A 51,243-nucleotide genomic window follows, 5' to 3' on the forward strand; every position below is an offset into this window, starting at 1 on the left:
GGAGCTGGTCCATCGCCTGGACCGCGACACCTCTGGCCTGTTGATGATCGCCAAGAAGCGCAGCATGTTGCGTCACCTGCACGCCGCCCTGCGTGGTGATGGTGTCGACAAGCGCTACATGGCGCTGGTTCGCGGTCACTGGGCTACCGCCAAGAAGCAGGTCAATGCCCCGTTGCTCAAGAGCAACCTGCGCTCCGGCGAGCGCATGGTTGAGGTCAACGACGAGGGTAAAGAGGCGCTGACGATCTTCCGTGTGCTGCGCCGTTTCGGCGAGTTCGCGACGATTGTCGAGGCGCGGCCGATCACTGGGCGCACCCACCAGATTCGCGTGCATGCCCTGCATGCCGGGCATTGCATCGCCGGCGACAGCAAGTATGGCGATGAAGATTTCACCCGCGAGATCCGCGACCTGGGTGGCAAGCGCCTGTTCCTGCATGCCTACGCCCTGACCGTGCCGCTGCCTGATGGCGGCGAGCTCAAGCTCGAGGCGCCGGTGGACGATATGTGGGCCAAGACCGTGGAGCGCCTGAGTGCAGCGTGATTACGACCTGCTGATCTTTGACTGGGACGGCACCCTCGCCGATTCCATTGGCCGGATTGTCGAGGCCATGCACCTGGCCGCCGGTCGCGCGGGCTATGCGACCTGCGATGACGAGGCGGTCAAGGGTATAATTGGCCTGGCGTTGCCCGAAGCCATCAGTGTGCTGTATCCGCACCTCGATGCTGTCCAGGTGGCTGCGTTCCGCCAGCATTACGCTGACGTCTACATGGCTCTGGACGACCAGCCTTCACCACTGTTCGACGGTGTGGTCGAGTCGCTGGAGGGCTTTCGTGCCGAGGGCTATCGCCTGGCGGTGGCTACCGGCAAGGCCCGCCGCGGGCTTGATCGGGTGTTGCGCGCCAACGGTTGGGAGGGTTACTTCGACATCACCAGGGCGGCCGACGAGAGTCGCGGCAAGCCGCACCCGCAGATGCTCGAGGAGATCCTTGCTCATTGCCAGGTCGAGCCGCAGCGTGCGTTGATGGTCGGAGATTCATCATTCGACCTGTTGATGGCCAGCAATGCCGGCATGCATTCGGTCGCGGTTGGCTACGGCGCAATGTCGCTGGAGGCCTTGAGCGCCTTCGGGCCACAGGTGTGTATCGATCATTTTTCGCAGTTGCAGGCCTGGCTTCGTCGTTCGCCTGTGGCGGCACATTCCAGGGTAGGTGAGCATGGCTGACGAGTGGAAGGCGCCCAGCGCCGAAGGCAACGAAGAGCAGAAGAGCTGGAAGCTGCTGGAGAAAACCCTGCTGGCCGGCGTTCAGGAGCAGCGTCGGGCCCGGCGCTGGGGGATTTTCTTCAAGCTGCTGACCTTCGTCTATCTGTTCGGCATCCTTGCCCTGTTTACTCCATTGATGGACATGGACAAGACGGCCTCGCGCAGTGTCAGCCATACCGCGCTGGTCGAAGTGCGCGGCATGATCGCTGACCAGGAGCCAGCCAGCGCCGACAATATCGTGGGTGGTCTGCGTGAAGCGTTCAAGGACCCGAAAACCAAGGCGGTGATCCTGCGCATCAACAGTCCGGGTGGCAGTCCGGTGCAGTCGGGTTACATCTACGATGAAATTCGCCGTCTGCGCGCCGAATACCCGGCAATCAAGCTGTACGCCGTCATCAGTGACCTGGGGGCTTCCGGTGCCTATTACATTGCCAGTGCTGCTGATCAGATCTACGCCGACAAGGCCAGCCTGGTTGGCTCCATCGGTGTGACTGCGGCCGGTTACGGTTTTGTCGGTACCATGGAGAAGCTGGGTGTCGAGCGCCGTACCTATACCGCGGGTGAGCACAAGGCCTTCCTCGATCCGTTTCAGCCGCAAAAGCCTGCGGAGACGGCGTTCTGGCAGGGTGTGCTGGAAACCACCCACAAGCAGTTCATTGCCAGCGTCAAGCAGGGCCGTGGCGAGCGCCTCAAGGACAAGGAGCACCCTGAACTGTTCAGTGGCCTGATCTGGTCGGGCGAGCAAGCATTGGCGCTGGGGTTGGTGGATGGCCTGGGCAGTGCTGGCTATGTGGCGCGCGAGGTGGTGGGGGAGAAGGAGTTGGTTGACTTCACTGTCGAGGAGTCGCCGTTCGACCGCTTCTCCAAGCGCCTGGGTGCCAGTGTTGCCGAGCACCTGGCCATGTGGATGGGCTTCCAGGGGCCATCGCTGCGCTGATTGTCTGGTGCATTGAAAAAGCCGACCCTTCGAGGTCGGCTTTTTATTTGTGTAGGAGCGGGCTCGCCCCGCGATATCGATATGACCGCTCGCTCCCGCAGGCGTCAGGGCAGGTTCACGCCTTCAGTCAGCAGCATATCCACCAGGCGAATCAGCGGCAGGCCGATCAGGCTGGTGGCATCCACCCCGTGGGTGCTCTGGAACAGGCTCACACCCAGGCCTTCGGCCTTGAAGCTGCCGGCACAGTCGTAGGGTTGCTCGGCGCGCAGATAGCGCTCGATGCGCGGCAGGTCCAGCTCGCGCATGTTCACCGTGAAGGGCACGCAGTCGACCTGGCAGTGGCCGGTAGCGCTGTTGAGCAGCGCCAGGCCGGTTAGAAAGGTGACGTGATTGCCGCTGGCGGCCAGCAGTTGCTCGCAGGCGCGTTCAAAGGTGTGGGGTTTGCCGAGGATCTGCTCGCCAAGCACGGCGACCTGGTCGGAGCCAATGATCAGGTGTCCGGGGTGGCTGTCGGCCAGGGCCTGGGCTTTCTCCCGGGCCAGGCGTTTGACCAGGTCAAGGGCGGGTTCTTCAATCAGGCGTTGTTCGTCGATATCCGGGGACGCCCAGCTAAATGGCAGGCGCAGGCGTTCGAGCAGTTCGCGCCGGTAAGGTGAGCTGGAAGCCAGTAATAAAGGCAGCATGATAGACTCCTGGGCAGGTGAAACGATTCTAACATGCTGAACGGGGCCGAATTTCCTTTGACAGGGGCGGGGGTCATCCCTAGAATGCTGCGCCTATGTTGAATGACCCGATTCCACCTCACGTTGACCCGCGCAAATTGGCCGATCGTGGTGTTTCCCTCGAAGGAACACTGCAACTCGCCGATTTGGAGAGACTCTGCGACCCGCTTTCCGACACTGTCGGTACGGTGCAGGCTAAATTCGATTTTGAGCGCGACGAGCAAAAGGCTGTGGTTATCCACACCGACCTGCACGTCGAGGTCAAGATGGTTTGCCAGCGTTGTCTTGAGCTGGTCACCCTGCCGATCCACAGCGAAACTACATACGCCGTGGTGAAGGAGGGTGCGAATACCCAGTCGTTGCCGAAAGGTTATGACGTGCTGGAACTGGGCGAAGATCCTTTGGATCTGCAGGCCTTGGTCGAGGAGGAGCTTCTGCTCGCCTTGCCTATCGTGCCTGCTCATCATCCGGAAGAATGCCAGCAGCCGGCGGGCGCCGATGAGCCCGAACCGAGCAAGGACGAGGTAACACGGTCCAACCCGTTCAGTGTATTGGCGCAGTTAAAGCGTGACCCAAACGTTTAGGAGTTAATCAATTATGGCTGTTCAGCAGAACAAAAAATCCCGCTCTGCCCGTGACATGCGCCGTTCGCACGACGCCCTCTCGGAAAACGCTCTGTCCGTAGAGAAAACCACTGGTGAAGTGCACCTGCGTCACCACGTATCGCCAGAAGGCGTATACCGTGGTCGTAAAGTGATCGACAAGGGCGCTGACGAGTAATCCTTGTCCGCTCAGATCATCGCGATTGACGCAATGGGCGGGGACTTCGGTCCCCGCAGCATTGTTCAGGCGAGTATTGCTTGCCTGTCGGCTACCCCCTCGCTGCACCTGACCCTCGTCGGTCAACCCTCCCTCCTTGAAGATCTTATCGCTGGCCAGTCGGCAGCGGATCGCGCGCGCCTGCAGATCGTGGCCGCCAGCGAAGTGATCGGCATGGACGAGCGGCCGTCCCAGGCGCTGCGCGGCAAGCCCGATTCGTCCATGCGCGTGGCCCTGGAACTATTGCGTGATGGCAAGGTTCACGCCTGCGTGAGTGCCGGCAACACCGGTGCGCTGATGGCGTTGTCGCGCTATGTATTGAAAACCCTGCCCGGCATCGATCGCCCGGCCATGGTTGCCGCCATCCCCACCCAGACCGGTTATTGTCAGCTGCTCGATCTGGGCGCCAATGTCGACTGCAGCGCGGAAAACCTCTACCAGTTCGCCGTGATGGGCTCGGTGGCCGCCCAGGCCCTGGGGATCTCCCGGCCGCGTGTGGCCTTGCTCAACGTCGGCACCGAAGACATCAAGGGTAATCAGCAGGTCAAGCTTGCTGCCAATCTGCTGCAGAACGCCCGCGGTCTGAACTACATCGGCTTCGTCGAAGGTGACGGACTGTACCGTGGCGAGGCGGATGTGGTGGTGTGCGACGGCTTTGTCGGCAATATCCTGCTCAAGTCCAGCGAAGGTCTGGCGACCATGATCGGCTCGCGCATCGAGGCCCTGTTCAAGGGCGGGCTTGGCGCGCGCCTGGCCGGGGCTGTGGCCATGCCGCTGCTGCGCCGGTTGCAGGCTGACCTGGCGCCGGCGCGACATAATGGCGCAAGCTTCCTCGGCCTGCAGGGCATCGTCATCAAGAGTCATGGTTCTGCCGGCGTGCAGGGCTTCCAGAGCGCCATCCAGCGGGCGCTGATCGAGATCCAGGAGAACCTGCCGCAACGCCTGCACGGTCGCCTGGAAGACCTGTTGCTTTAGGCATATGCCTCAGGAAGTGGTTAAATGTGACCGCTTGGTCCTCGTTACCATCCAACTCTTCAGTTTCTTGTGCTCAGCCTGGTGCTGGGCGCTTTATTTCCGACGACAAGATCACTAGGGGCTTGTTCAATGTCTGCATCCCTCGCATTCGTCTTTCCCGGTCAAGGTTCGCAGTCCCTCGGCATGCTCGCCGAGCTGGGCGCCCAGTATCCGCTGGTCATTGATACCTTCCGTGAGGCCTCCGAGGCTCTGGGCTATGACCTCTGGGCGCTGACCCAGAACGGTCCGGAAGAGCAACTCAACCAAACCGACAAAACCCAGCCGGCCATCCTCACCGCTTCGATCGCCTTGTGGCGCCTGTGGCTGGCCGAGGGCGGCGCGCGCCCGGCATTCGTTTCCGGCCACAGCCTGGGCGAATACAGCGCCCTGGTTGCCGCTGGCAGCCTGAGCCTGGGTGACGCTGTGAAGCTGGTCAAGCGTCGCGGCGAACTCATGCAAGAGGCCGTTCCGGCCGGGCAGGGCGCCATGGCGGCAATTCTCGGCCTGGACGACGCTGTCGTCGTGGGTATCTGCGCTGAAGCTGCCCAGGGCGAAGTGGTCAGTGCGGTCAACTTCAACTCGCCTGGCCAGGTCGTGGTCGCCGGTGCCAAGGCGGCCGTCGGGCGCGCCATGGAAGCCTGCAAGGCTGCCGGCGCCAAGCGTGCACTGCCGCTGCCGGTCAGCGTGCCGTCGCACTGTGAACTGATGCGCCCGGCTGCCGAGCGCTTTGCCGAGTCGGTCAATGCCATCGACTGGCAGGCCCCGCAGATCCCGCTGGTGCAGAACGTCAGTGCCGCCGTTGCGGCGGACCTCGACACCCTCAAGCGCGACCTGCTGGAGCAACTGTACAAGCCGGTGCGTTGGGTCGAGTGCGTGCAGACCCTGGCCGCCAATGGTGCGGTACAGCTGGTCGAGTGCGGCCCGGGCAAGGTTCTGGCCGGCCTGAACAAGCGCTGCGCCGACGGCGTCAACACCTCTAACCTCAATACCCCGGATGCTTTCGCCGCGACCCTCGCGGCGCAGGCCTGATTTAGGAGAAACTTGCATGAGCCTGCAAGGTAAAGTTGCCCTGGTTACCGGCGCCAGCCGTGGTATCGGCCAGGCTATCGCCCTGGAGCTGGGCCGTCTGGGCGCTACCGTGATCGGTACCGCCACCTCCGCTTCGGGCGCCGAGCGTATCGCCGCGACCCTCAAGGAGCACGGCGTCGCCGGTACCGGCCTGGAACTGAACGTGACCAGCGACGAGTCGGTCACCGCCACCCTGGCCAAGATCCAGGAGCAGTTCGGCGCGCCGACCATCCTGGTCAACAACGCTGGCATCACCCGCGACAACCTCATGCTGCGCATGAAGGACGACGAGTGGTTCGACGTCATCGACACCAACCTGAACAGCCTCTACCGTCTGTCCAAGGGCGTTCTGCGTGGCATGACCAAGGCGCGTTGGGGTCGTATCATCAGCATCGGCTCGGTGGTCGGTGCCATGGGTAACGTCGGCCAGGTCAACTATGCTGCTGCCAAGGCGGGCCTGGAAGGTTTCAGTCGCGCTCTGGCGCGTGAAGTCGGTTCGCGCGCGATTACCGTCAACTCGGTGACCCCGGGTTTCATCGACACTGACATGACTCGCGAGCTGCCTGAAGCTCAGCGTGAAGCCTTGCAGACCCAGATCCCTCTGGGACGTCTGGGCCAGGCTCAGGAAATCGCCAATGTGGTGGCTTTCCTGGCCTCTGAAGGTGCAGGCTATGTGACCGGCGCGACCATTCCGGTCAACGGCGGCATGTACATGTAAAATCGAATGTGACGGATTGCTTCAAAAAAATGTCATACGAGCTGTCTAAAATCCGTTATAAAGCTGCAATCAGATTCTAGTTGGTTGGCGGGTGTGGTCTTGTAAGGCGTGTTGCGCTTGAAAAGCAGACGTCTTTCTATACACTTACACACCGGCCAGCTGCCTGACATATGTCCATTAGGAGTGAAAACAAGGTATGAGCACCATCGAAGAACGCGTCAAGAAAATCGTCGCCGAGCAACTGGGCGTTAAAGAAGAAGAAGTAGTGAACACTGCTTCCTTCGTCGAAGATCTGGGTGCCGATTCCCTTGACACCGTTGAGCTGGTGATGGCTCTGGAAGAGGAATTCGAGACCGAAATCCCTGACGAAGAAGCCGAGAAGATCACTACTGTTCAAGCTGCTATCGACTACGTCACCAGCCACCAGGCCTAAGACGTTGTAGTCGTCGCTTCTTGTCATGGAAAAACCGCACTGCCTTCGCCGGCGTGCGGTTTTTTCTTTACAAGAGATGTAGTCAATTGAATAAGGAGAGTGCTGTGTCGCGTAGACGCGTCGTGGTCACCGGTATGGGTATGCTGTCGCCACTGGGTACGGATGTGCCGAGCAGTTGGCAGGGCATTCTGGCTGGCCGCAGTGGCATAGGTCTGATCGAGCATACTGACCTGTCTGCCTACTCCACCCGTTTTGGCGGCTCGGTAAAGGGCTTTGAAGTCGAGCAGTACCTGTCGGTCAAGGAAGCCCGCAAGCTCGATCTGTTCATCCAGTACGGCCTGGCAGCCGGTTTTCAGGCAGTGCGTAATGCCGGCCTGGAAGTGACCGATGCCAACCGCGAGCGCATTGGCGTGGCCATGGGCTCGGGTATCGGCGGCCTGACCAACATCGAAGAAACCAGCCGGACCTTGCATGATCAGGGCCCGCGGCGCATTTCGCCATTCTTCGTACCGGGTTCGATCATCAACATGATTTCTGGTTTCCTGTCGATCCATCTGGGTGTACAGGGGCCTAACTACGCTATTTCCACCGCTTGCACCACCGGTACCCACTGTATCGGCATGGCCGCGCGCAACATTGCCTTCGGTGAAGCCGACGTGATGATCGCCGGCGGTGCGGAAATGGCTGCCTGCGGTCTGGGCATGGGCGGTTTCGGTGCGTCGCGGGCGCTGTCGACCCGCAATGACGACCCGACCCGTGCCAGCCGTCCGTGGGACAAGGGCCGTGATGGCTTCGTCCTCGCCGACGGTGCCGGTGCGCTGGTACTCGAAGAGCTCGAGCACGCCAAGGCTCGCGGCGCGACCATCTATGCCGAGCTGGTTGGTTTCGGCATGAGTGGCGATGCCTACCACATGACCTCGCCGCCAGAAGATGGCAGCGGTGCTGCGCGCTGCATGGTTAACGCCCTGCGCGATGCCGGCCTGAACGCCAGTGACGTTGATTACATCAACGCACATGGCACGTCGACGCCAGCAGGCGATCTGGCAGAGTCCTCGGCGATCAAGTCGGTGTTCGGCGACCACGCCTACAAGCTGGCCGTCAGCTCGACCAAGTCGATGACCGGTCACCTGCTGGGTGCTGCCGGTGCTGTTGAGGCAATCTTCAGCGTGCTGTCGATCAACAGTCAGGTGGCGCCGCCGACCATCAACCTGGATGAGCCGAGCGAAGGTTGCGACCTCGACTTCGTGCCACACCAGGCGCGGACCATGCCGATCGAGGTGGTGCTGTCCAACTCCTTCGGTTTTGGTGGCACCAACGGCTCGCTGGTGTTCCGCCGGTTCGCCGGCTGATGCACAGCTGGGTCGATGGCCTGCCGGCAGATGCGCTAACGCTGCAAAGCCGGGGGCTGGCCTATGGCGATGGTCTGTTCGAGACCCTCGTCGTACGTGCCGGTCGGCCATCGTTGCTCGAGTACCACCTCGAGCGCCTGGCGCTGGGTTGCCAGCGCCTGGCGATCAGCGCCGATCACGGCCTGATTCGCGACGAGCTATGCCGTTACGCCAGCTTGCTGGGTGACGGCGTACTCAAGCTTATTGTTACCCGCGGCGACAGCCAGCGCGGCTATGCGCCGGCCGCTGGCGTGGCGCCACGGCGTATTCTCCAGGGCAATCCCTTGCCCGGTTATCCCGCACAACATGCCGAGCAGGGCGTTCGCCTGTTCGATTGCCAGACGCGCCTGGCCGAGCAGCCGTTGCTGGCTGGCCTGAAACACCTCAACCGCCTCGAGCAAGTGCTGGCCCGTGCCGAATGGCAGGATGCCGGGCATGCTGAAGGTTTGATGCGCGATGTTTCCGGGCGCATCATCGAAGGGGTGTATAGCAACCTGTTCCTGGTGCGCGACGGTCAGTTGCTGACTGCCGACCTGAGCCGCTGTGGTGTGGCCGGGGTGATGCGTGCAGCCTTGCTCGATCACGCCAGGGATGCCGCGATCCCCTTGCAGATAACCGACTTGAGCCTGCAGGACCTGCAGCAGGCCGACGAAGTATTCGTCTGCAACAGCGTCTATGGCATCTGGCCGGTGCAGGCTTTTACATCGCTGAACTGGCCGCCGGGGCCGCTCACCCGTAAACTGCAGGCCATTGCCCGTACGCTACTGGATACCTGATTTGTGAGACGTAAATTCTTGGTGCTGCTGGAGATCGGGTTGATCCTGGCCGGCCTGATGGCGGGCTATTCGGCCTGGAAGGTGAAGTCGGCGCTGGAGCAGACCCTGCACGTGTCCCAGGAGCAGCTGCTCGACGTGCCCACCGGTACTACTCCCAACCGCATGTTCTACCGTATGCAGAGCGACGGTGTGCTGGAAGACGCCTTCTGGCTGCGCCTGTACTGGCGCTTCAACATGGCTGGCGTACCCTTGCATACCGGCGAATACCGCATGACTCCGGGCATGACCGTGCGCGACCTGTTCGAGGTCTGGCGCCGTGGTGATGTAGTGCAGTACACCCTGACCCTGGTCGAGGGCTGGAATTTCCGCCAGGTACGTGCGGCGCTGGCCAGGCACGAGAAGATCAAGAAAACCATCGACGGCCTCAGCGACACCGAGGTCATGGACAAGCTCGGCCATCCGGGAGTGTTCCCTGAAGGGCGCTTCTTCCCCGATACCTACCGCTTCGTGCGCGGCATGAGCGACGTCGAGTTCCTCCAGCAGGCCTACGCGCGCCTGGAAGAAGTGCTGGCCAAGGAATGGGCGGAGCGCTCCAGCGACGTGCCGTATCGCGATCCGTACCAGGCGCTGATCATGGCGTCGCTGGTCGAGAAGGAAACCGGCGTGCCTCAGGAGCGCGGGCAGATCGCCGGGGTGTTCGTGCGGCGCATGCGCATCGGCATGCTGCTGCAAACTGACCCGACGGTGATCTACGGCATGGGCGAGCGCTACAACGGCAAGATCACCCGCGCCGACCTGCGCGAACCGACTCCGTATAACACCTACACCAATGCCGGCCTGCCGCCGACGCCGATCGCCATGGTCGGTCGCGAAGCCATTCATGCCGCGCTGAACCCGACGCCGGGCAGCAGTTTGTACTTCGTCGCCCGTGGCGATGGCAGCCATGTGTTCTCCGATGATCTCGATGCGCACAATTCGGCGGTCCGCGAATATCAGATCAAGCGCCGCGCCGACTACCGTTCGAGCCCGGCACCTGTCACCGAACCTGAACCCGAGGTTGCACCGCAGACTCCGCAAACGCCGGAAGTCAGCCCTGTGCCTGTGCCTGCGCCTGAGCAACCGGCGCCGGCCAGCGAAGAAACCTCCCCGCAATGATCAACTGTAAGGACTGCCTGTGAGCGGCTTGTTTATCACCCTGGAAGGTCCCGAAGGCGCGGGCAAGAGCACCAATCGCGAGTACCTCGCCGAGCACCTGCGCGCCGCGGGCCTGGATGTCGTGCTGACCCGCGAGCCCGGCGGTACACCGCTGGCCGAGCGGATTCGCGAACTGCTGCTGGCGCCCAGTGACGAGAAAATGGATGCCGACACCGAGCTTCTGCTGGTGTTCGCCGCGCGTGCCCAGCACCTGGCCGAAGTGATTCGCCCGGCCCTGGCCCGGGGCGCGGTGGTCCTGTGTGACCGCTTTACCGATGCCACTTACGCCTATCAGGGCGGTGGCCGTGGCCTGTCGCTGGAGCGCATCGCCATGCTGGAGAGCTTCGTCCAGGGCGACCTGCGTCCGGACTTGACCCTGGTGTTCGACCTGCCGGTGGAAATCGGCTTGTCCCGCGCCGCCGCGCGCGGTCGCCTGGACCGTTTCGAGCAGGAAGGCCAGGCCTTCTTCGAAGCCGTGCGCCAGGCCTACCTGGCCCGGGCCAAGGCCGCGCCGCAGCAGTACCGGTTGATCGATGCCGCACTGCCGCTGGCGCAGGTCCAGCAATCGCTGGGCGCCTTGCTGCCGCAAATCCTGGAGCGTTGCCGTGGCTGAGGCCTTCCCCTGGCAGCAGGCTTTGTGGCAGCAACTGGCCGGACGTACCCAGCATGCCCATGCCTACCTGCTGCATGGCCCGCAAGGCATCGGCAAGCGGGCCATGGCCGAACGCCTGATGGCGTTGCTGCTGTGCCAGCGTCCAGAAGGGTTGCAGGCTTGTGGGCAGTGCAAGTCGTGCCTGTTGCTCGCAGCAGGCAGCCACCCCGACAACTACGTGCTGGAGCCGGAAGAGGCCGACAAGCCGATCAAGGTCGACCAGGTTCGCGACCTGGTGTCCTTCGTGGTGCAGACGGCGCAGCTGGGCGGGCGCAAAGTGGTGTTGATCGAGCCGGCCGAGGCGATGAACGTCAATGCCGCCAACGCCCTGCTCAAAAGCCTTGAAGAGCCCTCGGGCAATACCGTTTTGCTCTTGGTCAGCCATCAGCCCAGCCGCTTGCTGCCGACCATCAAGAGCCGCTGCCAGCAGCAAGCCTGTCCGCTGCCGAGCCGCGAGCAAAGCCTGGCCTGGCTCGAGCAGGCCTTGCCCGACTGCGATGAGCAGGAGCGCCTGGAGTTGCTCAGCCTGGCCGCCGGCTCGCCTTTGGCGGCCGTCAGCCTGCAGGCCCAGGGTGTGCGCGAGCAGCGCGCGCTGGTGGTCGAGGGCGTGAAGAAGTTGCTCAAGCAGCAGCAATCGCCCAGCCAACTGGCCGAAGCCTGGAATGCCATTCCCTTGTTGCAACTGTTCGACTGGTTCTGCGACTGGTCCAGCCTGGTCCTGCGTTACCAGTTGACCCAGGACGAGGAGGGGTTAGGCTTGAGCGATATGCGCAAGGTGGTCCAGTACCTGGCGCAGAAGAGCAACCAGGGCAAGGTCCTGGAGATCCAGGACTGGATTCTGGCCCAGCGCCAGAAGGTGCTGGGCAAGGCCAACCTCAATCGAGTGCTGTTGCTCGAGGCGCTGCTGGCGTCCTGGGCGATGTTGCCGGGCCAGCGTTGAGCTGCGCCGTTCCTTCATTACTTTTCAGCGTTGTCATCCGCCCATGCTTGTAGATTCCCATTGCCACCTCGACCGTCTCGACCTCACTGCCCACCAGGGCTCCCTGGATGCGGCCCTGGATGCGGCCCGCGCGCGTGGCGTCGGCCACTTTCTGTGCATCGGCGTCAGTGCCGACAATGCCCAGGCGGTCAAGGACCTGAGCGAGCGCTACAGCGATGTCGACTGTTCGGTGGGTATTCACCCGCTGGACCTCACCCCTGATGGCGCGCCGCCGCTGGACTGGTTGCTCAAAGAGCTTCAGCACCCGCACGTGGTGGCCATCGGCGAAACCGGCCTGGACTATCACTACGAGCCAGAGGCTGCCCAGGTGCAGCAGGACTCGTTCCGCCTGCACCTGGAGGCAGCCAAGGTCACTGGCAAGCCGGTGATCATCCACACCCGTGCGGCGCGCGCCGACACCCTGACCTTGCTGCGTGAAGCGGATTTGAGTCAGGCCGGTGTGCTGCATTGCTTCACTGAAGACTGGGACATGGCCAAGGCGGCGCTGGATCTGGGCTATTACATCTCGCTGTCGGGCATTGTCACCTTCCGCAACGCCGATGCGTTGCGCGATGTGGCCCGGCAGGTGCCGGCCGATCGCCTGCTGGTCGAGACCGACTCGCCGTACCTGGCGCCGATTCCTTATCGCGGCAAGGCCAACCTGCCGCAATACGTACGGGAAGTGGCGGAGTTCGTCGCGATGGTGCGCGGTGAGCGCTATGAGCAGCTGGCCGAGCAGACCACTGCCAACTTCAAGCGGTTGTTTCCGTTGGCGCGGGTGGCCTGAACGGCTCCTGCAGGTGGTAAAAATCGCAGACAAAAAAAACCCGGGTTCTGGGGGGTGAATCCGGGTTAAGACCATTAGGAGTAAAACAAAGGCGCGCGGTCCCTGAGCACCTTTATCGGCGCCACATGGGGGGATGCGCTGCGCCAACATCTGAAGTATTGGTCAGGATTGGCGCGCCGCCACCGGCCGCTGCTCGTTTTTTAAACAGATTTGGAATACGCCTGCCGCTGCTGAGCACTCATCGCTCTGCAATCTGCCGCACAATGGCCAGAGTTTCGTCGATTATCGACTTGGGTGTGTAGAAGTGCGGAGAAAATCGCACCCCGGGGCCCCGCGGAATGCATATCACCTGTTCCTGCTTGAGTCGCTGATAGATCTGCGCGTTTTCAACGCCATCCATGCTGAAGGAAACAATCCCCGAGCGGCGCGCCGGGTCCTGCGGGCTGTGTACGCGTACCCCGGGGATCGCCGCCAGGCCCTCGGTGAGCCACTGCGCCCGTTCCAGTAGCGCTGTCGCCACCTGTTCCATGCCCACTTCCTCGAGCAACGACAGGCTGGCCTCCAGTGCTGCAGCGCCGAGCATGTTCGGGCTGCCGCATTCAAAGCGCCGCGCGCTATGGGCCGGTTGCCATTCACTGCGTGTGTAGTCGCCCATGTGTTCGAGCATGTGCCAGCCGTACTCGCTGAGCTTGAGCAGCGGGCGCACCTCGGCGCGGCAATAGAATACCCCCAGGCCTTCCGGGCCGAGCATCCATTTATGCCCGTCAGCCATGGCAAAGTCGCACTGGTAGGCCTGGACGTCGAAGGGCAGGGCGCCCAATTGCTGGATGGCGTCGATGCAGAACAGCACTTCCCGGTCACGGCAGCCCTGACCCAAACGTGGCAAGTCCAGGCGCAGGCCGCTGGCGAATTGCACGGCGCTGATTGCCAGCAGGCGAACCTTGGGGCCGCAGGCGGCCAACAGATCGCCTTCCGGGTCGCTGCCCTTGAGGCTCACCTGGATGACGCTGACGCCTTTGTCGGCCAGGGCTTCCCAGACAATCCGGTTGGAGGGGAATTCTTCGTCGCTGATAACGATCTGGTCGCCGGCCTGCCAGTCGATACCGAAGGCAACGAAAGACAGCGCCTCGGAAGTGTTCTTGACCAGTGCGATGTCATCCGTCGACGGTGCATTCGTCAGGCGCATCAGGCGTTCACGTAAACGTTGCTCCATGGCCATCCAGTCCGGATAGTCCCTTGCGCCGAGCAAAACGTTCTCGCTGGCGAAGCGTGAAACCGCCTGGCTGGCGCGTTTCGGCCAGGGTGCCACGGCGGCATGGTTCAGATAGCGCAGGCCCGGCGCCTGTTCAAACTCATCAAGAAACATAGACATGGTTGGATGATCCGTGCATTTTGGCGCAAGTTAGGCATAATAACCGGCTTCGATTTTGATCCAGTCCTTCTTATGCAGAAAGAACCTCGTAAGGTCCGTGAGTTTCGTCGCCGTGAGCAAGAAATTCTCGATACCGCGCTCAAGCTGTTTCTCGAACAGGGTGAAGACAGCGTCACCGTCGAGATGATCGCTGATGCCGTCGGTATCGGCAAAGGCACGATCTACAAGCACTTCAAATCCAAGGCGGAGATCTACCTGCGCCTGATGCTCGACTACGAGCGCGATTTGAACGAACTGCTGCACTCTGCCGACGTCGACCGCGACAAGGAAGCCCTGTCGCGCGCCTACTTCGAATTCCGTATGCGTGATCCGCAGCGCTACCGCCTGTTCGACCGCCTCGAAGAGAAGGTGGTCAAGGGCAACCAGGTGCCGGAGATGGTCGAGGAGCTGCACAAGATCCGCGCCTCCAACTTCGACCGCCTGACCCTGCTGATCAAGGGCCGCATCAGCGAAGGCAAGCTCGAAGACGTGCCGCCGTACTTTCACTACTGCGCGGCCTGGGCGCTGGTGCATGGGGCCGTGGCGCTCTATCACTCGCCGTTCTGGAGCAATGTGCTGGAAGATCAGGAAGGCTTCTTCCAGTTCCTCATGGACATCGGCGTGCGCATGGGCAACAAGCGCAAGCGCGACACGGATACCGCCGGTAGCTGAGACATTCAGCCAAACCATGGCGCTACTGGGATCGGCTGCCGAGGAATATACTCAGGTATGAGGCTTGCAAAAACCTGATTTTTGAGTCAGGTTTTGCAGGCCCGATTCACCCATGCCGGAGTCACCCATGATCGTCGACCGCCAAGGCAGGCGTTTTCGCAATTTGCGTGTCAGCCTGACGGCTGCCTGCAACTACGCCTGTACCTATTGTGTGCCGGACGGCAAGCGTCTGGTGGCGGCCCAGGACGAGCTCTCGGCCGAGGCCATGGCTCGCGGCGTGGCTTACCTGGTGGAGGCTGCCGGTATCGAGCGGGTGCGTGTCACCGGCGGCGAGCCGCTGGTCAGTCCGAAGCTTGAAACTTTTCTCGGCTCAATCGCCACTCTGGGCCTGGATGAAATCAGCCTGACCACCAATGGTCAGTTGCTGGCGCGCAAGCTGCCCTTGCTGCGCGCGGCGGGTATCCGTCGCCTCAACGTTTCCCTCGACACCCTCGACCCGGACGCCTTCCGTCGTATTGCCCGTGGCGGCGACCTGGCCACTGTGCTCGACGGCATGAGCCAGGCCCGCGCTTGCGGCATGCAGATCAAGGTCAACATGGTGCCCTTGCGCGGGCAGAACTTCGATCAGGTCCTGCCGCTGCTCGAGTATTGCCTGGCCCACGGCTATGAGCTGCGCTTCATTGAGCTAATGCGCATGGGTCACCTGGCCCGCGACAGCAATGCCTTCCTGCAGCAGTTCGTCAGCCTCGAACACCTGCTGCAGATGATTGGCGAGCAATACGAGTATTTGCAGGCCAACGCACCGGTAGATGCCACCGCGTTGCGTTATCAGATCCCGGGCCAAGGCTATTTTGGCGTGATCGCCAACGAGAGCGTGCCGTTCTGCCGTACCTGTTCGCGCTTGCGCCTGTCGTCTACCGGCTGGCTGCACGGTTGTCTGTCGTCGAGCAACCGTCACTACATCGGCGACCTGCTCGATAAACCGCGTCATCAGGCCTTGCCGGCACTGCAGGGCTTGCTGGTCAAAGCCCTTGGCGACAAGCAGCCGGTGGCATTTTCCGGTGGTGCGACGGTGATGAAGATCATTGGCGGCTAAGACTGGCGCAAAAGCTGCATCTGCCAGCTGTTCGCCGGTTTTCCGTCACCGGCCACTGGAGGATAGATGCGTAGCCTGGTTTTGCTGCTGGCGCTGACGGCGCTGGGCGGCTGCATGAATGTCAGCGATATGGGCGAGGGCGCCCGTTATCACATGAGCGATGCCGGTCTGCTCGATCACAGCGACACCCGCCGTTCACTGTCGGTGCGCCTGCAGCCTGATTCATTCATTTACATTGGCCAGGGTGCCTTCGTGCCACCGGGCAAGGGCCCGTATCCACGCCCCAATGTGGTGGCCGAACAAGCCTTCAATGGCTTTATCGAGTATTTCCCTATGGTCCGCCGTGCCCCGGCACCGCTGGGGCTGGAGCAGGCATTGATCGAGGCGCGCGAAGTCGGCGCGCATTATTTGCTGTACACCCGCTTTGCCCGAACTGACGATCGCATCGGCAATGGCGATGAGTGGTACGACGAGCAGGCGGTTGATCGGCTGGGCGTCGATACAGGCGTCGTGCAGCTGATGCTGATCGAAACCAGTACCCGTTACCTGATCGACACCGCGCGCATCAAAAGCCGCGGCGGTTTGCTGACGTTCCACGACAACACGCCGGAAGATTTGCTCAGGCCGCCGCTTGAGGATTACGCTCGCAGTCTGTTGGGCATGAGTCGTTAAGGAGAGGGTGATGCAAGATTCCGGCAAGGCCAGTGATCTGCTGGCACAGATTCCCAAGGCAGAAAAGGGCCTGCCGCCCGTGCATCTGTGGAACCCGGAATTCTGCGGCGACATCGACATGCGCATTGCCCGCGACGGCACCTGGTACTACCTGGGTACGCCGATCGGGCGCAAGCCGATGGTGCGGCTGTTCTCGACCATCATCCGCCGCGACGGTGACGACTACTTCCTGGTGACGCCGGTGGAGAAGGTCGGCATCAAGGTTGATGACGCGCCCTTTGTTGCTGTCAGTCTTGAAGTGCAGGGCGAGGGTGAGCAGCAACTGCTGCGCTTTACCAGCAATGTCGACGATCAGGTCGAGGCCGGCCCCGAGCATCCGCTGCGCTTTGAAATCGATGCGCAAACCCAGGAGCCTTCGCCGTATGTGCACATGCGCAGCAACCTCGAAGCGCTGATCCATCGCAACGTCTTCTACCAGTTGGTCGAGCTGGCGGTGCCGCGGCAGATCGATGGCCAGCAATGGCTGGGCGTCTGGAGTGGCGGCAGCTTCTACCCTATCGGCCGGGCCGATTAGCCTCCGCACATTGCCTGTGGCGCAACTTTTGTGCGCTCGGAAACGAAAAAACCTCCAGTGCTCAGGGCAACTGGAGGTTTTTCAGGTGTTTGGCTCCGCGACCAGGACTCGAACCTGGGACCCAATGATTAACAGTCATTTGCTCTACCGACTGAGCTATCGCGGAATCTGTGGCGTATCTTACTGATTGCTAAGGGGAAGTCAAGCCTCCCCTATGCAATTGAGTAATTTACAGGACCTCGACGATCGCCTTGGTCACCACATGGATGTTGCTTTGGTTCAGCGAGGCGACGCAGATGCGGCCGGTATCCAGAGCATAGATACCGAACTCGTTCTTCAGGCGGGCCACCTGCTCAACGGTCAGACCGGAGTAGGAGAACATGCCGCACTGGCGACCGACGAAGCTGAAGTCCTGCTTGGCGCCGTACTCGGCCAGCAGCTCGACCATCTGCTGGCGCATGCCGTGGATGCGCTGGCGCATCTCGGCCAACTCGTCTTCCCACATCTTGCGCAGCTCTGGGCTGTTGAGCACGGTGGCGACGATGGTCGCGCCGTGGGTCGGCGGGTTGGAGTAGTTGGTGCGGATCACGCGCTTGACTTGCGACAGCACGCGCGTGGCCTCTTCCTTGGACTCGGTGACGATCGACAGGGCGCCAACGCGCTCGCCGTACAGCGAGAAGGATTTGGAGAACGAGCTGGACACGAAGAAGTTCAGGCCCGACTCGGCGAACAGGCGTACGGCGGCGGCGTCTTCAGTGATACCGGCGCCAAAGCCCTGGTAGGCCATGTCGAGGAACGGCACGTGGCCTTTGGCCTTGACCACTTCGAGGACGTTTTTCCAGTCTTCTGGGGTCAGGTCGACACCGGTCGGGTTGTGGCAGCAGGCGTGCAGCACAATGATCGAGCCGGATGGCAGGGCGTTGAGGTCTTCGAGCATGCCGCTGCGGTTGACGTCATGGGTGGCGGCGTCGTAGTAGCGGTAGTTCTGTACCGGGAAACCAGCGGTTTCGAACAGTGCGCGGTGGTTTTCCCAGCTCGGGTCGCTGATGGCGACGACGGCGTTCGGCGACAGCTGCTTGAGGAAGTCGGCACCGATCTTCAGGGCGCCGGTACCGCCGACGGCCTGGGTGGTGATCACCCGACCGGCGCTCAGCAGCGGCGACTCGGCACCGAACAGCAGCTTCTGCACGGCCTGGTCGTAAGCGACGATACCGTCGATCGGCAGGTAACCGCGGGAAGCGTGCTGGGCAGCGCGCTGGGTTTCGGCTTCGATCACTGCGCGCAGCAGTGGGATACGCCCTTCTTCGTTGCAGTAAACACCTACACCCAGGTTGACCTTGTTGCTACGGGTATCGGCGTTGAAAGCTTCGTTGAGGCCCAGAATGGGGTCGCGTGGTGCCAGCTCGACAGCGGAAAACAGGCTCATTATTACCTTGGCTCTGAATGGAGAGTGGAAGAGGTCGCACGCTCCAGTCGCTTGCACTAGAGCGGTGCACAAACGGGGAGTCAGTATAGTGATACCGGTCGGTCACGGCGACAGTCTGTCGCAGCTTTTCCTGCTGTTTGGCCGAATATTTTTCGACCGTTAGTCGATTTGATCGGTCCATAGTCGGAAATGCCCACAACACTGAGTTGAAACTGGCGCTCCCGGCCCTAAATTCGGTATAACTACTGTCTATAAATACAGTTGCCCGCGCCAGCGATGAAACCATCGCGATCACACAGAGGTTTGTCATGTCCGAGTTCCAGCTCGTCACCCGTTTCCAGCCGGCCGGCGACCAGCCCGAGGCCATTCGCCTGATGGTCGAAGGAATCGAGGCGGGCCTTGCGCACCAGACCCTGCTCGGGGTGACCGGCTCGGGCAAGACCTTCAGCATCGCCAACGTGATCGCCCAGGTGCAGCGCCCAACGCTGGTGCTGGCGCCGAACAAGACCCTGGCGGCGCAGCTGTACGGCGAGTTCAAGTCGTTCTTCCCGAACAACTCCGTGGAATATTTCGTTTCCTATTACGACTACTACCAGCCCGAAGCCTATGTGCCGTCGTCCGATACCTTCATCGAGAAGGACGCCTCGATCAACGACCATATCGAGCAGATGCGCCTGTCGGCGACCAAGGCGCTGCTGGAGCGCCGTGATGCGATCATCGTCACCACCGTTTCCTGCATCTATGGCCTGGGCAGCCCGGAAACCTACCTGAAGATGGTCCTGCACGTGGACCGCGGCGACAAGCTCGACCAGCGCGCGCTGCTGCGTCGCCTGGCCGACCTGCAGTACACCCGCAACGAGATGGACTTTGCCCGCGCCACCTTCCGCGTGCGCGGTGATGTGATCGATATCTTCCCGGCCGAATCGGACCTGGAAGCCATCCGCATCGAGCTGTTCGACGACGAGGTGGAGAACATCGCCGCCTTCGATCCGCTGACCGGCGAAGTGATCCGCAAGCTGCCGCGCTTCACCTTCTACCCCAAGAGCCACTACGTGACCCCGCGCGAGACCCTGCTCGAGGCGGTGGACGGCATCAAGGAAGAACTGGCCCAGCGCCTTGAGTACCTGCACAAGAGCAACAAGCTGGTCGAAGCCCAGCGCCTGGAGCAACGCACCCGTTTCGACCTGGAGATGATCCTCGAGCTGGGCTACTGCAACGGCATCGAAAACTACTCGCGCTACCTCTCCGGGCGCCCGGCCGGTGCGCCGCCACCGACCCTCTACGACTACCTGCCGGACGACGCCCTGCTGGTGATCGACGAATCCCACGTCAGCGTTCCGCAGGTCGGCGCCATGTACAAGGGCGACCGCTCGCGCAAGGAAACCCTGGTCGAGTACGGCTTTCGCCTGCCCTCGGCACTGGACAACCGGCCGATGCGTTTTGACGAGTGGGAAAACGTCAGCCCGCAGACCATCTTCGTCTCGGCGACCCCGGGCAACTACGAGGCTGAACACGCCGGCCGCGTGGTTGAACAGGTGGTACGCCCGACCGGCCTGGTCGACCCGCAGGTCGAGGTGCGCCCGGCCACCACCCAGGTCGATGATCTGCTGTCGGAGATTCGCAAGCGCGTGGCGGTGGAAGAGCGCGTGCTGGTCACCACCCTGACCAAACGCATGGCCGAAGACCTCACCGACTACCTGGCCGATCACGACGTGCGCGTGCGTTACCTGCACTCGGACATCGACACCGTGGAGCGGGTCGAGATCATCCGCGACCTGCGCCTGGGTACTTTCGATGTGCTGGTGGGCATCAACCTGTTGCGTGAAGGCCTGGACATGCCCGAGGTGTCGCTGGTGGCAATCCTCGATGCCGACAAGGAAGGCTTCCTGCGCTCCGAGCGCTCGCTGATCCAGACCATCGGCCGCGCGGCGCGTAACCTCAATGGCCGGGCAATTCTGTACGCCGACAACATGACTGGCTCGATGCAGCGGGCGATTGGCGAGACCGAACGGCGCCGCGACAAGCAGATAGCCTTCAACGCCGCCAACGGCATCGTGCCCAAGGGCGTGGTCAAAGACATCACCGACATCATGGAAGGCGCCAACGTGCCCGGCTCGCGCAGCAAGAAGCGCAAGGGCATGGCCAAGGCGGCAGAGGAGAGCGCCCGTTACGAAGCCGAACTGCGCTCGCCGGGCGAGATCGCCAAGCGTATCAAGCAGTTGGAAGAGAAGATGTATCAGCTGGCGCGGGACCTGGAGTTCGAGGCGGCGGCGCAGTTGCGCGACGAGATTACCGCGTTGCGCGAGCGGATGATCACCGCCTGAGGGCCCTATCGCTGGCAAGCCAGCTCCCACATGGTCCTGTGAATGACATGCCTGTGGGAGCTGGCTTGCCAGCGATGGCCTGCAAAGCAGGCCCAAAACGGGTCAGTGCGCTTCCCCCGCCTTCAACCCCTGGGGCAGTTTCCGCGTCATCACCACGGCCAGCATACTGATCGCCAAGCCGATGCCGACAAAATGGAAGGCGTCGTTATAGGCCATGATCATCGCCTGCTGGTGGGTGATTTCACTCAGCTTGCCCAGCGCCGCGCCATCGCTGCCCAAACGCTCCGCCAATTGCGCCAGGCGTTCTGCCACCTGCGGATTGCTCGGCACCACTGACTCGCGCAGGTAATCGAAATACACCTTGGTCCGCGCATCCAGCAGGGTTGCCAGCAAGGCGATCCCGATGGCACCACCCAGGTTGCGCAGGATGTTGAACAGGCTGGACGCCGAGCCGGCATCCTGGGGTTGGATATACGCCGTGGCAATCAACGAGATGGTCACCATGATCATCGGCTGGCCGAGGGCGCGGATGATCTGGATATGGTTGAACTGCTCGCCGGCAAAGTCCGGGTTGAGCACCCCGGAGCTGAAGCTGGCCAGGCCGAACAGGCCGAAACCCACGGTGCAGAGAATCTTCGGCGAGATCACCTTCATCAGCTGCGGTACCAGCGGAATCAGGAACAGCTGCGGAATACCCATCCACATGATCACTTCGCCGATCTGCAGGGCGTTGTAGTTCTGGATCTGCGCCAGGTACAGCGGCAGCAGGTAGATCGAACCGTACAGACCCACGCCCATCCCCAGGCTGGCGATACTCGACAGGCCAAAGTTGCGGTTGCCGAGGATGCGCAGGTTGATCAGCGGGTTGGGCTTGGAAAACTGCAGGATGACGAAGGCGATCAGGCTAAGCAGGGCGATGCTGCCCAGGGTGACGATCAGGCTCGACTCCAGCCAGTCCTTGCGGTGGCCCTCTTCGAGGAACACCTGCAGGCAGCCAAGGCCGACGCCGAGGGTAACAATGCCGGCATAGTCGGTGCTTTTCAGCAGCTCCCAGTGCGCTTCTTTCTTCTCCAGACCGTACAGCAAGCCGCCGATCATGATCAGCCCCGGCGGGATGTTGATATAGAAGATGTACTCCCAGCCCCAGTTCTCGGTCAGCCAACCCCCCAGGGTCGGGCCGATTGATGGCGCAAATGTGGCGGTCATGGCAAACATGGCCATGCCTTTGGCGCGGTGGTGTTCCGGCAGTTTGATCAGGGTCAGGGTGAAGGCCAGGGGGATCAGCGCGCCGCCGGTAAAACCCTGCATGGCGCGGAAGATGATCATGCTCTCCAGGTTCCAGGCCATGGAACACAACAGTGATGAAGCCAGAAAACCCAATGACACCCACACCGCCAGGCGTCGCGCCGAGAGCAGCTGCACCAGCCAGGCGGTGAGCGGGATCATGATGATCTCGGCCACCAGGTAGGAGGTGGAAATCCACGAGCCTTCCTCCAGGGTCGCCGACAGGGCGCCCTGGATGTCCTTGAGCGAGGAGTTGGTGATCTGGATGTCGAGCACCGCCATGAAGGCGCCGAGCATCACGCTCATTACCGCGATCCAGTCGCGCCGGCTGGGTTCGCCGGCGGGACGGATCAACGGGTCACCGGCCATGGTCGGCGCTGTCGCGGATGTCGACAGTAGCGGTAACCGACATGCCTGGGCGAATCTTGCCGTGCAGCGGGTTGTCGCTGGCGAAGGTCAGTTTCACCGGGATGCGCTGCACCACCTTGGTGAAGTTGCCGGTGGCGTTGTCCGGTGGCAGCAGGCTGAACTGCGCGCCGGAGGCGGCGAACAGGCTGTCGACTTGCGCTTCGATCGGTGTGTCCGGGTAGCTGTCGAACAGCAGCTCGGCTTTTTGCCCGGGCTGCATGTGGCCGATCTGGGTCTCCTTGAAGTTGGCCTGAATCCAGATGTCTTGATCGGGGACGATCGACAGCAGGTAGGCACCGGCCTGCACCACCTGGCCATTGCGCGCGGCGCGCTGGCCGATGATGCCGGTGATCGGTGCGTGGATTGCGCTGCGGGTCAGGTTCAGTTCGGCCTGGGCCAGATCGGCACGGGCGTTGACGATCTGCGCATCCAGGCGCTTGATCTCGGCGGTCAGGGCGTTGACCTGCTGGCGCTGACCTTGCAGGTCGGCCTGGGCCTTGCTCACCTGGGAGCGGGCGACGTGGTTCTCGGCCGACAGGGTAGTGACCCGTTCTTCGGAGACAAACCCTGGTTTGCGCAGCGCTTCGGCGCGGTTCAGGTCCAGTTGCGCGCGGCCGAGGGTGGCCTGGTTGGCGGCGACCTGGGCTTGCCCGGCGGCAATCAGGCTGGCTTGCTGGGTGAGCCGGCTTTCGGCCTGCTGGCGTTCGGCTTCACGGGTGTCGAGGGCAGCGCGGGCGCGCTCCACGGCCAGGCGGAAATCCTCCGGCTCCAGGCGCACCAGCAGGTCGCCCTTGGCCACGTGCTGGTTGTCCTGCACCAGCACTTCATCGATGCGCGCGCTCAGCTGGCTGGAAACCCGGGTAATTTCGCCCTGTACGTAGGCATTGTCGGTGCTTTCATAGAAGCGTCCCTTGAAATACCAATGGGCGAGAAAGGCGAGGGCAATCACTACAACCAGAGTGAGAAAAATCAGCAGGCGACGCTTGAGTTGGGCAGGCATGGGGATGATCGTTGCAAAAATGTAAGCAAATTTAACAGCGTTTGGATCCGTGCTTACAAGTGCCGATCGCGCCCATTGCTGGAGCCCGGTGCCCGCTCCCTGTTAACATCCAGCCTTTGTTTCATCTCTAGTTCGAGACTGTCCATGACCACCGTTCGCACGCGTATCGCGCCTTCGCCTACTGGCGATCCCCACGTCGGCACCGCTTACATCGCCTTGTTCAACTACTGCTTTGCCAAGCAGCACGGCGGCGAGTTCATCCTGCGTATCGAAGATACCGACCAGCTGCGCTCGACCCGCGAGTCGGAACAGCAGATCTTCGACGCCCTGCGCTGGCTCGGTATCGAGTGGAGCGAAGGTCCGGACGTCGGCGGCCCGCACGGCCCTTACCGGCAGAGCGAGCGGGGCGATATCTACAAGCAGTATGCCCAGCAGCTGGTCGACCTCGGTCACGCCTTCCCGTGCTTCTGCACCGCCGAAGAGCTGGACCAGATGCGTGCCGAACAGATGGCCCGTGGCGAAACCCCGCGCTACGACGGTCGCGCCTTGCTGCTGTCGGCTGAAGAAGTACAGCGCCGCCTGGCCGCTGGCGAGCCGCACGTGATCCGCATGAAAGTGCCGAGCGAAGGCGTCTGCGTGGTCCCGGACATGCTCCGTGGCGACGTCGAGATCCCGTGGGACCGCATGGACATGCAGGTCTTGATGAAGACCGACGGCCTGCCGACCTACTTCCTGGCCAACGTCGTCGATGACCATCTGATGGGCATCACCCATGTGCTGCGCGGCGAAGAGTGGCTACCGTCGGCGCCCAAGCTGATCAAGCTGTACGAGTACTTCGGCTGGGAACAACCGACCCTGTGCTACATGCCGCTGCTGCGTAACCCGGACAAGAGCAAGCTGTCCAAGCGCAAGAACCCGACCTCGGTGACCTTCTACGAGCGCATGGGTTTCATGCCGGAAGCCATGCTCAACTACCTGGGCCGCATGGGCTGGTCGATGCCGGACGAGCGCGAGAAGTTCTCCCTGGCCGAGATGGTCGAGCACTTCGACCTGTCGCGCGTTTCCCTCGGCGGGCCGATCTTCGATATCGAGAAGCTGTCGTGGCTCAACGGCCAGTGGCTGCGCGAGCTGCCGGTGGAAGAGTTCGCTGCACGCCTGCAGAAGTGGGCATTCAACAGCGACTACATGATGCAGATCGCGCCGCATGTGCAGGGCAGGGTAGAGACCTTCAGCCAGGTCGTACCGTTGGGGGGCTTCTTCTTTGAGGGTGGCCTCAAGCTCGATGCCAAGCTGTTCGAAAGCAAGAAGCTTTCGGCCGACCAGGTGCGCCAGGTCATCCAGCTGATCCTGTGGAAGCTCGAAAGCCTGCGTCAGTGGGAAAAAGACCGCATCACCGGATGCATCCAGGCGGTGGTCGAAGCCCTGGAGCTGAAGTTGCGTGATGCCATGCCGCTGATGTTTGCTGCGATTACCGGCCAGGCCAGCTCGGTCTCGGTGCTCGATGCCATGGAAATCCTTGGCCCGGACCTGACCCGCTACCGCCTGCGCCAGGCCCTGGACCTGCTCGGTGGTGTGTCGAAGAAAGAAAACAAGGAGTGGGAAAAGCTCCTGGGCACCATCGCCTGATTGCTTTCCTTCCCCTGTGGGAGCCGGCCTTGCCGGCGATGGCATCAGCGCGGTGCTCGTGATTGCGCGGTGTCTGCATCGCCGGCAAGGCCGGCTCTCATGGGGTTTCACCCCAGTAAAATCGGGGTGTTTCCCGGTTCTGGGCGGTAAGTGTTTGTTATCTCGGAAATTTTTTTTGAATTTTGTTGAAAATATATTTGACAGGTTCGCCATCCGATCTTAATATGCGCCCCGTCCACAGCGATGAACGAAAACGAAACGCGAAGCACCCAGCCAAGCGGTTCAGTTCAAAGCGACATTGTGGGGCTATAGCTCAGCTGGGAGAGCGCCTGCATGGCATGCAGGAGGTCAGCGGTTCGATCCCGCTTAGCTCCACCAAATTCCGATTCGTAGTCAGCTAGACTGACTGCGAAATCAACCGGGTTCCAGCGACCGGGTTGGTAAGGTAAGAAGGTTCGTCCCCTTCGTCTAGTGGCCTAGGACACCGCCCTTTCACGGCGGTAACAGGGGTTCGAGTCCCCTAGGGGACGCCAGTTTTACACAAGCGACATCGAAAGAAGTCGCTGGGCCGCGAGGCTAGAAATCTGGGGCTATAGCTCAGCTGGGAGAGCGCCTGCATGGCATGCAGGAGGTCAGCGGTTCGATCCCGCTTAGCTCCACCAATTTTGCCAGGATTCGTGAAAACGGATCTGCACGAAGGTTACAAGTCCCCTTCGTCTAGTGGCCTAGGACACCGCCCTTTCACGGCGGTAACAGGGGTTCGAGTCCCCTAGGGGACGCCATTTTACCCACTTTGTGGGATTTCAAGGCTCATTCGATTATTGAATGAGCCTTTTGTTTTTGTCTCGAAAAAAACTTTTCCCATCCCTTCCTTGCCTGACGCGACAAGCGGCAGCATTTTCTGCTTGCCAAAAATATTATGAGAATAATATTCTAGCCATAATATTTGGAGGCAAGCATGAACGACAAAAAGGCGAAAACCCGCGAACGGATTCTTGATGCGGCCTGCAGTGCGCTGATCCAGCACGGTCCGGCCGAGCCTAGCGTCAATCAGGTGATGGGCGCGGCCGGCCTTACCGTCGGTGGCTTCTACGCCCATTTCGACAGCAAGGACGCGCTGATGCTCGAAGCGTTTCGCCAGTTGCTGGGCGAGCGTCGGGCATTGCTCGCCGAAGTCGACCCGAACATGACGGGTGAAGAGCGTCGTGCCCTGGTTGCCGCCTTCTATCTTTCCCGCAAGCACCGCGACGCCACCGAGCGCGCCTGCCCGCTGCCCACCTCGCTGGGCGAACTGGCGCGCCTGCCGGAGGCCTTCCGTGAGGTGCTGGCCGAACACATCGAACTGATGATGGCCAATCTCGCCGACAGCCCCGAAGACGCCGACAAGGTCCTGGCCGACATGGCCCTGATGATCGGTGGCCTGGCCCTGGCCCGGGCCCTGGGCACTGACGAGCTGTCTGACCGCATTCTGCGCGCCGCCAAATCGGCGGTTGTCTGAACCACGCGATATCCACCGGAGCGAAGCGATGAATACCTTGAGCTGGATTCGTAGCGTTAACGGCACCCTCGGGCATTTGGCGCCAGAGCATGTCGCGCGCAAGATGCGCCGCGCCTTCATGACCCCGCGCAACCGGCCGCCGCGGGACTGGGAACTGCCGCTGCTGGCCCGCGCCGAGCGCATCACCTTGCGTTTCGGCCTCTCGGCACTGCGCTGGGGCCAAGGCCCGACCGTACTGCTGATGCACGGTTGGGAAGGGCGCCCGACCCAGTTCGCCCACCTGATCGACAGCCTGGTCGACGCCGGTTACACCGCCGTGGCCCTGGAAGGCCCGGCCCATGGCCACTCACCGGGCAACGAAGCCAACGTGGTGCTGTTCGCCCGTGCCTTGCTGGAAGCCGCCGCCGAACTGCCGCCGCTCAAGGCCGTGGTTGGCCATTCCATGGGTGGCGCCAGCATGCTCCTGGCCTTGCAGTGGGGCCTGCGCGCCGAAGTGGCGGTGAGCATCGCCGCACCGGCGCAGTTGCTTGGCGTTATCCGCGGTTTCGCTCGCCACCTGGGCATGCCGGCGCGGGCGCGGGCGGCGTTCATCCGTCAGATTGAACGCGATGTCGGCGTGCAGATTTCCCGCCTGGATGTCAGCGGCTACCAACTGGAGCTGCCCGGCTTGATCGTGCATGCCGAGGACGACCAACTGGTACCGGTAGACGAATCAGACGCTATCCACCGTGCCTGGTTCGACAGCCGCCTGCTGCGCCTGCCCGACGGCGGCCATCTGCGGGTGTTGGCCGACCCGCAACTGCGCGAAGGGGTGCTGGCACTGCTGCAACGCAGCAGTTCACCGGCGCGGCAATCGGCCTGAGCATCCGGTACACTCTGCCCGTTCACCACGGATCTGGAGCGGGCATGAGTTGGGACCTGGCAACACCGTTCATCATCGACCTGCGGGTCGCTGCCGACGACATCGACGGCCTCGGCCACGCCAACAACGCGGTTTACGTCACCTGGCTGGAGCGCTGCGCCTGGCGCCACTCCCAGCGCCTGGGCCTGGACCTGGCCGAGTACCGGCGCCTGGACCGGGCCATGGCCGTGGTCCGCCACGAAATTGACTACCTGGCCGCTGCCTACGAAGACGACGAGTTGCAACTGGCAACCTGGATCGTCGACTGGGACCAGCGGCTGAAAATGACCCGGCGCTTCCAGCTGGTTCGTCCCAGCGACGGCACCACCTTGCTGCGTGCGCAAACCACCTTCGTCTGCATCGAGTTATCCACAGGGCGGCCCAAGCGCATGCCGGGTGAGTTCATCGACGGCTATGGGCCGGCGCTGATGGCCGGAGCGCTGTAGGCCGCGGATTTTGCTAGACTGCCGGCCTTTTCCAGCCGAGATGCAACCCATGCAAATTGCCCTGGCCCCGATGGAGGGGCTGGTCGACGACATTCTTCGCGACGTACTGACCCAGGTGGGCGGCATCGACTGGTGTGTCACCGAGTTCATTCGGGTCTGCGACCGCTTGTTGCCGGCGGCCACCTTCGAAAAGCTCGCGCCGGAGCTGAGCCAGGGCGCCCAGACCGCTGCCGGAGTGCCGTTACGTGTGCAATTGCTGGGCTCCGACCCGGTGTGCCTGGCCGAAAACGCGGTGCTGGCCTGTGAACTGGGCGCGCCGGTGATCGACCTCAACTTCGGCTGCCCGGCCAAGACCGTGAACAAGTCGCGTGGCGGTGCGGTGCTGCTCAAAGAGCCTGAGTTGCTGCACGCCATCTTGCGAGAAGTGCGTCGCGCAGTTCCTGCGCATATCCCGGTGACGGCCAAGATGCGCCTGGGCTTCGACAGCCCCGACGGCGCCCTGGACTGCGCCCTGGCCCTGGCCGAAGGTGGCGCCGAGCAATTGGTGGTGCACGCGCGAACCAAGGTCGACGGCTACAAGCCGCCCGCCCATTGGGAGTGGGTGGCGCGGGTGCAGGACGTGGTCAAGGTGCCGGTGTATGCCAACGGCGAGGTCTGGACCCTGGAAGACTGGCGGCGTTGCCGCGAAGTCAGCGGCGTCGAAGACATCATGCTGGGGCGTGGCCTGGTTTCGCGCCCGGACCTTGCCCGGCAGATTGCCGCCGAACGCGATGGCGTCGAGTTCGTGCCCATGGACTGGCAGAGCCTGCTGCCGCTGATCCAGGACTTCTGGGGCCAGGCCCGGGCGCAGATGACCCCGCGCCAGGCGCCGGGGCGCTTGAAGCAATGGGTGGCGATGCTGACCCGCACCTACCCCGAGGCGGTGGCGCTGTTCACCGAATTGCGTCGGGAAACCGACTGCGATCGGGTCGGGCAGTTGATCGGTGTGCCAGTCAGCGAGGCGGCCTGAAAAAATTTTCGCAGGGTTGCTTGAAAAGCAGGCGAGGGTCCTTATCTAGGGAGTACGCGATGCCGAAGTCGGGTCGCGCTACTACACAACCTCGCTGATTTTCAGGAGATGCATCATGACTACTGCTTTTTCTCTGGCTCCACTGTTCCGTCATTCCGTGGGTTTCGACCGTTTCAATGACCTGTTCGAATCTGCGGCGCGTAATGAGGCGGGTAGCAGCTACCCTCCCTACAACGTTGAAAAACATGGCGATGACCACTATCGAATCGTCGTTGCTGCGGCAGGTTTCCAGGAGCAGGATCTGGACCTGCAGGTGGAAAAAGGCGTCTTGACCGTGACTGGCGGCAAGCGTGACAGCAACGCTGAAAGCGTTACCTATCTGCATCAGGGCATTGCCCAGCGGGCGTTCAAGTTGTCGTTCCGGTTGGCTGACCATATCGAGGTCAAGGCGGCTGGTCTGGCTAATGGGCTGCTCAGCATCGATCTGCTGAGGATTGTGCCGGAAGAGGCCAAGGCCAAACGGATTCCGATCAATGGGGATGGCAAGCCTGCTCTGAATTGATTGGTTGATGTTGATGAGGGCACCTTCGGGTGCCCTTTTTTATTGTCTTTGGTTTTTGGTGATTATCCGTTGGCGAGGGTGGTGCTGAGTCAGGGACGGGGGATCAAGATCGAGAACGCAATCCTGTGGGAGCTGGCCTTGCCAGCGATCGAGTGCGCAGCGCTCGTAATCCAGGCTGTTGCGAATGGGTTGGCTGCACCGGCCTCATCGCCGGCAAGGCCGGCTTGTGTCTTGAGGAAGGAATAGAATCAGAAGTGAGAGCGGTGAATGGCAAGCTGTACGCCGGTAGTGCTTAAAGCACGTGTGGGAGCAAAGCTGCCATTCACCTCTCCACTCTGGCCCGAGCCCGAACAGTTGATTGAGCGCCTCTCGAATCACAAGCGTGGGCCAAGCCAGAGCGCTCTCACAACTGAGTGTAAGAGGGTTCAGCCATGTTGTCTTCTGTTGGAATCGACACTGCCAAAGCCACTTTGGAAATCTGCATCAAGCCTCAGAAAATTCGCTTCGAAGTGGCCAACAACTCCGCAGGCTTCGAGGCGTTGCTTGAGCGTCTGAAGGACTTCAATATCAGTCGAGTGCTGATCGAAGCGACAGGCGGCTACGAGAAAGATGTGTTGATCGCCCTGGCCTCAGCAGGACTGGAAACCATCTGCATCAACCCAGCCCGTGCCCGAAAATTCGCCGATGCCATGGGTAAAAAAGCCAAAACCGACAAGATCGACGCCGAAGTCCTTGCGGACTTCGCTGCACACCTCAGCGCCCCTCAAGGCCAACCGGTCAGCCCGGAACGCGAAGAGCTGCGCGAGTTGGTGAAGCAGCGCGCCCAATTTGTGCAGAGCCGTGATGACTACAAACGGCGTCGCCAGCAATGCCGCTCGGCAATGGCGATGGCCCACTTTGATGAGCACATAGAACACCTGAAAGTGCTGATCAAACGCCTCGACGAAGAAATTGATCAGGCGATGGTGCAACTGGACGATACCAGGGCGCGTCAGTTATTGGCAGTGACCGGAATCGGTCGAGTAACCGCCGCAAATCTGCTCGCCTCACTGCCTGAACTGGGGCAGTTGGACCGCCGTCAGATCGCTGCTCTGGTGGGCGTAGCGCCTTACAACAACGATAGTGGTAGCCATCGAGGGCACCGCCAGATATGGGGTGGTCGGGCCCATGTAAGGCGAGTGCTGTACATGTCGAGCTGGATCATCATCCGTCACAACACAGAATTTAAAGCACGCTACGAAGCACTTCGGGCACGTGGCAAGTGCGCCAAGGTGGCACTCGTAGCTTGCATGCGGGTGCTGATCGTCAGGCTGAATGCAATGCTGCGGGACAATACCCCTTGGCGAGAGCAAACAGCCTGATCAAGACAGTTGCTCCCACAATGGATATGCATGCACCGGCCCCTGTGGGAGCCGGCCCTGCCGGCGATGGGCTGCACAGCAGCCCTCACACCCAGCCGCGCAACACCTGCTTGGCCACCTTGCCCGTGGCATTGAGCGGCAAGGCCTCGACCACTTGCACCCGCCGCGGCACCTTGTAATTGGCCATCTGCTCTCGGCACCAGGTAGTGAACTTTGCCACGTCGATCACCTGCCCAGGCACCGCCAGCAAAAAGGCCATGGCCACTTCCCCCAGACGTTCATCGGCTATGCCGATCACTGCAGCCTGGGCCACCCCCGGGTACTGCAACAGGGTCTGTTCGATCTCCGCCGGGTAGACGTTGAAGCCACCGGTGATGAACATGTCCTTGAGCCGGTCGGTGATGCGCAGGTAACCGTGTTCATCGAGCACGCCGATGTCGCCGGTGTGCAGCCAGCCCTCGGCATCCACCGCTTCCAGGCTGGCCTGCGGGTCGTTGAGGTAGCCGCGCATCAGGTTGTAGCCACGAATCAGTACCTCGCCGGGCACGTTGGCTGGCACGCTGGCGCCGCTGCTGTTGACGCAACGGATCTGAACCCCGGGCATGGCCCGGCCGCTGGTGCTGGCGACCCGTTCGGCGCTGTCACCGGGGCGGCAGATGCTGGCAAAGCCGCAGGCTTCGGTCAGGCCGTAGGCGGTGACGATGGTGGCAAAGCCCAGCTCCTCGCGCATGCGCCCGATCATCTCTACCGGGATCGCGGCGGCACCGGTGACGGCGATGCGCAGCGAACTCAGGTCGTAGTCCAAGCGTTGCGGGTGGGCCAGCAGTGACTGATAAAGGGTCGGCGGCCCGGGCAGGATGTTGATCCGCTCGCGCTGCACACAGTCGAGCACGGCCTGCACCTCGAACACCTGCTGCGGGACGATGGTGCAGCCGCGCATCAGTGCCGCCAGCCAGCCGGCCTTGTAGCCAAAGGAATGGAAGAACGGATTGACGATCAGGTAGCGATCGCCCCGGCGCAGCCCGACGATCTCGCTCCAGTCGCGCACCACTTGCAGGTTCTGGCCGTGGGCGGTCATCACGCCCTTGGGTTTGCCGGAAGTGCCGGAGGTGAACAGCAGATCAGACAGGGTCTGCGGCCCGACGTGCTGCTCACGGGCTTGCAGCAGGGCGTCCGGCACCCGTTCTGCGAGGGCCATGAAGGCCTCCCAGGCCAGGCCGCTCTGTGGCTGATCTACCGGTCGCAGGCTGATCACCTCACGCAGCGCCGGCAGCGCTTCGCCGACGAGCATGGCGGGGTAATCGGTGTCGAGAAAGCGGCTGATGCAAAACAGCACGCAGGTGCCGCTTTCGCGCAGGATATGCCCGGCTTCGCTGCCCTTCATGCGCGTGTTCAGTGGCACCAGGGTGGCGCCGACGCTCTGCAGGGCGCCGGCGGCGACGATCCATTCCCACAGGTTGGGCGCCCACACCGCCACCCGGTCGGCCACTTGTACCTCCAGGGCCAGCAGGGCGCGGGCGGCCTGCTGGCGCAACTGGTCAAGCTGGCGGTAGCTGATGATCTGCCCACCGTCTTCGATGGCCGGCTTGTCGGCGTATTCCCGGGCCGCGTTGGCGAACAGTTGGGCGATGGTCTGAGCGTTTTCGACAGGCAGCATGATGCCTCCTCAGGCTGAGGATGAATGAGCAGGGAAGGGGCCGGGCGGGGTGCCCGGCACACGGGGTCAGGCGCTAGGCGGGGCGAAGCGGCGGCCAGCGGAAAAACCGCCGTCCACGGCAATCATCTGGCCGCTGACGAACGAGGCTTCGTCGGAGGCGAGGAACAGCGCGACATTGGCCACCTCGTCCGGCTGCCCGGAACGGTTGAGCATGTGCTGCGAGGCGAAGAAGGCGTGGAACGCCTGTTGTTCGCGGACCATGCTGGTCATCGGTGTTTCGATCAGGCCAGGGCACAGGCCGTTGACGCGGATGTTGGCGTAGCCGTAGTCGATGGCCATCGAGCGAGTCAGCTGGTTGATGCCACCTTTGGAGACGTTGTAGGCGACGTTGCCGTCGCAGCCCTGCAGGCCGAAGATCGAGCCGATGTTGATGATTGAGCCGCTGCGCTGGGACTCCATCTGCGCCAGTACGTGTTTGCTGGTGAGCATGCTGCCGGTGAGGTTGATGTCCAGCACCCGCTGCCAGTTGGCGGTCGTGGTCTGGGTCACGCTGCCCTGGTCGGCGACGCCAGCGGCATTGACCAGCACATCGATACGCCCGAAGCGGCTGATGACTTCGCTCATCACCTGCTGCACGCGGGGTTCATCGCGCACATCCAGGCTCATGAACAGGCCGGGAAAGTCCGCCGGGGCCTCGCCAATGTCCAGGCCGACGACCTGGGCACCCTCGGCCATGAAGCGGCGCACGCACGCCAGGCCGATACCCGATGCGCCGCCGGTGACCACGGCGACCTTGTTGTGCAAACGAGCCATAACTGAACCTCTGTTTTATTGTTGTGGGGCTTCTGGCGCCGAGTCTAACCGCAGTCGGGGCCGCAGTGATCGTCCGATGAGACTAGCGGGCACAGGCCCTCACCCGGGGAACTTCAAGCGTACCCGCGCGCCCAGCGGCCGGCTCTGGCAAGCCAGGGTCCAGCCTTCTTCCAGCTCCCGGGCGCTGAGCACATCGTTGCGCGCCAGGCGGGTTTCACCCTCGAGCACCGTACACATGCAGGCCCCGCAAAAACCTTCTTCGCAGGATGACGGTACCTCCAGGCCCGCCGCACGGCAGCTTTGCAGCAGAGTATCGCCGGGCTGGCAGGCGACTTCGTGTTGCTGGCCGTCGAGCTCGACCAGCAGCAGCTCGCAGGCCGACTCACTGGCGGCCGCGCGGGCAATGGCTTCTTGCGCTGCGACTTCATCGGGATCGGGCGGGGAGACGAAACGCTCGACATGGATGCACTCGGCGGCCTCGCCCAAGGCCAGCAGGCTGCGCTCGACGGTGTCCATGAACGGCCCCGGGCCGCAGATGAAGTAATCGCCGCCACGCATTTCGCCCACCAGTTGCTGCACCTGGGCGTCGCGCAAAAAACCTTGCAGCGAATCGAGCAGGTGGATCACCTGCAGGCGTTGCGGGTGGTCCTGGCTCAGCTGGCGCAGTTCGTCGCGAAAGATCACCGAGGCTTCGTCGCGGTTGGCATACACCAGCCGGATCGGCCGTTCGCTGCTGTGCAGCGTCGACTTGAGGATCGAAATCACCGGGGTGATGCCCGAGCCGCCGCCGAACAGCACCAGTGGTCGCGCCGGGTCGCTGGCCTGGCTTTCATCCAGGCAGAAGTGCCCGGCTGGCGGCAGCACCTCGAGCCAGTCGCCGACCTGCACCTGCTGGTTCATCCAGTTCGATACCCGGCCCCCGGCGACCCGCTTGATGGTCACCTTGGGCCGGGCATCGCACAGCGGCGAGCTGGCCATGGAGTAGCAGCGGGTCAGCAGTTTGCCGGCACAGGGCACGCGAAAGCTCAAGAACTGCCCCGGCTGGTAGCGAAAGCGCTCGCGCAACTGCGCCGGCACCTCCAGTACCAGCGAACGCGCATCGGCGGTTTCGTCGATGACCGCGCAAACCTGCAGCCGATAGCTTCCGGTGGCCGAAACCAGCGAGTCCTGCCCAAGCGCTTGCATGCCCATGTTCATCCTCGCCTCAGATGCCGCTGATCAATTGCGCGTTGTCCACGCGCAGTTCGGCACCGTTGACGAAGTGAGATTCGTCGCTGGCCAAAAACAGCACCACGTTGGCGATATCGCGCGGCGCGCACATGCGGTTCATCGGATCCTGGTCGAGCAGCGCCTGGTCGATCGGCTGGCCACCGGCCAGGGCCTGGGTCATCGGCGTGTTGACGCCGTCCGGGTGCACGCTGTTGCAGCGGATGCGATAACCCTGCTGCTTGCAGTGCAGGGCAATGGAGCGGGTCATCGCCGCCACCGCGCCCTTGGAGGCCGAGTAGGCGCAGAACATCGGCATGGCGCCGAGGGCGGCTACCGAGGACATGTTGACGATCGAGCCGCCGCCGCTGTCCTTCATGGCTTCAATGGCATATTTGCAGCCGAGAAAATAGCCGTCGCCGTTGATCTTCTGCACCTTCTGCCAGGTTTCCAGCGAGGTGTTCTCGATGGTTCCGGCCACTAGGATGGCGGCATTGTTGACCAGTACATCGAGGCGCCCGAAGTGCTCCAGGGTGGTCTTGATCACCTGCTGCCAATCGCTTTCGCTGGCGATGTCGTGGCGGATGAACAGCGCATTGCTGCCGATCTGCGCGGCGACTTCGCGCCCGGCCTGTTCATTGAGGTCGGTGAGCACCACCCGGGCGCCCTGGCTGGCCAGCAGCAGGGCGTCCTCGCTGCCGATGCCGCTGGCGGCGCCGGTGACGATGCAGACTTTGCCTTCTACACGTTGCATGGTTGTTCTCCTGATGGTGCGGGGTTGGGGGCGGTGCGCGCGGCGATGTGCGCCGCGGCGCGCCGCCCGGAATAAATGCAGTCGGCCAGGGACAGGCCGGAGACATACAGGTTGGAGGCGACACCCACGGCATTGCGCCCGGCGCTGTACAACCCGGCGATAGGCGTGCCGTGCAGGTCGAGCACCGCGCCGCTGCCCTCGTCGACGCGCAGGCCGCCCAGGGTCAGGGCCGGGCAGGGGAACAGGCGGCTGTCGTAGGACAGGTCCAGCGCATACCAGGGGCCGCTGTCCAGCGGGCAGAGCATGGCTGCCGACTTGCCCAGCGGGTCGGCGATTTCGCCACGGGCCGCACGGCTGTACTGCGCCACGCTCTGACGCAGGTTGCCCACGGGCAAGCCGCAGCGTTCGGCCAGTAGTTCCAGGCTGTTGCCACGTTTGGCGTTGAACAGCAGGTTGAGCAGCACCGGCAGGCGCTGGAAGTTCCACACCTTGCCCGGGCCGACCTGCTTGAGCGCCTGGCGCACCAGGGCGCGATTGAGGATCAGGATGGCCTTGCCGTTCTGCTCCTCGACCATGGCATGGCCGAGGGTGGCGCCGTACACCTCTTCGTTGCAGTAGCGCTGGCCGAAGCCGTTGACGATCATGCCGCGGGCCCAGGCCAGCGGTGGGTTGATAAAGCGCCAGGCGCTGACCTTGTCCATGCGTGCCAAGGTGCCCCCGGCGCTCTGGCCCAGGAGCAGGCCGCTGCCATCGCAGGCGGTGGTGCCCAGCGGCAGGCCGGCCAGGTACTGCGGCGCATGCCGGGCTACCAGGGCGCGGTTGAAGATGAAGCCGCCACAGCTGAGCAGCAGGCCTTTTTCGGCGCGGATCAGGGTGCGCACTGCATGGCGCTGCTCGATCTGCCGCAGGCGCTTGCGCAGCATGTCGGCCAGCGCCGGGGCGTACATATGGATGGCACTGGCCCAGCGCGCCAGGCGTGCATGGCGGCGGGCAGCGCGGCTATCGGCAGGCAGTTGCCAGGCCACCACACCGACTACCCGGTCGTGGTTGTCCAGAACCAGTTGGCGGACTTCGCACTGGCTGCGCAGGCGCACGCCCAGCTTCAAAGCGCTGGCGCGCAGCGGCGCAAACAGGCTGGCACCGGACATGCCCGGGCCTTTGGCCCGGTGGCCGCGCGGTGCCGGGCTGGCCTGCGCGGCGTAGGCCGGCACCGCTTCGTTGCCTGAGTAATAGAGGTAGTATCGGTCGCTGGGGTAGGAGGTTTTCTGCGGCGGCACACTGGCTTCGAAAGCCACGCCGTGGCGTTCCAGCCAGGCCAGCTGCTCGCAGCTGCGCTCGCAGAAATCGCGCAAGGTGCCGGCCGATACCGCTTCGCCGACTTCCTGGTTCAAATAGTTGAACATTGCCTCGCTGTTGTCCGGGTACCCGGCGCGCTGCTGGTAGGGCGTGCCGCCGCCGGCATAGACCACGCCACCGCTGAGCGCCGTGGCACCGCCACCGGCGAAGCGGTCCAGGGCCAGCACGCTGAGCCCGCGGCTGGCGGCCTCGATGGCGGCGCAGACACCGGCGCCGCCAAAACCGACCACCACCAGCTCGGCCTGTGCGTGCCAGTGCAGCTGTTCGGCACTGTCCACTCGCAGTGGCATCAACCCGTTCAGGCTGCTCATGCGCCGGCCTCAGCCCGCTGCCGCAATCATGCGCGCCGGCGCCGCCGTGGTGGTGTAGCTGCCATCCAGGTACACCAGCGGGGTGATGGTCGGGCTGGTGCGGATGCGCAGGATGCGGCCGATGAAAATGGTGTGGGTGCCATAGGTCATGCGCCCATCCTGGCGGCACAGAATCGACGATTGGGCATCGGCCAGAAACGGAATGCCTTCTTCGCTGGTCTGCCAGTCGCCACGCTCGAAGCGCGCCTCGCCCTTGATCGCGCCGCTGCACAGGTGCGCAAGGTCCTGCTGCTCGACACCGAGGATGTTCACGCAGAAGTCGGCACCGTCTGCCAGGGCGGCATGCGGTGAGGCGCTGGTGTTCACGCAGATCAGCAGCGACGGCGGCTCGGTGCTCAGCGAATCGACCGCGGTGGCGGCCATGGCGAAGCGCTGGGTGCCGTTGCTGGTACTGATGATGGTCACGGATTTGGCCAGGCGGCGCATGGCCTGGAGCATGTCGGCTTTGAGATTGTTGTTGTTCATCGCACGGCCTCTGGTTGGCTTGGAGTGCGATGAATTCTTGCAACCGGCGCAAGGCCCAACATCGTCCGAGGGGACTAGTCGAGGCGCGCCGTCGCTGCATGGTCCGTTTGAGGGATGTTGGCCGCCGGGCGCCTTGCTTGAATGCCGGGGTAGAGGCCGGTTGCGCCTCTGCTGCACGCGCGCCCCGGCGGACGGGGTGATCAGAGGAGAACAACAACATGCTCAACCAAGACCTGATACGCCAGCGTCTGGCCCAGCGCGCCCGCGAGCTGGTGCCGATCCTGCGTGAACGTGCCGCCCGTGCCGCGCAACTTGGCCAGCTGCCGGCCGAAACCCTGCGCGATTTCCACGAAGCCGGCTTTTTTCGCATCCTCCAGCCGGCGCGCTGGGAAGGCTACGAGCTGCAGCCGCGGGATTTCTTCGAGGTGCAGATGACCCTGGCCGAAGGCTGCATGTCGTCGGCCTGGGTGCTCGGGGTGGTGGCCATCCACAACTGGCAACTGGCGCTGTTCGACGACCGCGCCGCCCAGGATGTCTGGGGCGAGGATTCCAGCGTGCTGATTTCTTCGTCCTATATGCCGGTGGGCAAGGTCGAGCGTGTCGAGGGCGGCTTCAAGCTCAGTGGGCGCTGGGGTTTTTCCTCGGGCAGCAAGCACTGCCAGTGGGCATTTCTCGGCGCCCTGGTACCGCCCGAAGAAGCCGGCGGGGCGCCGGACTACCGGACCTTCCTGGTGCCGCGCAGCGACTACCAGATTATCGACAACTGGAACGTCATGGGCCTGGAGGCGACTGGCTCTCACGACATCCAGGTGAGCGATGCCTTCGTCCCCGACTACCGCACCCACCGCGCTGTCGACGGCTTCATGCAATACAGCCCGGGTAACGCGGTCAACAGTGCGCCGTTGTTCCGCCTGCCGTTCGGGCAGATCTTCGTGCGCGCGGTGTCGTCTTCGGCGATTGGGGCCCTGCAGGGCGCGATCGACTTGTTCGTCGAGCACAACCGCAGCCGCGTCGGCGTCAACGACGGGCGCAAGATGCTCCAGGACCCGGCGGCGCAAACCGCCCTGGCCAATGCCATGGTCTGCGTCGACGAGTGCCGCACGGTGTTGCTGCGCAATTTCGATTTCATGCTCCAGGCCGCCGAGGCCGGCGAAGCGCTGGCCATGCAGGCGCGGGTGAAGATGCGCTACGACTCGGCGCTGGTCGCCGACAAGTGCGCCAAGGCGGTGGCCGAGCTGATGTTCAACAGCGGCGCCTCGACGATCTTTCGCAGCCACGCCATCAACCGCGCCTTTCGCGACATTCATACCGGCCGCGCCCACGTCGCCAACAACCCGGCCAAGTACGCCTGGAACCTGGGCGGCGTGAGCATGGGCCAGGACAGCAGCGACTTCTTCCTCTGAACCGGTCGAACACAGAAACCGGCTAGTCCGTTTGCGGGATTCGAGCGGCGCGGCGATCCCCGAGCATGGTGGCAAGGCGCGGGTCCCAGGCGCCGACCGAGCCGTTAACAAGAACAAGGATCAAGCATGAAATTCTCATTGATTTACGAAGCACAGACGGTGGACTCCAGTCGCGAAGGCGACCGCAAGATCTTCGATGACACCGTCGAGCAGGCGGTGCTGGCCGACCAGCTCGGTTTCGACACCTTCTGGTGCGTGGAGCACACCGCACTGAGCAACTACTCGCACATGTCGGCGCCGGAAACCATGCTCGCCTTTGTTGCCGGCAAAACCGAGCGCATCGGCATTGGCCATGGCGTGGTGTGCCTGCCGCCGGCGATGAACCACCCGGTCAAGGTCGCCGAGCGCATCGCTACCCTCGACCTGCTGTCCAAGGGCCGGGTGCATTTTGGCGTGGGCAAGGGCGGCACCCAGCAGGAGGCCGGTACCTTCGGCTACGACTTGGCGACCCTGCAGCCGCAGATCGATGAAGCCATGTACCTGATCCCGAAAATCTTCGTTCAGGACGAGATCGAGCACCACGGCGACTTCGTGCAGATCCCCAAGCGGCCGATCCATCCCAAGCCGTACCAGGACCCACACCCACCGATGTACCTGGCCTGCACCAACACCGAATCGCTGAAGAACGCTGGTGGCCGCGGCATGGGCGCGCTGGTGCTGGGCTTCGGCGGCCCGGAAGAAATCGCCAAGAAGGTCGAGGTCTATCACCAGGCCTGGGACAACCGTGACGAGAAGAAGCAGGTGGGCTTTCGTCCCAACCGCCATATTGCCGCGCTGTGCCCGGCCATCGTCCTTGACGACAACGAACTGGCGCGGCGCATCGGCATCCGTGGCCAGCGCTACTTCATGGAGTCGCTGGGCTACTGGTACGGCGGCGGCGAGCGTCCGGACCCGGAAAAGTGGAAGGATGATACCTACGTCGACGGCAACGGCCAGGCGGTGATCAAGTCGCGCTTTGCCTCCGAGGAAGTCAGCGTCGACTTCTCCGACCCGACCATGGCGATGATGAACCCCAACCATGCCTATGGCACGGTCGAAGATTGCATCGGTTACGTGCAACGCCTGATCGACGCCGGCGCCGACGAGATCCTGTTCATCTGCCAGATGGGCACCGTGCCGCAATGGGCCCAGCTGGAGACCCTGCGCAACATCGGCGAGAAGGTAATTCCGCATTTTCGCAAGCAGTAAGGGGAAGCATCGCGGGTCAAAGCCGCTCCTGTGTAGGCGCGGGCTTGTCCCGCGAAACTAGCCCGCTCCCGCTAGTCCCAACAGACGATGCCCGGCCTTGCGCGTCGGGCTTGAATAGCGCTCAACACGTCGATCAACGCGAGGATAACAAGCATGGATATCCGCGGTCTGGGTTACGTCACCCTGCTGTCCACCGACCTGGCGCAATGGCGTCATTACGCAACCCAGGTGCTGGGCATGATGGTGGCCGGTGAGGGCGCTGACAGCGCGCACCTGTACCTGAAAATGGACGAGCGCCCGTACCGTATCCTGGTGCTCCGCAGCGAGCAGGACGGCTTCGGTGCCTGCGGTTGGGAGCTGGCCGGCGAGGCCGCGTTCGAGCAGGCGATCGCCGAGCTGCAGCAGGCCGATATCGCGGTTGAGCGCGGCAACGCTGCCCAGGCTGAACTGCGCAAGGTCCAGGCCCTGGCGCAGTTCTGCGACCCGGACGGCAATCGCCACGAGCTGTTCTGGGGCCCGCGCCAGGATTTTGCCCGCTTTGTCTCGCCGGTGGCGGTCAAGGGCTTTGTCACCCATGAGCTGGGCATGGGCCACGTGGTGCTGCCGGCGCCAACCTTTGAGCGCTGCCGCGATTTTTATCAGCGGGTCATGGGCTTTGGTCTTTCGGACCTGATGAAAGTGCGCTTCACCCCAGACCCGGCCGAGCCGGAAAAACGCATTCACTTCCTGCACTGCAACAACGGCCGTCACCACTCCCTGGCGATCTTCGAATGCCCGGTGCCCCATGGCTGCGTGCACATGATGGTCGAGGTCGACGGCCTGGACGAGGTCGGCCGCGCCCTGGACCGCATGCACGCCCACGGCGTCAAGCTCTCGGCCACCCTCGGCCAGCACACCAACGACCAGATGGTCTCGTTCTACATGAAAACCCCGGCAGGCTTTGACCTGGAGTACGGCTGTGACGGCCTGGTGGTCGACTGGAACCAGCACACCCCCTTCGAAAGCACGGTGGTCAGCCACTGGGGACACGACTTCAGTGTCGGCCGCCAATGAGGACAACGATGATGGACAAACAAATGACCACGGCGCAGATGGTCGGCCAGCTACGTGACGGCATGACCCTCGGCATCGGTGGCTGGGGCCCGCGGCGCAAGCCCATGGCGCTGATCCGCGAGATCCTGCGTTCCGACCTCAAGGACCTGACCGTGGTCGCCTACGGCGGCGCCGACGTCGGCATGCTCTGCGCGGCCGGCAAGGTGAAGAAGCTGGTGTTCGCCTTCGTCTCGCTCGATTTCATTCCGCTCGAGCCGTACTTTCGCAAGGCCCGCCAGGACGCCGCCATCGAGGTGATGGAGATCGACGAAGGCATGCTCCTGCTTGGCCTGCGCGCCGCGGCCATGGGCGTGCCGTTCATTCCCACGGCGGTCGGCCTGGGCACCGATGTGCTGCGCCACAACCCGCAGATCAAGCTGGTGGCTTCGCCCTATGCCGACGGCAAGGACTGGGTGGCGATGCCGGCGCTCACGCTCGACGCCGCGCTGATCCACGTCGACCGTGCCGATGCCCGCGGGGTCTGCCAGATCAGCGGCCCCGACCATTACATGGATGACCTGTTCGTCCGCGCTGCCCGCCACAGCTACGTCACTTGCGATCACCTGGTCGACAGCGACTACTTCCACAGTGCGCCGGAGCGCGCTCATCAAGTGTTCTGGGAGCGCAACCTGACCACCGCGGTGGCCCATGTGCCGGGCGGTGCGCACCCCTCGTCGTGCGCGCCGCTGTACGGCTTCGATGTGCCGCACTTCAAGGCCTACACCGCCTCGGCCCAGGCCGAGGAGGGCTGGCAGGCCTATGTCGAGCAATTTGTCGCCTGCTCCCACGAGCAGTACCTGGAACAGGTCGGTGGCCTGGCCGCCATCCGCCAGCTTCCCCTGCCGGTTTTCTAAGCGAGTTTCCCTATGACCACGCCAGCTACGACGTACAGCCTCGCCGAACTGATGATCTGCGCCGCCTCCGAGGCCTGGCGCGACGACGGTGAAGTCCTGGCCACCGGCATCGGGGTGATCCCGCGCCTGGCCGCCTCCCTGAGCATGCTGACCAGCAACCCGCAGCTGTTGATGACCGACTCGGAAGCCTACATGGTCGCTGAACCGGTACCCCTCGGCGCGCGCAACGGCTATCAAGCCAAGCGCGATAGCTGGATGGGTTTTTCGCGAATCTTCGACAACGTCTGGGGCGGCAAGCGCCATGCGCTGGTCGGTCCGATCCAGATCGACCGCTTCGGCCAGGCCAACCTGTCGTGCATCGGCGACTACGCCCGGCCCAAGGCGCAGATGCTCGGGGTGCGCGGCCTGCCGGGCAACTCGATCAGCCATGCCAACTCGTTTTTCGTGCCCAGCCACAACCGCCGGGTGTTCGTCGAAGGCGAGGTCGATATGGTCTCGTCGATCGGCTACAACCCCGCGCGCCTGGCCCGTGGCTGGGCGCTGGACGAGGTGGACATCCGCCTGATCGTCACCGACCTGTGTGTCCTCGATTTCCAGGGCCCGCAGCACCAGGTGCGGATTCGCTCGCTGCACCCGGGGGTGAGCGTCGACGAGGTCCAGGACAACACCGGCTTCGCCTTGCAGGTGGACGCCGATTGCCCGGTCACCGCCGCGCCAAGCGAGGCGCAGCTGCAGCTGATCCGTCGCCTCGACCCGCACAACCTGCGGGCCAGCCAGTTGAAAGACAACCCCGCCGGCCAGCGCAACCTGCGTTGAGCCGGGCCCGGGCAGTACGCCTTGCCGGAGAAGCAATCGATGAGCGAGCAGAACAATAACAACCAGGCCGAGGTGGTGCTGTACGAGGTCCGTGGCGAGGTGGCCATGGTCACCATGAACCGCCCGGAGTACCACAATGCCCAGAACTCGCGCATGACCTACGCGCTGGACGCGGCGTTTCGCCGGGCCTGCGCCGACGACGCGATCAAGGTCATCGTGCTGTGCGGGGCCGGCCGGCATTTTTCGGCCGGCCACGACATCGGCACGCCGGAGCGCGACGTCAACCAGAGCTTCGAGCGCGTCAGCCTGTGGTACGACCACGTCGACAAGCCGGGCGGCGAGTTTCTCTATGCCCGCGAGCAGGAAGTGTACCTGGGCATGTGCCGGCGCTGGCGCGAGATGCCCAAGCCGACCATCGCCATGGTCCAGGGCGCGTGCATTGCCGGCGGCCTGATGCTGGCCTGGGTCTGCGACCTGATCGTCGCCAGCGAGGATGCCTACTTCACTGATCCGGTGGTGCGCATGGGCATCCCCGGGGTCGAATACTTTGCCCACGTGCATGAGCTCAACCCGCGGATCGCCAAGGAGTTCCTGTTCATGGGCACACCGATGCCGGCGCCGCGCGCCTACCAGATGGGCATGGTCAACCGGGTGGTGGCGCGCGAGGCCCTGGAGCAGGAAACCCTGGCCATCGCCGAACGCATTGCGCAGATGCCGCGCCTGGGCCTGCAACTGAGCAAGCAGGCGGTGAACAATGCCGAGGACCTGATGGGCAAGCGCGCGACCATGGACATGGTATTCGGCCTGCATCACTTCGCCCACGCCCACAACGAACTGGTGTCCGGCGACCGCCTGGGTGGCTACGACGCCCGCGCCATGGCCAGTTCCCAGCGCAAGCCGGAGGGGGCGTAAGCATGACGGTCTGCCTGCAAACACCGCTCACCGAACTGCTGGGTTGTCGCTACCCGATCATCCAGACCGCCATGGGCTGGGTTGCCGAGCCGCAACTGGTGGCCGCCACCGGCAACGCCGGCGGCTTCGGCTTTCTGGCCGGGGCAACCATTGAACCGGCGCGCATGGAGGCGGCGATCGTCGAAACCAAGCGTCTCAGCGCCCAGCCGTTCGGGGTCAACTTTCACATGTACCAGGCCAATGCCGCCGACATCGTCGAGCTGGTGCTGCGCCACAAGGTCAAGGCGGTGAGTTACAGCCGCTCGCCGGGCAAGCAGATGATCGCCCGGCTCAAGGACGCCGGCGTAGTGTGCATACCCACGGTCGGCGCCCTCAAGCATGCGCAGAAAGCCGTGGAAATGGGCGCCGATGCAGTGACCATCCAGGGCGGCGAGGGCGGCGGGCATACCGGTTCGGTGCCGACCTCGCTGCTGCTCGGCCAGGTGGTCGATGCGCTCAAGGTGCCGGTGGTGGCCGCCGGCGGTTTCAAGGACGGCCAAGGCCTGGTCGCGGCCCTGGCCTATGGCGCGGCGGGCATTGCCATGGGCACGCGCTTTTTGATGAGTGCAGAAAGCCCGGTGCCAACCGCAACCCTGGCCCGTTACCTGGCGGTCAAGGACCCGGCGGCCGTGATTGTCAGCCGCGCCATCGACGGCATGCCGCAACGGATGATCCGCAACGAGCTGCTCGATGCGCTGGAAGCCAGCGGCGGCCTCAAACGCTGGTTGCTGGCGCTCAAAAGCGGCCTGGCCTACCGCCGCCACAGCGGCACCAGCCTGGCGCAGTTGCTCGCCAGCGCCCTGAAAATGCGCGGCAGCGGCGAACTGAGCGCGGCGCAGGCGCTGATGGCCGCCAACGCGCCGATGGTGATCCAGAAGGCCATGGTCGATGGCCTGCCGGCCGAGGGCGTACTGCCGGCCGGGCAAGTGGCCGCGAGCATTCATAGCCTGCCGAGCTGCGCCGAACTGATCGAACAGATCGTCCGTGACGCCGAAGCGCGCCTGGGCGAACTGAGCCGCCGTATTTCATGAAGGGGAAAGGCATGAGCACATTTAGCGTCACTATCGACAACGGCATCGCCGAGCTGGTCTTCGACCGGCCACCGGTCAATGCCTTCGACTGCCAGGGCTGGGCGGCGATCGCCAGCGCCATCGAAGCGCTGGGCCGCGATGCGCAGGTGCGGGTGATCGTCATCCGCGCCGAAGGCCGCGGCTTCTGCGCCGGCGTCGATATCAAGGAACTGGCCGCCGACGGCAACCTGATCGTCGCGGTCAACAAGGGTAACTACGACAGTTTCAAGGCCATTCACCGCAACCCGAAACCGGTGATCGTCGCCGTGCACGGCTTTGTCCTGGGTGGTGGTATCGGTATCTGCGGCGCCGCCGACATCGTCGTCGCCGCCGACTGCGCGCGCTTTGGCGTGCCTGAGGTGGACCGCGGCGCCATGGGCGGCGGTGCCCACCTGCAGCGCCTGTTCCCGGTGCAGAAGGTGCGCCACATGTACTTCACCGGCGAGATGATCGATGCCGCCCAAGCCTACCGCCTGGGCGCCGTCGAACGGGTGGTCAAGCGCGAGGCGTTGCGCGAGACCGCCCTGCAGATCGCCCGCAGCATTGCCGCCAAGAGCCCGGCGATGATCGCCCTGGCCAAAGAAGCGCTCAACGGCATCGAGGACGGCAATCTGGAAGACAAATACCGCTGGGAGCAGGGCTTCACCCTCGAAGCCTACCGCACCCAGGATTCCCAGGAAGCGCGTGACTCGTTCGTCGAGAAGCGCGATGCCCACTTCAACGGCTGAAGGCACCGCCATGGACCTGACTTACACTGCGGCCCAACAGGCTTTCCGCGCCGAGGCACGGGCCTGGCTTGCGGCCAACGTACCAGCGCAACCGCTGCAATCATTCGACACAGAGCTTGGCTTTGCCCAGCATCGGGCCTGGGAGGCCCGGCTCAACGAAGGCCGCTGGGGCATGGTCACTTGGCCGACCGAGCTGGGCGGGCGTGGCTGCGACCTGATCGAATGGCTGATTTTCGAAGAAGAGTACTACCGCGCCGGGGCGCCAGCGCGGGTCAACCAGAACGGCATCTTCCTGCTCGGCCCGACCCTGATGGAGTACGGCAGCGAAGCGCAGAAAGCACGCTTTCTGCCGCGCATGGCCACCGGCCAGGACATCTGGGCCCAGGGCTGGTCGGAGCCGGGTGCCGGTTCCGACATGGCGGCGATCCGCTCAAAAGCCGAGCGGGTCGGCGATCACTATGTGATCAACGGCCAGAAAACCTGGTCGACCCGGGCGGTCTGGGCTGATTGGGTGTTCGGCATCTTTCGCACCGACCCCAACTCCCAGCGCCACCATGGCCTGACCTTCATCCTGTTGCCGCTCGACACCCCCGGTATCAGTGTACGGCCGATCCCGCAGCTCAATGGCTTGCCGGGTTTTGGCGAAATCTTCTTCGATGACGTCAAGGTGCCGGTGGAGAACGCCCTGGGCGGCGAGGGCATGGGCTGGCACGTGGCGATGTCTACTGCCGGTTTCGAGCGCGGGCTGATGCTGCGCTCGCCGGCACGCTTTCAGGAAACCGCCCGGCGCCTGGTACAGCTGTACCTGGCCAACCGCGAGGCCGCCGACCGAGACCCGGCCATTGCCGAGGCGGTGATGCGCGCCTGGCTGGACGCCGAGGCCTACACCCTGGCGACCTACATGACCGCCTCGCAACTGGTCAAGGGCGGCAAGATCGGCCCGGAATCCTCGACCAACAAGATTTTCTGGTCGGAGCTCGACCAGCGCATGCACGAAACCGCCCTGAGCATCCTTGGCCTGCGCGCCGAGCTGCTGCCCGAGGCGCCGGCTGCCGGCGATGTCGGCCAGTGGCTGGACGGTTTCCTGTTTGCCCAGGCCGGGCCGATCTATGCCGGCACCAACGAGATCCAGCGCAACATCATCGCCGAGCGCATGCTCGGCATGCCCCGCGCCTGAGGAGCAGACCATGGACTTTAGTTTCAGCAGCGATCAATTGCTGTTCCAGGACAACGTGCGCAGCTTTCTGCTCAACGAAGTGACCCCGGAACGCCTGCGTGAACTGTGGCAGAGCGACAGCGGGCGCTGCGCTGCGCTGTGGGGGCAATTGGTGGAACTGGGCCTGAGCGCCATCACCGTGCCGGAAGCCTGCGGCGGCATGGGCATGAACGAACTGGATTTCATCCTCCTGGCCCAGGAGTGCGGGTACGCCGGGTTACCCGAGCCGCTGGTGGACACCATGCTGGTTGGCGTGCCGCTGCTCGCCGGCCTTGATGCGCAGCATGCGCCGCTCCAGCAGCGCTGGCTGGCGCGGATTGCCGAGGGCCGGGCGCGCCTGGCGGTGGCCGAACCGGGCAATCCGCTGGTCAGCGATGCACATGTCGCCGACCTGCTGTTGCTGGCCCATGGCGACGAGGTGCATGCCGTGGAGCGCAGCGCGGTGAGCCTCATCCGTAATGCGTCGGTAGACCCCAGCCGCCAGTTGTTCCAGGTGCAGTGGACACCGAGTGCTTCTACCTGCGTGGCCAGCGCTGAACAGGCGCAGCACTTGTGGGCTGGCGCGTTCAACCGCGGCGCCCTGGGCAATGCCGCGCAACTGCTGGGGCTGGCCAAGCGCATGGTCGACCTGGCGGTGGACTACAGCTTCGAGCGCAAGCAGTTCGGCAAACCGGTGGGCTCGTTCCAGGCGGTCAAGCACCTGATGGCTAATGTCGCAGTGCAGATCGAGTTCGCCAAGGGCCCGCTGTACCGCGCCGCCCATGCCGTTGCCCATAACCTGCCGGGCCAGGCCGTGCAGGTGTCCCACGCCAAGCTTGCTTGCGCCGAAGCGGCGGCGCTGGCGGCGAAGAACGCCATCCAGGTGCACGGCGCCATGGGTTACACCTGGGAGGTCGACCTGCAGCTGTTCATGAAGCGTGCCTGGGCCCTGGACAAATGCTGGGGCGACCGTGGCCTGCACAAGGCGCGGGTACGCGCCGCGCTATTCGACACTGGCCTGGCGATTGGCGCCGGCAGCACATTCTGATCCTGTCTTGTTGAGGTAGACCATGCCTGAAGCCTATATCGTCGACGCCCTGCGCACGCCCACCGGGCGGCGCAAGGGCGGCCTGAGCCAGATTCACGCCGCCGACCTGGGCGCCCATGTGCTGCGTGCGCTGGTCGAGCGTAACGGCATCCCCGAAGACGACTACGACGACGTGATTTTCGGTTGCGTCGACACCATCGGCCCGCTGGCCGGCGACATCGCCCGCACCAGCTGGCTGGCTGCCGGGCTCTCCGAGCAGGTCCCCGGTACCACCATCGACCGCCAGTGCGGTTCGTCCCAGCAGGCCGTGCACTTTGCTGCGCAAGCGGTGATGAGCGGCACCCAGGACGTGGTGATCGCCGGGGGCGTGCAGACCATGACCCAGATCCCGATTTCCTCGGCCATGACCGCCGCCGGACCCCTGGGTTTTCAAGACCCGTTTAGCGGCTCCGAGGGCTGGGTGCGGCGTTACGGCGCGCAGCCACCGACCCAGTTCCGCGCAGCGCAGATGATTGCCGAGCACTGGGACCTGAGCCGCGGCGAACTTGAGGCCTACGCGCTGGAATCTCACCAGCGGGCCTTGCGTGCCATTGAGCACGGTTACTTCGAGCGCGAGATCGTCCCGCTGGCGGGGGTCGAGCATGACGAGACGCCGCGCCACACCAGCCTGGCGAAGATGGCCGAGCTGGAATACCTGTTTGGTTGTGACCGGGTGACGGCGGCGGTGTCGAGCCAGACCTGCGATGCTGCCAGTGCCTTGCTGATCGTCTCGGGGACGGCCTTGAAGCGCTACGGCCTGACGCCGCGGGCGCGCATTCATCACCTCAGCGTACGCGGCGACGACCCGGTGTGGATGCTCACCGCACCGATCCCGGCCACCGCCCATGCGCTCAAGCGCGCCGGCATGACCCTGGCCGACATCGACCGGGTGGAAATCAACGAAGCCTTCGCCTCGGTGGCCATGGCCTGGCTCAAGGAGACCGGCTACCCCCACGCGCAGACCAACGTCAATGGCGGCGCCATCGCCCTCGGCCACCCGCTCGGCGCCACCGGCACGCGGCTGATGTGCAGCCTGCTCCATGAGCTGGAGCGCAGTGGCGGCCGCTATGGCCTGCAGACCATGTGCGAAGGCGGCGGCCAGGCCAACGTGACCATTATCGAGCGCCTGTAGGCGCCAGCAACCACACAGGGGAGAGCGACAATGCACAGCTGTAAGAACCGCGTAGTGATCATCACCGGCGCCGGCGGCGGGCTCGGCCGCGCCTATGCCCAGGCCTTTGCCAGCGAAGGCGCGAAGGTGCTGGTCAACGATATCAACCGTGATGCGGCCCAGGCGGTGGTGGCGCAGATCCAGGCGGCAGGCGGCGTGGCGGCGGCCAACAGCGACGACATCACCCGCTATGACGACGCCGGGCTGATCGTGCGCCAGGCCATCGAGACCTTTGGTGGCCTGGATGTGCTGGTCAACAACGCCGGCATCTGCCGCGACCGGATGTTCGCCAGCCTCACCGAGGCGGACTGGGATGCGGTGATGGCCGTGCACCTCAAGGGCCACTTTTGCCTGGCCAGCCATGCCGTGCGCTACTGGCGCGAGCAGGTCAAGGGCGGCGCCAAGCTCACCGCGCGGATCATCAACACCAGTTCCGGCGCCGGCTTGCAGGGCTCGATTGGCCAGTCCAACTATGCTGCGGCCAAGGGCGGGATTGCTTCGCTGACCCTGGTGCAGGCGGCGGAGCTGGGGCGCTACGGCATCACCGCCAACGCCCTGGCACCGGCGGCGCGTACCGGTATGACCGAAGCAGTGTTTGCCGAGGTGATGAAGCGGCCGGAGCAGGGCTTTGACTACTTCGCCCCGGAGAATGTCGCGCCATTGGTGGTGTGGCTCGGTTCGGCGGCGTCCCAGGCGGTGACCGGGCAGATGTTTGAAGTCGAGGGCGGCAAGTTGTCGATTGCCGACGGCTGGCGGCGCGGGCCCCAGGTGGATAACCAGGGGCGCTGGGCGCTGGCTGATGTGGGCGCAGCGGTGGAGCACCTATTGGCTGAGTCGCTGCCAGCACAGAAAGTCTATGGCAGTTGATTGAGGTTTTGCGCCGATGAGGCGGGCCGCGCCATCCGCGAGGGTGGCGCGGTTTTTTGCATTTATGGGCTGGCAGCACTGGCCCTATCGCTGGCAAGCTGAACTGGCCTAATGATTTTGGACACCTTCGTCGGGCGCTATTATGGCGCCCAATTGGAGGCAAAATCAGTGCGAAAATCTTACTCGAACGAATTCAAAATCAAAGCTGCCGAGATGGTGCTGGACGATGGTGAGTCAGTCCCTGATGTCTGCGAGAGCCTTGGTCTAGGGCGGACCGCGCTTCGTCGCTGGGTCGAGCAACTGCGCCAGGAACGAGAAGGTCAAACACCAGTCGGCGCCAAGGCCATCATTCCAGAGCAGCAGCGAATCCAGGAGCTGGAAGCGCTAGTCCGGCAAAAGGACCGGGATATCGAAATCCTAAAAAAGGCCAGTGCTCTCCTGCTTCGGGACTCCAAGGATCGTTCTCGTTGATCAACGAACTGAGTGAGCAATTTGGTGTTTTCGACTGCTGTCGCGTCCTTGGAGTTCGGCGCAGCAGTTTCTACGCATGGCGAAAACGCCAGGGACGAAAGGATCCGGTCAGAGAGGATCTGCGTTCAACGATGGCCAGCCTTTTCAAGGCCTCTCGTAGCTCTGCTGGGTCGCGAACGCTGGTTCGGGAATTGCGTCGTGCTGGCCATAAAGCCGGGCGATACAAGGTACGTATGCTGATGAAGGAAGCCGGTCTGCAATGCAAGCAACGCAGGCCGCATCGTTACCGATCATCGGGCACAGAAGCATTGATCGCGAGTAACCAGCTCAAGCGAAACTTCAACGTCTCGACGGTCAACCAGGTGTGGTGCGGCGATGTCACCTACATCCAGGTAGGCAAGCGTTGGCTGTACTTGGCGGCTGTGATCGACTTGTATGCTCGCCGAGTGGTGGGCTGGGCTTTCTCAATGATCGCCGATGCCCGGCTTGCCTGCGAGGCGCTACGAATGGCGGCCGAATCTAGAGGTAGACCGGCTGGAGTGATGTTCCACTCGGATCAGGGCTGTCAGTACACCAGCCATAAATTCAGGGCTGCTCTTGAGGAGTACGGTCTGGAACAGAGCATGAGTCACCGAGGCCAGTGCTGGGA

52 protein-coding genes and 5 tRNA genes (1 of these 57 running past the window's edge) are annotated in these 51,243 nt (G+C 63.3%); 45 read left to right on the plus strand and 12 right to left on the minus strand.

What is annotated here, in order from left to right:
- The 3 genes in view from rluC to CCOS864_RS08570 are tightly spaced (each overlapping or abutting the next) and all read left to right on the plus strand, a layout consistent with a single transcriptional unit that may run on beyond the window.
- On the plus strand, positions 1-541 hold the 3' portion of the coding sequence (rluC, locus tag CCOS864_RS08560; protein ID WP_115085919.1) for a 23S rRNA pseudouridine(955/2504/2580) synthase RluC. It extends 416 nt beyond the left edge of the window; only the last 541 of its 957 coding nucleotides appear in the window; its start codon lies beyond the left edge, outside the window; the stop codon is at positions 539-541.
- Positions 531-1,223, plus strand: coding sequence for an HAD family hydrolase (locus tag CCOS864_RS08565; RefSeq protein ID WP_115085920.1), 693 nt, complete (start codon positions 531-533; stop codon positions 1,221-1,223). Before rluC ends, CCOS864_RS08565 begins: the two co-directional genes overlap by 11 nt.
- Positions 1,216-2,199 carry a S49 family peptidase gene (locus CCOS864_RS08570; RefSeq protein WP_115085921.1) on the plus strand — a complete coding sequence of 328 codons (984 nt, stop codon included), beginning with the start codon at positions 1,216-1,218 and terminating at the stop codon, positions 2,197-2,199. The genes CCOS864_RS08565 and CCOS864_RS08570 overlap by 8 nt, the downstream gene beginning before the upstream one ends.
- 104 nt (positions 2,200-2,303) lie before the next feature.
- Here the strand turns inward: CCOS864_RS08570 and CCOS864_RS08575 are convergent, their stop codons facing one another.
- Complete coding sequence (locus CCOS864_RS08575; protein WP_115085922.1) at positions 2,304-2,882, minus strand: Maf family protein; 579 nt, start codon at positions 2,880-2,882, stop codon at positions 2,304-2,306.
- A gap of 95 nt (positions 2,883-2,977) precedes the next feature.
- Between CCOS864_RS08575 and CCOS864_RS08580 the strand changes: the two genes are divergently transcribed.
- The 12 genes from CCOS864_RS08580 to CCOS864_RS08635 all read left to right on the plus strand — a co-directional run bounded on the left by CCOS864_RS08580 (position 2,978) and on the right by CCOS864_RS08635 (position 12,749).
- The gene (locus CCOS864_RS08580; RefSeq protein WP_115085923.1) at positions 2,978-3,505 is read left to right on the plus strand and encodes a YceD family protein; all 528 of its coding nucleotides are present in this window, start codon (positions 2,978-2,980) and stop codon (positions 3,503-3,505) included.
- A 13-nt stretch (positions 3,506-3,518) separates the two neighbouring features.
- Complete coding sequence (gene rpmF, locus CCOS864_RS08585) at positions 3,519-3,701, plus strand: 50S ribosomal protein L32 (RefSeq protein WP_010223221.1); 183 nt, start codon at positions 3,519-3,521, stop codon at positions 3,699-3,701.
- A gap of 3 nt (positions 3,702-3,704) precedes the next feature.
- Positions 3,705-4,715, plus strand: a complete 1,011-nt coding sequence (plsX, locus tag CCOS864_RS08590; RefSeq protein WP_115085924.1) for a phosphate acyltransferase PlsX — start codon at positions 3,705-3,707, stop codon at positions 4,713-4,715.
- Between the two features lie 129 nt (positions 4,716-4,844).
- On the plus strand, positions 4,845-5,783 hold the full coding sequence (fabD, locus tag CCOS864_RS08595; protein WP_115085925.1) for an ACP S-malonyltransferase: 939 nt from the start codon (positions 4,845-4,847) through the stop codon (positions 5,781-5,783).
- A 16-nt stretch (positions 5,784-5,799) separates the two neighbouring features.
- A complete protein-coding gene (gene fabG, locus CCOS864_RS08600; protein ID WP_115085926.1) occupies positions 5,800-6,540 on the plus strand; it encodes a 3-oxoacyl-ACP reductase FabG in 741 nt (246 codons plus the stop codon).
- 196 nt (positions 6,541-6,736) lie between these two features.
- Positions 6,737-6,973, plus strand: coding sequence for an acyl carrier protein (gene acpP, locus CCOS864_RS08605; protein ID WP_003175607.1), 237 nt, complete (start codon positions 6,737-6,739; stop codon positions 6,971-6,973).
- Positions 6,974-7,077: 104 nt separating this feature from the next.
- The gene (fabF, locus tag CCOS864_RS08610; protein ID WP_115085927.1) at positions 7,078-8,322 is read left to right on the plus strand and encodes a beta-ketoacyl-ACP synthase II; all 1,245 of its coding nucleotides are present in this window, start codon (positions 7,078-7,080) and stop codon (positions 8,320-8,322) included.
- Positions 8,322-9,137, plus strand: a complete 816-nt coding sequence (pabC, locus tag CCOS864_RS08615; protein WP_115085928.1) for an aminodeoxychorismate lyase — start codon at positions 8,322-8,324, stop codon at positions 9,135-9,137. The genes fabF and pabC overlap by 1 nt, the downstream gene beginning before the upstream one ends.
- A gap of 3 nt (positions 9,138-9,140) precedes the next feature.
- Positions 9,141-10,292: an endolytic transglycosylase MltG gene (mltG, locus tag CCOS864_RS08620; RefSeq protein ID WP_244211888.1), complete on the plus strand. Its 1,152-nt coding sequence runs from the start codon at positions 9,141-9,143 to the stop codon at positions 10,290-10,292.
- A 19-nt stretch (positions 10,293-10,311) separates the two neighbouring features.
- Entirely contained in the window at positions 10,312-10,944 is a 633-nt protein-coding gene (gene tmk, locus CCOS864_RS08625) for a dTMP kinase (RefSeq protein WP_115085930.1), read from the plus strand.
- On the plus strand, positions 10,937-11,923 hold the full coding sequence (locus CCOS864_RS08630; RefSeq protein ID WP_115085931.1) for a DNA polymerase III subunit delta': 987 nt from the start codon (positions 10,937-10,939) through the stop codon (positions 11,921-11,923). The genes tmk and CCOS864_RS08630 overlap by 8 nt, the downstream gene beginning before the upstream one ends.
- Positions 11,924-11,966: 43 nt before the next feature.
- Positions 11,967-12,749, plus strand: coding sequence for a TatD family hydrolase (locus CCOS864_RS08635; protein WP_115085932.1), 783 nt, complete (start codon positions 11,967-11,969; stop codon positions 12,747-12,749).
- Between the two features lie 238 nt (positions 12,750-12,987).
- Here CCOS864_RS08635 and CCOS864_RS08640 read toward each other — a convergent pair whose 3' ends face one another.
- Complete coding sequence (locus CCOS864_RS08640; RefSeq protein ID WP_115085933.1) at positions 12,988-14,121, minus strand: aminotransferase class V-fold PLP-dependent enzyme; 1,134 nt, start codon at positions 14,119-14,121, stop codon at positions 12,988-12,990.
- Between the two features lie 72 nt (positions 14,122-14,193).
- On the opposite strand from CCOS864_RS08640, the gene CCOS864_RS08645 reads away from it, so the two are divergent.
- The 4 genes from CCOS864_RS08645 to CCOS864_RS08660 all read left to right on the plus strand — a co-directional run bounded on the left by CCOS864_RS08645 (position 14,194) and on the right by CCOS864_RS08660 (position 17,174).
- Positions 14,194-14,832 carry a TetR/AcrR family transcriptional regulator gene (locus CCOS864_RS08645; protein WP_115085934.1) on the plus strand — a complete coding sequence of 213 codons (639 nt, stop codon included), beginning with the start codon at positions 14,194-14,196 and terminating at the stop codon, positions 14,830-14,832.
- 127 nt (positions 14,833-14,959) lie between these two features.
- Positions 14,960-15,928, plus strand: a complete 969-nt coding sequence (locus CCOS864_RS08650; RefSeq protein WP_115085935.1) for a GTP 3',8-cyclase MoaA — start codon at positions 14,960-14,962, stop codon at positions 15,926-15,928.
- 66 nt (positions 15,929-15,994) lie between these two features.
- Complete coding sequence (locus CCOS864_RS08655; protein ID WP_115085936.1) at positions 15,995-16,600, plus strand: DUF4823 domain-containing protein; 606 nt, start codon at positions 15,995-15,997, stop codon at positions 16,598-16,600.
- A 10-nt stretch (positions 16,601-16,610) separates the two neighbouring features.
- Positions 16,611-17,174, plus strand: coding sequence for a DUF1285 domain-containing protein (locus tag CCOS864_RS08660; protein ID WP_115085937.1), 564 nt, complete (start codon positions 16,611-16,613; stop codon positions 17,172-17,174).
- 90 nt (positions 17,175-17,264) lie between these two features.
- On the opposite strand, the gene CCOS864_RS08665 is transcribed toward CCOS864_RS08660, so the two are convergent.
- A tRNA-Asn gene (locus CCOS864_RS08665) sits at positions 17,265-17,340 on the minus strand.
- A 63-nt stretch (positions 17,341-17,403) separates the two neighbouring features.
- Positions 17,404-18,600, minus strand: coding sequence for an amino acid aminotransferase (locus tag CCOS864_RS08670; RefSeq protein ID WP_115085938.1), 1,197 nt, complete (start codon positions 18,598-18,600; stop codon positions 17,404-17,406).
- Between the two features lie 308 nt (positions 18,601-18,908).
- Here CCOS864_RS08670 and uvrB point away from each other — a divergent pair, with 308 nt between their 5' ends.
- Complete coding sequence (gene uvrB, locus CCOS864_RS08675; protein WP_115085939.1) at positions 18,909-20,924, plus strand: excinuclease ABC subunit UvrB; 2,016 nt, start codon at positions 18,909-18,911, stop codon at positions 20,922-20,924.
- 102 nt (positions 20,925-21,026) lie between these two features.
- On the opposite strand, the gene CCOS864_RS08680 is transcribed toward uvrB, so the two are convergent.
- Both CCOS864_RS08680 and CCOS864_RS08685 read right to left on the minus strand, forming a co-directional pair.
- Positions 21,027-22,577 (minus strand): DHA2 family efflux MFS transporter permease subunit, encoded by a 1,551-nt coding sequence (locus tag CCOS864_RS08680; protein ID WP_115085940.1) that lies wholly within the window; start codon positions 22,575-22,577, stop codon positions 21,027-21,029.
- Entirely contained in the window at positions 22,567-23,616 is a 1,050-nt protein-coding gene (locus CCOS864_RS08685; RefSeq protein WP_115085941.1) for an HlyD family secretion protein, read from the minus strand. The genes CCOS864_RS08680 and CCOS864_RS08685 overlap by 11 nt, the downstream gene beginning before the upstream one ends.
- 144 nt (positions 23,617-23,760) lie before the next feature.
- Here CCOS864_RS08685 and gltX point away from each other — a divergent pair, with 144 nt between their 5' ends.
- The 11 genes from gltX (at position 23,761) to CCOS864_RS08745 (ending at position 31,019) form a co-directional block, all read left to right on the plus strand.
- Positions 23,761-25,242, plus strand: coding sequence for a glutamate--tRNA ligase (gltX, locus tag CCOS864_RS08690; protein WP_115085942.1), 1,482 nt, complete (start codon positions 23,761-23,763; stop codon positions 25,240-25,242).
- Between the two features lie 302 nt (positions 25,243-25,544).
- Positions 25,545-25,620: transfer RNA gene (locus tag CCOS864_RS08695), tRNA-Ala, on the plus strand.
- A 79-nt stretch (positions 25,621-25,699) separates the two neighbouring features.
- Positions 25,700-25,775 (plus strand) — tRNA-Glu (locus tag CCOS864_RS08700).
- A gap of 53 nt (positions 25,776-25,828) precedes the next feature.
- A tRNA-Ala gene (locus CCOS864_RS08705) sits at positions 25,829-25,904 on the plus strand.
- Positions 25,905-25,948: 44 nt separating this feature from the next.
- A tRNA-Glu gene (locus tag CCOS864_RS08710) sits at positions 25,949-26,024 on the plus strand.
- Positions 26,025-26,200: 176 nt separating this feature from the next.
- Positions 26,201-26,740 (plus strand): TetR/AcrR family transcriptional regulator, encoded by a 540-nt coding sequence (locus CCOS864_RS08715; RefSeq protein WP_115085943.1) that lies wholly within the window; start codon positions 26,201-26,203, stop codon positions 26,738-26,740.
- Positions 26,741-26,768: 28 nt separating this feature from the next.
- Positions 26,769-27,602 carry an alpha/beta fold hydrolase gene (locus CCOS864_RS08720; RefSeq protein WP_038994175.1) on the plus strand — a complete coding sequence of 278 codons (834 nt, stop codon included), beginning with the start codon at positions 26,769-26,771 and terminating at the stop codon, positions 27,600-27,602.
- A gap of 44 nt (positions 27,603-27,646) precedes the next feature.
- Positions 27,647-28,087 carry an acyl-CoA thioesterase gene (locus tag CCOS864_RS08725; protein WP_036996474.1) on the plus strand — a complete coding sequence of 147 codons (441 nt, stop codon included), beginning with the start codon at positions 27,647-27,649 and terminating at the stop codon, positions 28,085-28,087.
- Positions 28,088-28,136: 49 nt separating this feature from the next.
- Positions 28,137-29,096 (plus strand): tRNA dihydrouridine synthase, encoded by a 960-nt coding sequence (locus tag CCOS864_RS08730; RefSeq protein ID WP_115085944.1) that lies wholly within the window; start codon positions 28,137-28,139, stop codon positions 29,094-29,096.
- A gap of 115 nt (positions 29,097-29,211) precedes the next feature.
- Positions 29,212-29,658 carry an Hsp20 family protein gene (locus tag CCOS864_RS08735; RefSeq protein WP_010223248.1) on the plus strand — a complete coding sequence of 149 codons (447 nt, stop codon included), beginning with the start codon at positions 29,212-29,214 and terminating at the stop codon, positions 29,656-29,658.
- Positions 29,659-30,089: 431 nt separating this feature from the next.
- Complete coding sequence (locus CCOS864_RS08745; protein WP_115085946.1) at positions 30,090-31,019, plus strand: IS110 family RNA-guided transposase; 930 nt, start codon at positions 30,090-30,092, stop codon at positions 31,017-31,019.
- A gap of 85 nt (positions 31,020-31,104) precedes the next feature.
- On the opposite strand, the gene CCOS864_RS08750 is transcribed toward CCOS864_RS08745, so the two are convergent.
- The 6 genes from CCOS864_RS08750 to CCOS864_RS08775 all read right to left on the minus strand — a co-directional run bounded on the left by CCOS864_RS08750 (position 31,105) and on the right by CCOS864_RS08775 (position 37,641).
- Entirely contained in the window at positions 31,105-32,676 is a 1,572-nt protein-coding gene (locus tag CCOS864_RS08750; protein ID WP_115085947.1) for a FadD3 family acyl-CoA ligase, read from the minus strand.
- 66 nt (positions 32,677-32,742) lie between these two features.
- Positions 32,743-33,489 (minus strand): SDR family NAD(P)-dependent oxidoreductase, encoded by a 747-nt coding sequence (locus tag CCOS864_RS08755; protein ID WP_115085948.1) that lies wholly within the window; start codon positions 33,487-33,489, stop codon positions 32,743-32,745.
- Between the two features lie 99 nt (positions 33,490-33,588).
- Positions 33,589-34,680 (minus strand): ferredoxin--NADP reductase, encoded by a 1,092-nt coding sequence (locus tag CCOS864_RS08760; RefSeq protein WP_115085949.1) that lies wholly within the window; start codon positions 34,678-34,680, stop codon positions 33,589-33,591.
- Positions 34,681-34,693: 13 nt separating this feature from the next.
- Positions 34,694-35,449, minus strand: coding sequence for a glucose 1-dehydrogenase (locus CCOS864_RS08765; protein ID WP_115085950.1), 756 nt, complete (start codon positions 35,447-35,449; stop codon positions 34,694-34,696).
- Positions 35,437-37,116, minus strand: a complete 1,680-nt coding sequence (locus CCOS864_RS08770) for an FAD-binding protein (RefSeq protein ID WP_115085951.1) — start codon at positions 37,114-37,116, stop codon at positions 35,437-35,439. Before CCOS864_RS08770 ends, CCOS864_RS08765 begins: the two co-directional genes overlap by 13 nt.
- Before the next feature lie 9 nt (positions 37,117-37,125).
- Positions 37,126-37,641 (minus strand): flavin reductase family protein, encoded by a 516-nt coding sequence (locus tag CCOS864_RS08775; protein ID WP_115085952.1) that lies wholly within the window; start codon positions 37,639-37,641, stop codon positions 37,126-37,128.
- Between the two features lie 218 nt (positions 37,642-37,859).
- Between CCOS864_RS08775 and CCOS864_RS08780 the strand changes: the two genes are divergently transcribed.
- The 14 genes from CCOS864_RS08780 to CCOS864_RS28015 all read left to right on the plus strand — a co-directional run.
- Positions 37,860-39,044, plus strand: a complete 1,185-nt coding sequence (locus CCOS864_RS08780; RefSeq protein WP_115085953.1) for an acyl-CoA dehydrogenase family protein — start codon at positions 37,860-37,862, stop codon at positions 39,042-39,044.
- 126 nt (positions 39,045-39,170) lie between these two features.
- Complete coding sequence (locus CCOS864_RS08785; RefSeq protein ID WP_115085954.1) at positions 39,171-40,292, plus strand: LLM class flavin-dependent oxidoreductase; 1,122 nt, start codon at positions 39,171-39,173, stop codon at positions 40,290-40,292.
- 153 nt (positions 40,293-40,445) lie between these two features.
- Positions 40,446-41,345 carry a VOC family protein gene (locus CCOS864_RS08790; RefSeq protein WP_115085955.1) on the plus strand — a complete coding sequence of 300 codons (900 nt, stop codon included), beginning with the start codon at positions 40,446-40,448 and terminating at the stop codon, positions 41,343-41,345.
- 11 nt (positions 41,346-41,356) lie between these two features.
- Positions 41,357-42,238, plus strand: coding sequence for a CoA transferase subunit A (locus CCOS864_RS08795; RefSeq protein WP_115085976.1), 882 nt, complete (start codon positions 41,357-41,359; stop codon positions 42,236-42,238).
- A gap of 12 nt (positions 42,239-42,250) precedes the next feature.
- Complete coding sequence (locus tag CCOS864_RS08800; protein ID WP_115085956.1) at positions 42,251-43,054, plus strand: CoA-transferase subunit beta; 804 nt, start codon at positions 42,251-42,253, stop codon at positions 43,052-43,054.
- Positions 43,055-43,093: 39 nt separating this feature from the next.
- Positions 43,094-43,966: an enoyl-CoA hydratase gene (locus CCOS864_RS08805; RefSeq protein ID WP_115085957.1), complete on the plus strand. Its 873-nt coding sequence runs from the start codon at positions 43,094-43,096 to the stop codon at positions 43,964-43,966.
- 2 nt (positions 43,967-43,968) lie between these two features.
- Positions 43,969-45,036: an NAD(P)H-dependent flavin oxidoreductase gene (locus CCOS864_RS08810; RefSeq protein ID WP_115085958.1), complete on the plus strand. Its 1,068-nt coding sequence runs from the start codon at positions 43,969-43,971 to the stop codon at positions 45,034-45,036.
- An 11-nt stretch (positions 45,037-45,047) separates the two neighbouring features.
- A complete protein-coding gene (locus tag CCOS864_RS08815) occupies positions 45,048-45,803 on the plus strand; it encodes an enoyl-CoA hydratase family protein (RefSeq protein WP_115085959.1) in 756 nt (251 codons plus the stop codon).
- A gap of 10 nt (positions 45,804-45,813) precedes the next feature.
- A complete protein-coding gene (locus CCOS864_RS08820; protein WP_115085960.1) occupies positions 45,814-46,980 on the plus strand; it encodes an acyl-CoA dehydrogenase family protein in 1,167 nt (388 codons plus the stop codon).
- Between the two features lie 10 nt (positions 46,981-46,990).
- Entirely contained in the window at positions 46,991-48,046 is a 1,056-nt protein-coding gene (locus tag CCOS864_RS08825; protein WP_115085961.1) for an acyl-CoA dehydrogenase family protein, read from the plus strand.
- A gap of 22 nt (positions 48,047-48,068) precedes the next feature.
- Complete coding sequence (locus CCOS864_RS08830) at positions 48,069-49,217, plus strand: acetyl-CoA C-acetyltransferase (protein ID WP_115085962.1); 1,149 nt, start codon at positions 48,069-48,071, stop codon at positions 49,215-49,217.
- Positions 49,218-49,247: 30 nt separating this feature from the next.
- Entirely contained in the window at positions 49,248-50,123 is an 876-nt protein-coding gene (locus CCOS864_RS08835) for an SDR family oxidoreductase (RefSeq protein ID WP_115085963.1), read from the plus strand.
- 111 nt (positions 50,124-50,234) lie between these two features.
- Positions 50,235-50,594 carry a transposase gene (locus CCOS864_RS08840; protein WP_115085964.1) on the plus strand — a complete coding sequence of 120 codons (360 nt, stop codon included), beginning with the start codon at positions 50,235-50,237 and terminating at the stop codon, positions 50,592-50,594.
- Positions 50,591-51,243 (plus strand): IS3 family transposase (locus tag CCOS864_RS28015; protein WP_148708521.1); only part of this gene is annotated, 653 nt, incomplete at its 3' end. The genes CCOS864_RS08840 and CCOS864_RS28015, both read left to right, overlap by 4 nt.

The sequence above is a fragment of the Pseudomonas wadenswilerensis genome, assembly GCF_900497695.1.
Taxonomy (GTDB): domain Bacteria; phylum Pseudomonadota; class Gammaproteobacteria; order Pseudomonadales; family Pseudomonadaceae; genus Aquipseudomonas; species Aquipseudomonas wadenswilerensis.

Coding starts and splice junctions, on each gene's coding strand:
- CCOS864_RS08575 (WP_115085922.1), bottom strand. CDS start 2,882: ATGCTGCCTTTATTACTGGCTTCCAGCTCACCTTACCGGCGCGAACTG.
- uvrB (WP_115085939.1), top strand. CDS start 18,909: ATGTCCGAGTTCCAGCTCGTCACCCGTTTCCAGCCGGCCGGCGACCAG.
- CCOS864_RS08800 (WP_115085956.1), top strand. CDS start 42,251: ATGACCACGCCAGCTACGACGTACAGCCTCGCCGAACTGATGATCTGC.
- CCOS864_RS08835 (WP_115085963.1), top strand. CDS start 49,248: ATGCACAGCTGTAAGAACCGCGTAGTGATCATCACCGGCGCCGGCGGC.
- fabD (WP_115085925.1), top strand. CDS start 4,845: ATGTCTGCATCCCTCGCATTCGTCTTTCCCGGTCAAGGTTCGCAGTCC.
- CCOS864_RS08580 (WP_115085923.1), top strand. CDS start 2,978: ATGTTGAATGACCCGATTCCACCTCACGTTGACCCGCGCAAATTGGCC.
- CCOS864_RS08670 (WP_115085938.1), bottom strand. CDS start 18,600: ATGAGCCTGTTTTCCGCTGTCGAGCTGGCACCACGCGACCCCATTCTG.
- CCOS864_RS08785 (WP_115085954.1), top strand. CDS start 39,171: ATGAAATTCTCATTGATTTACGAAGCACAGACGGTGGACTCCAGTCGC.
- CCOS864_RS08655 (WP_115085936.1), top strand. CDS start 15,995: ATGCGTAGCCTGGTTTTGCTGCTGGCGCTGACGGCGCTGGGCGGCTGC.
- CCOS864_RS08685 (WP_115085941.1), bottom strand. CDS start 23,616: ATGCCTGCCCAACTCAAGCGTCGCCTGCTGATTTTTCTCACTCTGGTT.
- CCOS864_RS08815 (WP_115085959.1), top strand. CDS start 45,048: ATGAGCACATTTAGCGTCACTATCGACAACGGCATCGCCGAGCTGGTC.
- CCOS864_RS08820 (WP_115085960.1), top strand. CDS start 45,814: ATGGACCTGACTTACACTGCGGCCCAACAGGCTTTCCGCGCCGAGGCA.
- CCOS864_RS08775 (WP_115085952.1), bottom strand. CDS start 37,641: ATGAACAACAACAATCTCAAAGCCGACATGCTCCAGGCCATGCGCCGC.
- CCOS864_RS08715 (WP_115085943.1), top strand. CDS start 26,201: ATGAACGACAAAAAGGCGAAAACCCGCGAACGGATTCTTGATGCGGCC.
- CCOS864_RS08735 (WP_010223248.1), top strand. CDS start 29,212: ATGACTACTGCTTTTTCTCTGGCTCCACTGTTCCGTCATTCCGTGGGT.
- CCOS864_RS08790 (WP_115085955.1), top strand. CDS start 40,446: ATGGATATCCGCGGTCTGGGTTACGTCACCCTGCTGTCCACCGACCTG.
- CCOS864_RS08750 (WP_115085947.1), bottom strand. CDS start 32,676: ATGCTGCCTGTCGAAAACGCTCAGACCATCGCCCAACTGTTCGCCAAC.
- CCOS864_RS08635 (WP_115085932.1), top strand. CDS start 11,967: ATGCTTGTAGATTCCCATTGCCACCTCGACCGTCTCGACCTCACTGCC.
- CCOS864_RS08805 (WP_115085957.1), top strand. CDS start 43,094: ATGAGCGAGCAGAACAATAACAACCAGGCCGAGGTGGTGCTGTACGAG.
- CCOS864_RS08660 (WP_115085937.1), top strand. CDS start 16,611: ATGCAAGATTCCGGCAAGGCCAGTGATCTGCTGGCACAGATTCCCAAG.
- rpmF (WP_010223221.1), top strand. CDS start 3,519: ATGGCTGTTCAGCAGAACAAAAAATCCCGCTCTGCCCGTGACATGCGC.
- gltX (WP_115085942.1), top strand. CDS start 23,761: ATGACCACCGTTCGCACGCGTATCGCGCCTTCGCCTACTGGCGATCCC.
- CCOS864_RS08725 (WP_036996474.1), top strand. CDS start 27,647: ATGAGTTGGGACCTGGCAACACCGTTCATCATCGACCTGCGGGTCGCT.
- CCOS864_RS08650 (WP_115085935.1), top strand. CDS start 14,960: ATGATCGTCGACCGCCAAGGCAGGCGTTTTCGCAATTTGCGTGTCAGC.
- CCOS864_RS08570 (WP_115085921.1), top strand. CDS start 1,216: ATGGCTGACGAGTGGAAGGCGCCCAGCGCCGAAGGCAACGAAGAGCAG.
- CCOS864_RS08755 (WP_115085948.1), bottom strand. CDS start 33,489: ATGGCTCGTTTGCACAACAAGGTCGCCGTGGTCACCGGCGGCGCATCG.
- CCOS864_RS08760 (WP_115085949.1), bottom strand. CDS start 34,680: ATGGGCATGCAAGCGCTTGGGCAGGACTCGCTGGTTTCGGCCACCGGA.
- pabC (WP_115085928.1), top strand. CDS start 8,322: ATGCACAGCTGGGTCGATGGCCTGCCGGCAGATGCGCTAACGCTGCAA.
- CCOS864_RS08745 (WP_115085946.1), top strand. CDS start 30,090: ATGTTGTCTTCTGTTGGAATCGACACTGCCAAAGCCACTTTGGAAATC.
- CCOS864_RS08795 (WP_115085976.1), top strand. CDS start 41,357: ATGGACAAACAAATGACCACGGCGCAGATGGTCGGCCAGCTACGTGAC.
- CCOS864_RS08720 (WP_038994175.1), top strand. CDS start 26,769: ATGAATACCTTGAGCTGGATTCGTAGCGTTAACGGCACCCTCGGGCAT.
- CCOS864_RS08840 (WP_115085964.1), top strand. CDS start 50,235: ATGATTTTGGACACCTTCGTCGGGCGCTATTATGGCGCCCAATTGGAG.
- CCOS864_RS08770 (WP_115085951.1), bottom strand. CDS start 37,116: ATGAGCAGCCTGAACGGGTTGATGCCACTGCGAGTGGACAGTGCCGAA.
- CCOS864_RS08640 (WP_115085933.1), bottom strand. CDS start 14,121: ATGTCTATGTTTCTTGATGAGTTTGAACAGGCGCCGGGCCTGCGCTAT.
- CCOS864_RS08810 (WP_115085958.1), top strand. CDS start 43,969: ATGACGGTCTGCCTGCAAACACCGCTCACCGAACTGCTGGGTTGTCGC.
- fabG (WP_115085926.1), top strand. CDS start 5,800: ATGAGCCTGCAAGGTAAAGTTGCCCTGGTTACCGGCGCCAGCCGTGGT.
- CCOS864_RS08645 (WP_115085934.1), top strand. CDS start 14,194: ATGCAGAAAGAACCTCGTAAGGTCCGTGAGTTTCGTCGCCGTGAGCAA.
- CCOS864_RS08680 (WP_115085940.1), bottom strand. CDS start 22,577: ATGGCCGGTGACCCGTTGATCCGTCCCGCCGGCGAACCCAGCCGGCGC.
- CCOS864_RS08765 (WP_115085950.1), bottom strand. CDS start 35,449: ATGCAACGTGTAGAAGGCAAAGTCTGCATCGTCACCGGCGCCGCCAGC.
- CCOS864_RS08830 (WP_115085962.1), top strand. CDS start 48,069: ATGCCTGAAGCCTATATCGTCGACGCCCTGCGCACGCCCACCGGGCGG.
- CCOS864_RS08780 (WP_115085953.1), top strand. CDS start 37,860: ATGCTCAACCAAGACCTGATACGCCAGCGTCTGGCCCAGCGCGCCCGC.
- CCOS864_RS08825 (WP_115085961.1), top strand. CDS start 46,991: ATGGACTTTAGTTTCAGCAGCGATCAATTGCTGTTCCAGGACAACGTG.
- acpP (WP_003175607.1), top strand. CDS start 6,737: ATGAGCACCATCGAAGAACGCGTCAAGAAAATCGTCGCCGAGCAACTG.
- CCOS864_RS08730 (WP_115085944.1), top strand. CDS start 28,137: ATGCAAATTGCCCTGGCCCCGATGGAGGGGCTGGTCGACGACATTCTT.